Genomic DNA, 55,211 nt, shown 5'->3' with positions numbered 1-55,211 from the left:
GGTGAGCAGTACGCGCATGCTGCCCATCTCGCGGTCGTAGACCATCGACAGCGAGCCCTGCATGCCGTTGAACAGCAGGATCATGCAGGCCAGCCCCGGCACTATGTAGGTCTCGTAGGTGATGTAGGTGTCGTAGGGGGCGATGATGGCGATGCCCAAGGCGGCGCGAAAGCCGGCGGCGAACACCAGTAACCACAGCAGCGGGCGTACCAGGGCGCTGAAGAAACGGCTGCGTTGCAGGACGAAGCGCAGCCATTCGCGCTGCACGATGCCGGCGAGGCAATGCCAGTAAATGTTCATGGCCTTTGCTCCTGGCTTGCTGAGAGAAAGAGTTTCGCGGTCAAGACCGCTCCTACAGGTTTCGTGCGGCGGCGGGGGTTGCTGGCGTGAGCCGCGCTTGTGCTGTTCATGCCAGCTCCTCTGCACCGGTCAGGCGGGCGAAGGTGGCGGCCAGGCTGGCGTCGTCGGCACCGATGCGCTGGGCCGGGCCCTGGGCGACCAGGCGGCCACGGTTGAGGATCAGCAGCTCGTCACTGGCCTGCACTTCGTCGAGCAAATGCGTGGTCCACAGCACTGCCAAACCCTGGTCGCGACACAATTGGCGCACATGCCGATTCAGTGCCAGGCGGCTGGCCGGGTCGAGGCCGGCGCTGGCCTCATCAAGCAGCAGCAGGCGCGGACGATGCAGCAGGGCGCGGGCGATCTCCACCCGGCGGCGGTGGCCGCCATTGAGCGCGCGAACCTTCTCATGCCGGCGCTCGTCGAGCTGCTGGCGCGCCAGTTCCTCGTCGATGCGTACCTTGGCCTGCGCCTTGGCCAGGCCATGCAGGGCGGCGTGGTAACGCAGGTTCTGCTCGACGCTCAGATCCAGGTCCAGGGTGCTCTGCTGGAACACCACGCCGAGCTGGCGCAGCGCCTGGCGCGGCTGTTGACCCAGGCTGTTGCCCATCACCTGGATATCGCCCTGCTGCAGGTGGTAGAGGCGGGTGAGCAGGGCGATCAGGGTCGACTTGCCGGCGCCGTTGGGCCCCAGCAGCGCTGCGAAGCTGCCCGGCTCGACGCGGAAGCTCAGGTCCTGCAAGGCCTGGCGTGCGCCGTAGGCGAAGGCCAGGTTGCTGACCTCGAGGGCATTCATGGAGTCACCACCACGCCCCAGGGGTAGCGGCCGACCTTGATCGACTTGCTCACCTTGAGCGAGTCGACATCGATCACCGACACGTCGCCGCTGACCCCGTTGGTGGTCAGCAGGCGCTTCTGGTCCGGGGTGAATGCCATGTGCCAAACGCGTCGGCCGACCAGCAGATAGTCGAGAATCTCATAGGTCTTGGCATCGAGCACCGCCACGTGGTTGGCCGGGCCGAGGGCGACAAAGGCCAGCTTGCCGTCGGCACTGAGGCGCACGCCGACTGGCTGCACCTTGTCCGGGTGCACGCCCTTGATCTGGAAGCTGAGGGTCTTGAGCACCTGGCGGCTGGCGACGTCGATCACCGTGACTGTGCCGCCGATCTCCGCCGAGGCCCACAGGCGCGTGCCATCGGGGTCGAACTCGACGAAGCGCGGGCGCTGGTCGACCAGGGTGTTGTCCACCAGTTGCTGGGTGCTGGTATCGATCCAGTGCAGCATGTTGGTGGTTTCGCTGGTGTTGACCGCCCACTTGCCGTCCGGGCTGACAGCCATGCCTTCCGGTTCGACGCCGACGTCGATCTGCGCCAGCACCTCGTCGGTCTGGGTATCGACCACAGTGGCCAGGGCATCGTCCTCGTTGGAGATGTACAGCCAGCGGTCGTTGGGGTGCAGGGCGAACTGCTCGGGGTCGGCGCCGGAGGGCAGTTCCTTGACGATCTTGCGGCTGGCCAGGTCCATCACCTGCACCCGGTCCGAGTCGCTGGCGCAGATGTACAGCAGCTTGTGGTCACTCGACAGCAGCAGGCCGCGCGGACGCATGCCCACCGCCAGGGTGTCGGTGATCTCCAGGCTGTCCAGATTGATCACGCTGATGCTGTCGTCCTTCTCGTTGGACACATAGGCAGTGGCGGCCTTACTGGCGGTGCTGGCCAGGGTCAGGCCGATACCGAGGGCGAGCAGGGCGATGCGCATGGGGTCGATCCTCTTGTTATGGCTCATGGGGCGGCGGTCATCTGGCAGCTGACCTCGGGCGCGTCGTAACCGAGGCTGTCCAGTTCGCTGTTGGGGTGCAGGAAGCCTTCCTGCGGTGAGGTGCTGACCAGGGCGCGCGGCTGCACCAGGGGAATCGGCTGGCGCAACTGGCCGTTCCAGGGCCGGTAGCTCAGCTTGCGGCCCTTGAAGCCGTCCAACGGTAACTGGTCGCTGAGGGCCAGCTGGCGGATCGCCGCGGCGTCCGCTTGGCGTAGCCTGGTCACTGCGCTGGCGATGCTGCGTACGGCGATCCAGGCGGCGAAGTCGCGGTCGTTCATCCAGCGCTGGGCATGGGCCTCGAAGCGCTTCTGCAATTGTGCGGCGCCGAAGGTTTCCACGCTCTTGTGCCAGCCGGTCGGGGTCAGGCCCTGGGTGCCGGCCACCGGGCGCGGGTACCAGGTCTGGTAGGGCAGGTACTCGCCGAAGTCGCCGCGCTCGTCGGCCACCAGCACTACGTCGTATTCGGCGGTCTGGGTGAACAGTGGCATCTCCGCCTGGGCGCTGCGCCGTTGGTCGTTGTCGAAGCTCCAGGCCTTCTGCGCGACTATCTGCAGGCCGAAGCGCTTGGCCGCGCGGCGCAAGGCAGCGGCGTAGGCCTGGTCGTCTGCGGTGGCGCCGCTGATCAGCAGCCAGCGGGTCCATTTGCGCACGGCGAGGAACTGCGCCAGGGCGTCGGCGAGCATGGCCCGACTCGGCAGGCTGTGCAGCACGTTGCCCAGGCACTGGCTCTGGCGCAGGCTGTCGTCGGCGCTGCCGGCGTTGAACAGGAGGCTGTCGCCCAGGCGTGCGCTGAGCTGCTTGAGGGTCGCCGCCGGGGCGTTGACCACGAACAGGCGCACGCCCTGGGCATGCAGCGCCTCGGCGGCTGCGACCAGGCTGGCGCCGTCGTCACGCTCGACGACCTCAAGGCTGTAGGCGTGCTTGAGGAAGCGCCCGGTGCTGTTGCTGTCGACGATCGCCAGTTCGGCGCCACGGCGGCCGGCGTCCTCGGGTTCGGGGATGACGTTGGACAGCAGCGGTCCGCTGGGCGGGGTGTAGGCCAGGTAGCCGATGCGCACCTGCAACTCGGGCGCCGAGCTGTCGGCCAGGCTGGCCGAGGCCATGCCTAACAGGGCGAACAGGCAGGGCAGGAGGTAGACACTGAGCAGGCGCATGGGCAACTCCTGGGTAGGTGTTGCCAGCATAGGAACTGTGGCCGGGCGGTGAAATATGCAGAAAGTACCAGTCCGCTCGTCCCAAGGTAGTAAATCCGCGGAGACTTGGTCGCTCTAGCATGACGCGCTCAGACAACAACAAGAATCGGTGAACGCCATGCATATCCTCAAAGCGCTGTTGCTGCCCTTGATGCTGATCCTCAGCCTGATCGGCGTCGATAACCTACACGCCGAAGGCGACCTGACCCGCCGTACCACCGTCCTGCCCGACCTGCGCCTGGGTAACGACGACAGCGACTACGCCATGTCGCAGCACGAATATCAGCTGGAAACCGGCAAGGCCTATCAGCTCAAGATCATCGCCAGCGGACAGAAGGAGTACGCGGTGCAGGCGCCGGAATTCGCCACCGCCATCTACCTGCGCAAGGTCGAGGCCGGCGGCGTGGAGATCAAGGCGGTGACCCTCACCGAGCTGGAGTTCGAGGACGCCGGCGAAGCGGAGATCTTCTTCGTGCCGATCAAGCCCGGCACGTTCCGCTTCTACGCCAAGGGCCTGGAACACAAGGGCATGCTCGGCCATTTTGTGGTCAGGTGAGAGGCCTGAGTTGTGATGCGTGGCCTTGTCAGCCGGCCAGGTCAGACTTCGGGCTGACAACCACGTCCTGTGGGAGCGGTCTTGACCGCGAAATCTCTACAAGCAACCAAGCCTGATGGCCAACTCCGCCTCTACACCCAAACCGCATCCCAAAGCGGGTAGTCACCGATTCGCTCGACTAAACCCGCGCGCAACGGATTTGCCACTATGTAGCGTGCGGCTAGTAGCAGATTCTCATCCTTGCGCAGCGCTCGGTCATGATAACCAGTCTGCCAAACCTGACCTGCTCGCCCCAAGTGACGATTGATCAGCCGAGCACTGTTACTTTTGATGCGCCGCATCAATTCATCCAAAGAGCGCTCCTGCAATTCCACAAGCCAATGCAAATGGTCTGGCATCACCACCCAAGCCAGGGATATGGCCCAGCCCTGCTCATGGACGGCGCGCAACTCGGCAACCACCAGGCGTCCCAGGGTTAATTCGCTGAATAATGGTTGGCGCTGGTACAGGGTGCTGGTCAGCAGGTAGGTACGGCCAGTCTCGGAAATGCGTCCGGAACGCAGACGGTGCGAGTGGGACGGGGCTGACTTGGGCATTCCTTTGCCTCCAGATTATTTGGACTGCAGTGGGGTATAGCAGGTCAACAACTTCGCGGCCAAGGCCGCTCCCACAAGAGCGTGGGGTGTCGTCGCTGAGTGCTTTGCAGGGGTGAGCATGGCCCTGTGCAATCTCCGGTGCCAGACCTGCTATGCGGCGGGTTTGGGTGGGGGGCGGTCTTGACCGCGAAGGAGGCGAAGGGCGCAAGAGGGCTTCGCACCCACCACCACAAGCCCTACTACCAATGAACTAGTCGCGAGCCACCAAAGCAGCATTCGGTGCTTGCCGCAGGCTTCTTAAGATGACCGTAACCAAGCTCCCTATCAGCTTGTCTTGCGTGCTTTTGATGAGGTCTGGAACATGAAAACAACAAAGAAAACCGCTTTCGCCCTGTTACTGCTCGCCGCGTCCGGCACCCTCTGGGCTCACGGTGACGTGGTGCCGCAGGCGGTCAATACCCAGGGTCTGGAGCCCTTGGGCGAGGAGTGGCTGGAAGAGAACCCGTACCGTGATAACTCCAAGGCGATCGAGATCGGTTCTTCCGCCTATAACCAGAACTGCGCGGCGTGTCATGGTCTGGAAGCCAAGTCTGGCGGCATCGCCCCCGACCTGCGTTTGCTGGAAACCGGCGCCATGGGCGATGAGTGGTTCAAGGAGCGGGTAATCAATGGCGCGGTGCGTGATGGCCGGGTCTACATGCCGAAGATGGCCGACTACCTGAGCCAGGAAGCGCTCTGGGCCGTGCGCACTTATCTGGAAAGCGTGGCCATCGAGGAGTAACGGTCATGCGCCCGAGCGTCCTGCTGTTGCGCGCGTTGCTGGCGGTGCTGTGCCTGGCCACCCTGCAGGTCCAGGCCCAGGCGCCGGTGCGCGACTACGACACTATCGTCGAGTCCGGCGTACTGCGGGTGGCGGTGTACAAGGACTTCCCGCCCTACAGCTTTCAGCAGGGCGGCCAGGCGCGCGGTGTCGATGTCGAATTGGCCCAGGGGTTGGCCGCGGGCCTGGGACTCACACTCGAGCTGATCTGGGCGCCGCCTGGCGAAAAGCTCGACGACGACCTGCGCGACTACGTCTGGCGCGGGCACTACCTGCGTCCGCATGAATTGGCCGATGTCATGCTGCGGGTGCCCTACGACCGTGACTTCGCCTACATGAGCAACGAGTTCGGCGAGCTGGCCAACGATTTGGTGGTGATGTTCGGGCCTTACCAGCGCGAGCGTTGGCAGGTGGCCTACGACCGTCGACGACTGAAGACGGTGCCCAGCGTGGCGGTGTTCCAGCAGCATCCGATTGGCGTCGAGGTCGACAGTGTGCCGTCCTTCTATTTGTCCTCGGTGTTCGACGGCCTGCTCAGCCACCAGACGCATCATTTTCCAAATCCGCAGGCGGCCTTCGCCGGCATGCAGAGCGGTGAGGTGGACGCGGTGATGGCCCTGCGCGGTGAGGTCGACTGGCAGTTGCACGAGGCGGCCGACAGCCAGCTGGCCCTGGCGCAGAACGCCTACCCGAAGATGGGCAAGCAGGTGTGGGACATCGGCATGGCGGTGCATCAGAGCAACCGGCAACTGGCCTACGCCCTGGAGGAGAAGCTCGAAGAGCTGATCCTCGCGGGCAAGCTGAAGGCGCTCTACGGCCAGTACGGCCTGCAGTACGAGTTGCCGGGGCTGTACCAGGACGTCGAGTAGCGCCGGGCGCAGCAGTTTCGCTGTGCGGGCGGGGCATTACAGGAGGTGGGAGATGGAGCTGGATTGGCGCTCGATGCTGCTGTTGGCGATCTTCGCCCTGGCCTGGGAGGCCCGAGGCGCAGAGGGCGATCCCGTCACTTCGGTGATGTGGGACTACCACCACCAGCGCCTGCTGAACGGTGAGCCCTTCGTCTTCGACGAGCGGGTCAAGCTGCTCGCACCACCGTTCGCCGAAGACGCCCGGCAGGTGCCGATCCAGGTCGATGCCAGCGCCTTCGACGGCGAGGTGCTGCGGATTCTCGCCTGGGCCGAACTCAACCCTATTGCACGCATCTTCGACTTCCAGCCGGGGGAACAGGTGCTGCCGCGCCTGGCCATCCGCATTCGCATCGAACAGGCCACACCGATCCGTGCGGCGGTGCTGACCCGCGACGGCCTCTGGCATGTCGGTTCGACCCAGATCGAGGCCGCTGGTGGAGGCTGCACCGCACCCAGCGTGGTGCGCGCCCAGCCCGGTTGGGAGGAGCACCTGGGCGAGGTGCTGGGCCAGCGCTTCGAACTGGCCGACGCCAGCCGCCTGCGTCTGCAAATCGCCCACCCGATGGACAACGGCCTGGTCGGTGGCATTCCCGAATTCTTCCTCAATCAGGCCGAGCTGCGTGACGCCAGCGGCCAGGTGCTGGCGCGACTGGAGTTATTTCCCGCGGTCAGTGAAAACCCGACCCTGAGCCTGGAAGTGCAAGGCCAGGGCGAAACCGAACTGTGGCTGCGCGACAACAATGGCAACGAGTTCAAGGCCGCGTTGTAGGCGTGAGGGCTGCATGTGTGTGGGAGCGGCCTCGGCCGCGAATGTATAGGCAGTGCTAGCGAAACATCGCGGCCAAGGCCGCTCCTACACAGAGCAGGAATAGGCGTCATTTCGTAGCGGTGGAATTATCCACCCCTGGGTTTAACCAGCTGAATCACTTAAAGGACACATCCATGATCAAAGTCAGCGTGCTCTACCCCAACAATCCAGGCGTACGTTTCGACCTCGATTACTACTGCCAGCAGCACATGGCTATTGTTCGCCAATGCCTGGGGGCGGCCTGCAAGGGAATTGCCGTAGACAAGGGACTGGCCAGCGCCGAGCCGAATAGCCGGGCCCCCTTTTTCGCCATGGGCCATCTGTATTTCGACAGCCTGGAGAGCTTCCAGCAGAGCTTCGGTCCGCATGCCGAGCGGATCATGGGCGATCTGCCGAACTTCACCGACAGTCAGCCACTGGTGCAGATCAGCGAAGTCCTGCTGGCGCCCTGACCGAGGATGTTCGGGCGCTGCGCCACATTGCCTGATAGGGTCTGGGAGGTACCTATGCGCTGGATGTTGTTAGTGGTCGCGCTGCTCGGTTCGCTGGGCGCGCGTGCCGAGTTCGATTATGCCCTGCAGCCCCGGCAGATCGCCGATGGCGTGTGGTTGGTGGAGGGCAGTACCGACAATTTTGCCCAGGCAAACGGCGGCAATATCGTCAACACCGGGTTCATCGTCGGCGATGCGGGGGTGCTGGTGATCGACAGCGGCCCGTCGAAGCGCTACGGCGAAGCCTTGCGTCAAGCCATCGCCAGGGTCACCGACAAGCCGGTGAGCAAGCTGCTGCTGACCCACCATCATCCCGATCATGCCCTAGGCAACCAGGCCTTCGCCGATGTACCGATCGCCGCTCTGGCCGCTACCACTGAGTCGCTGCGCGAACAGGGCGATGCCATGGCGGAGAACATGTACCGACTGGTCGGCGACTGGATGCGCGGTACCGAGGTGGTCTTGCCGAGCGAAACCCTCGCCCCTGGTGTGCTGCAAGTGGGAGAGCGGCGCCTGCGTCTGCTGGCGTTGAGCGGTCATACCGGCGCCGACCTGGCGATTCTCGATGAGCGCAGCGGCGTGTTGTTCGCCGGCGACCTGGTGTTCTACCAGCGCGCCCTGACCACGCCCGGTACGCCCGGACTGCAGACCTGGCTGAGTGACCTCGAACAACTGCAGGCGTTACCCTGGAAGCAGATCGTCCCCGGTCACGGCCCGCTGGCGACCACCGATGTGCCCTTCACGCAGATGCGCGACTACCTCGGCTGGCTGGATCAGTTGCTGCGCGCTGGCGCCGAGCGCGGCGCGGAGATGAACGAGCTGATCCGTGCGCCGATCCCCGCGCGCTTCGCCGGCGTCAGCCTGTCGCGCTACGAGCTGATCCGCAGCGTCAGCCACCTCTATCCGCGTTACGAGCAGGCGCGCATGGTGCGCGTCGACAATTGACCGGCAGCGGACTGCTCCGGGCGGAGATCAAGCCTTGCCAGTCAGCACCCTCAAGCATTCGATGCCGAAGCCCGATTGGGTGACGGCGGGCTGTGCTCGCCGCTCCGTAGCTCGGCAAAGACCCACTTGTGCTTACCGCCATCGTCGATACTTATCAGGCCCAGGTACGCTTCTCTGATGACCGCGGCTATCAGCCACGAGCTGCAACTTCTTGCCGCTGTCTCAATAATTCCGGGAGCCGTCCTGGGCGCAGTATTGCTACCAAGGGAGTACTAAATTCGGCACTGCGGCCAATTGTTGTGCTGCACCATGCGGCGAAGAATCTGCGGTAGATCGGGAAAAGCTCCCGGCGATAACAATTAACCCGCAGAGGTAGCCGCAATGAAACACTCCGGTTTTCGTAAGCCCTTCGTTCTCAGTGCACTGTGTGCCGCGATGCTCTTGCCTGGAGTCTCGGCTTGGGCCGTGACCGACCAGGAGATCCTCGACGACGTGAAAACCACGGACCAGATCGTCACCAACGGTATGGGTCTGCAAGGGCAGCGTTACAGCCCGCTGAGTATCCTCAATACCGACAACGTCAAGGACCTGCGCCCGGTCTGGACCCTGTCCTTCGGTGGCGAGAAGCAGCGCGGCCAGCAGGCCCAGCCGCTGATCAAGGACGGCGTGATGTACGTCACCGCATCCTATTCGCGAGTGTTTGCGGTGGATGCGCGCACCGGCAAGGAGCTCTGGCAGTACGACGCACGCCTGCCCGACGACATCCGGCCGTGCTGTGACGTGATCAACCGTGGCGTGGCGCTGTACGGCGACCTGGTGATCTTCGGCACCCTGGACGCCAAGCTGGTCGCGCTGAACAAGGACACCGGCAAGGTGGTGTGGCGCAAGAACGTCGCCGACCACAAGGCGGGTTACTCGATCACCGCGGCGCCGCTGGTGGTCAACGGCAAGCTGATCACCGGTGTATCCGGTGGCGAGTTCGGCGTGGTCGGCAAGATCGAGGCCTACGACCCGAAGAACGGCGAGTTGCTGTGGACCCGCCCGACTGTCGAAGGTCACATGGGCTACGTCTACAAGGACGGCAAGAAGATCGAGAACGGCATCTCCGGCGGCGAAGCCGGCAAGACCTGGCCGGGCGACCTGTGGAAGACCGGCGGCGCGGCGCCTTGGCTGGGCGGTTACTACGACCCGGAAACCAACCAGTTGTTGTTCGGCACTGGCAACCCGGCGCCGTGGAACTCGCACCTGCGCCCCGGCGATAACCTCTATTCGTCCTCGCGCCTGGCACTCAATCCGGACGACGGCAGCATCAAGTGGCACTTCCAGACCACCCCGCACGACGGTTGGGACTTCGATGGGGTGAATGAGTTGGTCTCCTTCAACTACCAGGAAGGCGGCAAGACCATCAAGGCCGCAGCTACCGCCGACCGTAACGGCTTCTTCTACGTACTCGACCGTACCAACGGTAAGTTCATCCGCGGCTTCCCCTTCGTCGATAAGATCACCTGGGCCAAGGGCCTGGACAAGAACGGCCGGCCGATCTTCGATGACAGCAACCGCCCGGGCGCACCGGGTGGCGCCGACAAGGGCAAGAGTGTGTTCTCCGCCCCGGCCTTCCTCGGCGCGAAGAACTGGATGCCGATGGCTTATAGCCAGGACACCGGCTTGTTCTACGTGCCGTCCAACGAGTGGGGCATGGACATCTGGAACGAGGACATCGCCTACAAGAAGGGCGCGGCCTACCTGGGTTCCGGCTTCACCATCAAGCCGCTGAACGAGGACTACATCGGCGTGCTGCGCGCCATCGACCCGAAAACCGGCAAGGAAGTCTGGCGCCAGAAGAACTACGCGCCACTCTGGGGTGGGGTGATGACCACCAAGGGCAACCTGGTGTTCACCGGCAACCCGGAAGGTTTCCTGCAGGCCTTCAACGCCAAGACTGGCGACAAGGTCTGGGAATTCCAGACCGGTTCCGGGGTGCTGGGCTCTCCTGTGACCTGGGAAATGGATGGCGAGCAGTACGTCTCGGTGCTGTCCGGCTGGGGTGGCGCGGTGCCGCTGTGGGGGGGCGAAGTGGCCAAGCGAGTGAAGAACTTCAATCAGGGCGGCATGCTCTGGACCTTCAAGCTGCCGAAGGATCTGGTGGCCAAGCACTGATCCCCTTGTTCAATCCTGTGTGAAGCGATGGCCGGTCTTTGACCGGCCATCGTCGTTTCAGCCGGCCTCTGCCGATGCGGCGCGCCAGGTTGCCTGCCGATTCTGAGTGGCCACACAGATGGCCACCAGCAGCTAGGCTGAAGGGTCCATTGGCGGCCGCCGCTAGCCCGCACACGTCCCGCACAGCTCATGAAGGCCTCTACTACCAAATGACGAGGTGATTGCTGCCATGGATGCATACCGGCCGGCGCGGCGACTTCCTAATATCGAACCATGACCTGTTCCACGTCCACGGACAGGCTCCGACAAACAAGAGAGGGCACCACCATGATTTACGCTAAACCCGGAACTCCAGGCGCAGTTATCAACCTCAAGCCGCGCTACGGCAACTTCATCGGTGGCGAGTTTGTCGCGCCGGTCAATGGCGTGTACTTCAGCAACACCAGTCCGGTCGATGCCTCGGTTATCGGTGAGTTTCCCCGTTCCAGCGCCGAAGATATCGAACTGGCCCTGGATGCTGCGCATGCCGCCGCCGATGCCTGGNNGGGCGTGGTCGGGCAGATCATTCCGTGGAACTTCCCGCTGCTGATGGGCGCCTGGAAACTGGCTCCGGCCCTGGCCGCAGGCAACTGCGTGATCTTGAAGCCAGCCGAGCAGACGCCGCTGTCGATCACCGTGCTGATGGAGCTGATTGGTGATTTGCTGCCGCCGGGCGTACTCAACGTGGTCCAGGGTTTTGGTCGTGAAGCGGGTGAAGCCCTGGCCACCAGCAAGCGCATCGCCAAGATCGCCTTCACCGGCTCCACCCCGGTGGGTTCGCACATTCTCAAGTGCGCCGCCGAGAACNNTGCAGGAATCCATCTACCCGGCGTTCATGGCCGAGGTGATGAAGAAGATCAAGCTGATCAAGCGTGGCGACCCGCTGGACACCGACACCATGGTCGGTGCCCAGGCGTCCGAACAGCAGTACGACAAGATCCTGAGCTACCTGGAAATCGCCCAGCAGGAAGGCGCCGAGCTGCTCACCGGTGGTGCAGCGGAGCGTCTGGAGGGCGACCTGGCCGGTGGTTACTACATCCAGCCGACCCTGCTCAAGGGCAACAACAAGATGCGCGTGTTCCAGGAAGAGATCTTCGGCCCGGTGGTCGGCGTCACCACCTTCAAAGATGAAGCCGAAGCCCTGGCGNNACGGGTATGGACCAACTGCTACCACCTGTACCCGGCGCACGCCGCGTTCGGTGGCTACAAGAAGTCCGGGGTTGGTCGTGAGACCCACAAGATGATGCTCGACCACTATCAGCAGACCAAGAACCTGTTGATCAGCTACGACACCAACCCACTGGGCTTCTTCTGATTGCAGGCTATGCCCCCAACGCACGTGCTCCCGTGCGTTGGGCGTCTTTCTGCGATTCGCCTGTACGCGAGATTTACCCAAGGCTAGGCAGCTACGGTTGACGGTTGAATCCCTATCGCAACGCGACTTCGGTCGCGTTTTTTATGGCGTGTCCGCTGACCTGTCGCTTATCCAGAGCGCAGAGACCGGGGCTTGCTGGGTGAGCCTGCCGAGATTGTTCGAGCCAGCGTAGCCCGGATGCAATCCGCGAAGGCGGTGGGCGATTGTCCCGGATTACATCCGGGCTACGGACTAGCGGTTTACCGCTATTCGCGGCCAAGGCCGCTCCCACGAAGCGCGTGAGGTCGGCCTGTGGGAGCGGCCTTGGCCGCGAAGCTGTTGGCTCTTTCGGTGCTCCCCAGGCGTTCGTTAAAGCGGCGGATCAGGTCGAACCCACTGACGCCTGGCGCCGGTCGTAGAAAGGGCCAGTCCTACCAAAGCCAGCCCGACTTCCTCCCAAAGTACCATTCTGTTGAATCGCTTGCGGGTGCATAACTAGCAGGGCCGGAATCTCCCGGCTTGATAAGAAGAGGACCGCAGCATGTGGACTAAACCCGCCTTTACCGACCTGCGCATTGGTTTCGAAGTCACCCTGTACATCGCCAATCGCTGATCCGTCCTGCCCCGGTCATACCGGGGCATCTCACGGGGGACTCTCCATGTATATCCAGATTCTCGGTTCCGCTGCCGGCGGTGGCTTTCCCCAGTGGAACTGCAATTGCCGCAACTGCCGTGGCGTGCGCGATGGCAGCCTGCGCACACAAGCGCGCAGCCAGTCTTCGATTGCCCTGAGCGACAACGGCAAGGACTGGATCCTGTGCAACGCCTCGCCGGACATTCGCAGTCAGCTCGAGTCCTTTCCGGCCTTGCAGCCGGCACGCCAGCTGCGCGACACGGCCATCGGCGGGATCATCCTGCTCGACAGCCAGATCGATCACTGCACCGGCCTGCTGACTCTGCGCGAGGGCTGCCCACATCAAGTCTGGTGTACCGAGATGGTGCACCAGGACCTGAGCAGCGGCTTTCCGCTGTTCAACATGCTCGAACACTGGAATGGCGGCCTGCAGCACCAGCGCATCGAGCTGGACGGCGCGCCATTCAGCATTGCCGCCTGTCCAGACCTGGCGATCACCGCGATTGCCCTGCGCAGCAGCGCGCCGCCGTACTCGCCGCATCGCGGCAACCCGCACCCCGGCGACAACATCGGCCTGTTCGTCGAAGATCGCCGCACGGGCGGCAAGCTGTTCTACGCACCGGGCCTGGGCCAGGTGGACGACAGTCTGCTGAACTGGATGCGTCGTGCCGACTGCCTGTTGGTCGACGGCACCCTGTGGCGCGACGACGAGATGCGCGTCTGCGAGGTCGGCGACAAGCTCGGCAGCGAGATGGGCCATCTGTGTCAGAGCGGCCCCGGCGGCATGATTGAGGTGCTCGATGGCCTGCCGGCCGCGCAGAAGATCCTCATCCACATCAACAACACCAACCCGATCCTCGACCTCGATTCGCCGGAACACGCCGAGCTGCGTGCCCATGACATTGAGGTGGCGTGGGACGGCATGAGCATCCAGCTGTAAGGAGCCAGGCACATGAGCCAGATCGCCATGAGCCCTGCCGAATTCGAGCAGGCGCTGCGCGCCAAGGGCGCCTACTACCACATTCATCACCCGTTCCATCGGGCGATGTACGAGGGGCGTGCCAGCCGCGAGCAGATCCAGGGCTGGGTCGCCAACCGCTTCTACTACCAGTTGAACATTCCGCTGAAGGATGCGGCGATTATGGCCAACTGCCCGGATCGAGATACCCGCCGCGAGTGGGTGCAGCGCATCCTCGACCACGACGGCGCGCCTGGCGAGGAGGGCGGCATCGAGGCCTGGCTGCGCCTGGCCGAGGCCGTGGGCCTGCAGCGTGAGCGGGTGCTGTCGCAGGAGCTGGTGCTGCCGGGGGTGCGCTTCGCCGTCGACGCCTACGTCAACTTCGCCCGCCGCGCCAGCTGGCAGGAAGCCGCCAGCAGTTCGCTGACTGAGCTGTTCGCCCCGCAGATCCACCAGTCGCGCCTGGACGCCTGGCCGCAGCATTACCCCTGGATCGACGCCGGCGGCTACGACTACTTCCGTACCCGCCTGGGCCAGGCGCGCCGCGATGTCGAGCACGGTTTACGCATCACCCTGCAGCACTACTGCAGCCTGGAGGCCCAGCAGCGCATGCTGGAGATTTTGCAATTCAAGCTGGACGTGCTGTGGAGCATGCTCGACGCCATGAGCATGGCCTATGAACTACAGCGCCCGCCGTACCACACGGTGACGAGCGAGCGCGTCTGGCACCGAGGAATAGCGCTATGAGTCCACTGAGCACCAGCCAGGTCCCCAAGCTGCGCCGCGGCTTCCGTCTGCAGTGGGAACCGGCGCAGAGCTGCCATGTGCTGCTCTACCCAGAAGGCATGATCAAGCTCAACGACAGCGCCGGGGAGATCCTCAAACAGGTCAACGGCGCCCACAGCGTCGCCGAGATCATTGACACCCTCAGCTCGCGCTTCCCCGATGTACCGGGAATCGATGAAGACATTCTTGCCTTTATGGAGGTCGCCAATGCTCAGTTCTGGATCGAGCTGCACTGATGAAGGATCGCTGCAAGGCGTAGGCGAGGCCGCCGAGGCTAGGCAAAAACAGGCGAAGAAGCGCAGTGTACAAAGCGTACATGAGCATTCTGAGCCTGTTTTTAACGACGCATCGGCAACGCAGGTAGCCTTGCGGCGATCCGTTGAAGCCGGGCCGCCTTTGTGGCTGCTAGCCGAACTTACCTACCGCTGCCCGCTGCAGTGCCCGTACTGCTCCAATCCGCTGGATTTCAGCCAGCAGGGGCAGGAGCTGAGCACGGCCGAGTGGATCGAGGTGTTCCGCCAGGCCCGCGAACTGGGCGCGGCGCAGCTGGGATTCTCCGGTGGCGAACCCCTGGTGCGCCAGGACCTGGCCGAGCTGATCAAGGCGGCGCGGGACATGGGCTACTACACCAACCTGATCACCTCGGGCATCGGCCTGACCGAGGCGCGCATCGCCAGTTTCAGCGAGGCCGGGCTGGATCATATCCAGATCAGCTTCCAGGCCGCCGATGAGGAGGTCAACAACCTGCTGGCCGGCTCCAAGAAGGCCTTCGCCCACAAGCTGGCCATGGCGCGTGCGGTCAAGGCCCACGGCTATCCGATGGTGCTGAACTTCGTCACCCACCGGCATAACATCGACAACATCGAGCGGATCATTGATCTGTGCCTGGAGCTGGAGGCGGATTTCGTCGAGTTGGCCACCTGCCAGTTCTACGGCTGGGCCGAGCTCAATCGCGCCGGCCTGCTGCCGACCCGGGCACAACTGGAGCGGGCCGAGCGCATCACCAACCAGTACCGCGACCGGCTGGCCGCCGAGAACCATCCGTGCAAGCTGATCTTCGTCGTGCCGGACTATTACCAGGAACGGCCCAAGGCCTGCATGAACGGTTGGGGCAACCTGTTCCTCGACATCACCCCGGACGGCACCGCGCTACCGTGCCACAGCGCGCGCCAGTTGCCGGTGCAGTTCCCCAATGTGCGCGAGCACAGCATCGAGCACATCTGGCGCGACTCGTTCGGCTTCAACCGCTTTCGCGGCGACGACTGGATGCCCGAGCCGTGTCGCTCCTGCGACGAGAAGGACAAGGATTTTGGCGGCTGTCGCTGCCAGTCCTTCATGCTCACGGGAGACGCCAGCAATGCCGACCCGGTATGCAGCAAGTCGGCGCATCATGAGGTGATTGTGCAAGCCCGCCGCGAGGCCGAAGAGTCGCCGGGGGCACTGGATACTTTGCAGTTTCGCAACGAGCAAGCCTCTAAACTGATCTGCAAGGTCTGAAACTGGAGTAGCTATTGTCTTGAGCGGCATGATCGCAGCGTATGGGTTCTGGGACAGCTCCTGGTCGAGCGACCGGGCGGCTGCGGCCGGTCGCGATTTCGCCGAGCTGCGCGCCGGGCTGGGTGGAGTGGTATGGCTGCAATATGACCCGGCCGACGCCCGCTCGACACTCTGGCACTGCACACCGCAGCAGCGTGAGTGCCTGACGCCAGACAATATGTCGGTGCTCAGCCGCGTGTATGAGTACGGTGGCGGCGCGTTCTGTTTGACCGATGAGGGCCTGGCGTTCGTCAACGAGGCCGACCAGCAGATCTATTGGCAGCGCTTGGGGGCCGCCCCGGTGCTGCTGACCTGGCAAGACGATTGCCGCTTCGCTGATCTGCAATTCGATCCCGTGGCCCAGGCGATAATCGCCGTCGAGGAAGCCCACGGAGCGGGGCAGGTCAGCCATCGGCTGGTCTGCATCGCCCTGGCCGATGGCGCGCGGCGGGTGCTGGCCGAGGGCTGCGATTTCTATGCAGCGCCGGTACTCAGCGCCGATGGTCAGCGTCTGGCCTGGATCGAATGGGATCGGCCACACCAGCCCTGGCTGGCCACGCGCCTGTGCAGCGCCCAGCGCGATGCCAAAGGAGCTTGGCGCGATGTTCGGGTGGTCGCCGGGCAAACGGCCGAAGAATCGCTGCAACAACCCTGTTTCGATGCGCAAGGACGCCTGCTGGTGCTCAGTGATCGCCATGGCTACTGGCAACCCTGGCGTGAAGCGGTCGAGGGACAACTGACGCCGTTGCCCTGCGCGGTCGCCGACCACGCCAGTGCGCCCTGGCAACTGGGCAATCGCAATTACCTGGCGTTGGCGGACGATGGCTTGCTGCTGAGCTGGTTCGAGGAGGGTTTCGCGCGGCTGGCCGAGTGTGAGCCGGGTGGAGACAAGGGACAGCCCTTGGCTCAGGACTACAGCCGCTTTCGCCAACTGGCTGCCGATGCGACGAGCTTCTACCTGATCGCCGCCTCGCCAGAGCGTGGCGGTGAGGTGGTGGCGATAGACCGCGTCAGCCGCCAGTGCCGGGTGCTGGCCGGTGCCGAGGTCGCCTTGCCGGTGGCCGAGGTCTCACGCCCACAGCCGCTGTCGTTTACCAGTGGCAGTGAGGAGCGCTGCCATGGGTTCTTCTATCCGCCGCATAACGGCGGTTTTCGTGGGCCTGCAGGGGAAAAGCCGCCGCTACTAGTGTTTCTGCATGGCGGGCCGACTTCGGCCTGTTACCCGGTATTCGACCCACGCATCCAGTTCTGGACTCAGCGCGGCTTTGCCGTGGCCGACCTGAACTATCGCGGCAGCACCGGCTTTGGCCGTGCCTATCGGATGCGCCTGCATGAGCAATGGGGCGCGCTGGATGTCGAGGATGCCTGCGCGTTGGTCGAGCACCTGGCCGGCCTCGACCTGATCGACCCGACCAAGGCCTTTATTCGTGGCGCCAGCGCTGGCGGCTACACCGCCCTGTGCGCCCTGGCCTTCAGTCGGACATTCCGCGGTGGCGCCAGTCTCTACGGCGTCAGTGATCCCTTGGCCTTGCGCCAGGTGACGCACAAGTTCGAGGCCGATTACCTCGACTGGCTCATCGGCGACCCCGAACAGGATGCGCAGCGCTATGCCGCGCGCACGCCGTTGCTGCATGCGGAGCAGATCGAGGCGCCCGTGATCTTCTTCCAGGGCGGGTGGGATGTGGTGGTGCTGCCGGCGCAGACCGAATCCATGGTTGCCGCCCTGCGCGCGCGCGGTATGGCGGTGGACTACCACCTGTATCCGCAGGAAGCCCATGGTTTTCGTCAGGCAAAGAATCAGGCGCATGCCCTGGAGCAGGAGTGGCGCTTCTATCAGCGCCTGCTGACGACGCCCGCCTGAAGACCCGGGCGTCACTTGTGGCAGCGGCCTTGGCCGCGATGCTTTTGTAGTGGTTTGGAGACTTCGCGGTCAAGACCGCTCCCACAAAGAGCTCGACCGGCACCTCCCGTGCCACCCGACTCAGGTTGCATTGCATTGGCAAGCCAATGCAGTAGGCTGGGCGTTAGTCAAAACAACAAGAAGTAGGCCGTAGTGTGAGCCCCGATATCAGTCTTCACCGCAAGTTTGTTTCGCCGGAAATCATCTTCGGCGCCGGCTGCCGCCACAGCGTGGGCAACTACGCGAGTAACTACGGCGCGCGCAAGGTCTTGCTGGTGTCCGACCCAGGCGTAGTGGCCGTTGGCTGGGTCGCCGATGTGCAGGCCAGTCTGCAGCGCCAGGGCATCGAATATTGCCTGTTTACCCAGGTGTCACCCAATCCGCGCTCCGAGGAGGTGATGCTCGGCGCCGAGTTCTACCTCACTCAGGGTTGCAACGTAATAGTTGCAGTCGGCGGCGGCAGCCCGATGGATTGTGCCAAGGGCATTGGCATCGCCGTGGCCCATGGCCGTAACATCATCGAGTTCGAAGGCGTCGATACCCTGCGCGTGCCCAGTCCGCCGCTGATCCTGATTCCGACTACTGCCGGCACCTCTGCCGACGTGTCGCAGTTCGTGATCATTTCCAACCAGGACGAGCGAATGAAGTTTTCCATCGTCAGCAAGGGCGCGGTGCCCGACGTCTCGCTGATCGACCCGGAAACCACCCTGAGCATGGACCCGTTCCTCTCCGCCTGTACCGGCATCGATGCGCTGGTGCACGCGATTGAAGCATTCGTCTCCACCGGCTCCGGACCGCTGACCGACTCCCACGCGCTGGAAGCCATGCGCCTGATCAATGGAAACCTGGTGGCGATGATCGCCAACCCGAACGATATTGCCCTGCGCGAGAAGATCATGCTCGGCAGCATGCAGGCCGGCCTGGCGTTTTCCAATGCCATCCTGGGCGCGGTGCATGCCATGTCGCACAGTCTCGGTGGCTTCCTCGATCTGCCCCACGGCCTGTGCAACGCGGTGTTGGTCGAACACGTGGTGGGGTTCAACTACAACTCCGCCCCGGAGCGCTTCAGGATGGTCGCAGAAACCCTGGGCATCGATAGCCGCGGGCTGAATCACCAGCAGGTGCGCCTGCGCCTGATCGAGCACCTGATTCAGTTCAAGCATGCGGTCGGCTTCCGTGAAACCCTGGGCTTACATGGGGTCAGCGCGGCCGACATTCCCTTCCTGTCACAGCATGCGATGCAGGATCCGTGCATCCTCACCAATCCGCGCGAGTCGAGCCAGCGGGATGTCGAGGTTGTCTATGCCGAGGCCCTCTGACCAGCAGCGGCAGGCGCTCACCGAGTTGCTCGGACTGGGCAGCCACTCGGTACGCAAGAGTCACTACCCGGAGCTGCTGGCGCGTTTGGAAGAGCTGGAGACCGAGCGCAATCGCTACAAATGGCTGTTCGAACACGCGGTGCACGGCATCTTTCAGGCCAGCCTGCAGGAAGGTCTACGGGCCGCCAATCCTGCCTTGGCGCGGATGCTCGGTTACGATGATCCGCAGGATGTGCTCTGGTCACTGACCGACTTGGCCAGCTACATGTTCGTCGGTGGTGCGGAGGAAATGACCCGCATTCGTCAGCTGCTCAGCCAAGACGCCGGGCTGTTTGGCTATGAAACACAATTGCGGCGCAAGGACGGCAGCAGCATAGACGTGTTGATGAACCTGTTGCTGAAGCCGGATGAGGAGGGCCTGTTCGAGGGGTTCGTCGCCGATATCACCGAGCGCAAACAGGCACAAAAGCGCTTGCAACAGCTCAATGATGAGTTGGAGCAGCGGGTCAGTTCGCGCACTGCCGAGCTGCAGGAAGCCAACCGCAACCTGTTGCAGCAGATAGTCGAGCGCAAGCGTATCGAACAGGCCTTGCGTGAGGCGCGCGACGCCGCCGAAGCCGCCAACCACAGCAAGGACAAATACCTGGCTGCGGCCAGCCACGACTTGTTGCAACCGCTGAACGCTGCGCGCCTGTTGATCTCCACCCTGCGCGAGCGCAGTCTGCCGGAGGCCGAGCACACGCTGGTCGAACGCAGCCACCAGGCGTTGGAGGGGGCCGAGGACCTGCTCACCGACTTGCTGGATATCTCCAAACTGGATCAGGCGGCGATCCAGCCGGATATCGATGTGTACCGCCTGGAGGAATTGCTGGCGCCCCTGGCCTCGGAGTTCCAGTCGGTGGCTGCCGCCGAGGGGTTGCATCTGAGGGTGCGTACTCCTGGCTATGCCATCAGCACCGATTTCCGTTTGCTCACACGTATTCTGCGCAACTTTCTCAGCAATGCTTGTCGCTATACCGAACTGGGGGGCATTCTGCTCGGTGCGCGCAAGCGTGGTGAGTATCTCGAGCTGCAAGTCTGGGACAGTGGTCGCGGCATTCCCGCCGACCAGTTGGACAACATCTTTCTCGAGTTCAATCAGCTCAATGTCGGCCGAGCTGCCGAGCGCAAAGGCGTCGGACTCGGTTTGGCGATTGTCGATCGGATCGCGCGGATGCTCGGCTACCCGGTCACGGTGCGCTCGTATCCAAGCCGTGGCTCGGTATTTGCCATCCGTGTGCCCTTGGCGCAACAGTCTATCCAGACGCCCTCTGCTGCAATAGCCATGCGCCCGCAGGTTGGTGATCCGCTGCCAGGACGACGTGTGTTGGTGCTGGACAACGAACTGAGCATTCTGCACAGCATGTCCGCTTTGCTCGAACAGTGGGGCTGCGAGGTTGTCGTTGCAGTGGATCAGTCAGCCGCATTGCAGGCGCTCGGCGAACGGGCCCCCGATCTGATTCTGGCGGACTTTCACCTCGATCATGGGGTGATTGGCTGCGACGTGGTGGAGCACTTGCGCCGGCATTTCGCCTCGGCCATTCCCGCAGTGATGATCACCGCGGATCGCAGTGATCAGTGCCGACGCGATCTGCAGCGCATGGGCGTGCCGCTGTTGAACAAACCGCTCAAGCCGGGAAAGTTGCGCGCGGTGCTCAGCCAGCTGTTGCGCGACCCAGTGCCGTAATGACCGTCGTGAGAATGGCCGCAGTAGTGATCCTTGAGAGTCGACTCAATGATTGTGTGTAGTGAGCAATGAGCGGAAGGTTGCCAGCAAGTTTTTAGTTGCTAGTAGGTCTATTGACTATGCTGTTTTGGAACCCCCTGGAACCTCATGGGTCTAGGGTTATGGTCGATTAAGGAGATAATCACAATGTACAAGCATTCGATCTTTCGGCGGTTGGCTGTCGCTTTGGCAGCGTTTCACATCCTTATGGTTGTGCAGGTTCCGATGGCCAATGCCGCGATGATAGGCACGGCCGAAGTTTTGCAGCAGCAACAGCAGCAAGTGGATCGTCAACAGCTGATGAGTATGCTTGATGATCAAGGTGTGCAAGAGAAGCTGCAGAGCATGGGGGTCGAGCGTTCGCAGGTCGAACAGCGGATCAATAGTTTGACTGGTGCGGAACTGGCGCAATTCAATCAGCAGTTGCAGGATGCGCCAGCGGGCAGTGGTGTGGTCGGTATCATCGTGTTGTTTTTGGTGATTTTCATCATTACTGACCTGCTCTGCGCTACTAATATCTTCAGCTTCGTCAAATGTATAAATCGTTGAAAATTGAGCGGTTCCTGCTCTTAGCACTCGCTCTACTGTTAGGCGCGTGTGCGAGGTCTCCGGTGTTGCCGCCGGAGACCTCGCGGCTGCCCGAGCGTGTTGAGCTCACTAGCGTGCCGTTTTTTCCACAAACGGCTTATCAGTGTGGGCCGGCGGCGCTGGCGACCATGCTCAATCAACGTGGTGTAGTGACCAGTCCCGGTTTACTCAAGGATCGAGTATTCATTCCCGAGCGTGAAGGCAGTTTGCAGGTCGAGATGGTCGCCACTGCCCGTGCGCATGACATGCTGGTGTATCCGCTGCCGCCACGCTTGGAAGCCCTTTTGGCAGAGGTGGCGGCGGGTAACCCGGTACTGGTGTTGCAGAATCTTGCCTTCGATTGGTATCCCCGTTGGCATTTCGCAGTGGTGGTCGGTTATGACCAGCGCGAGCGCACGCTGATTCTGCGCTCGGGTACGACGCGGCGCTGGCAAAGCGACTTCACCAGCTTCGACAGCACGTGGGCCCGCGGTGGGCGCTGGGCGGTATTGACCTTGCCTGCGGACAAATTACCGGCCCAGCCTGAGTTGCGACCCTGGCTCAAGGCTGCCAGCGATCTTGAAGAAACAGGGCATATCGAAGCAGCGCAACGTGCCTACCGTACGGCTACCCTGCACTGGCCTGAGGAATCTCTTGGGTGGTTTGCTTTAGCCAATAGTCATTATGCCCGGGGCGATACGCGCGAGGCTGAGACCGCCCTGCGTAAGAGCCTGGCGCAGGAGCCTGACTTCGCTGTAGGTTGGTTCAATCTCTCGCAGGTATTGGGTGAACGCGGTTGCCAGCAGAGCGCCAAGCAAGCACTCGTTTGCGCTCAGCGCTTGGCCCCTGACGAGAAACGTTTCGCCGTGAGTGCAGGTCAAGCCCTGGTTGCTTCCGGGCAGTGCGCGCTACCTCCTGCGTGCCCCCTGGCTAACTGATAGAAGCTGCATAGCAAAACGGCGCCTGAAGAGGCGCCGTTTTGCTTTTGGTCAATGGTTAGAAGCCGAGCTTGTCACGCAAGCTGTAGTACCAGGCCCCCATCGCGGTGAAGGGCACTCGGAACAATTGACCGCCGGGGAAGGGGTAATGCGGTAGCCCGGCGAAAGCGTCAAAACGCTCGGCCTGACCGCGCAGCGCTTCGGCCAGTACCTTACCGGCCAGGTGGGTGTAGGTCACGCCGTGACCGCTGCAGCCTTGCGAGTAGTAGATATTGTCGCCGAGCCGGCCAACCTGAGGCAGGCGTGACAATGTCAGCAGGAAATTGCCGGTCCAGGCGTAGTCGATCTTTACATCCTTCAACTGGGGGAAGGTCTTGAGCAGGTTCGGGCGGATTATCGCCTCGATATCGGCCGGGTCGCGTGCGCCATAGACCACGCCGCCGCCGAAGATCAGGCGCTTGTCACCGCTGAGGCGGTAGTAGTCGAGCAGGTAGTTGCAGTCCTCGATGCAATAGTCCTGAGGCAGGAGGCTTTTCGCGAGTTCATCGGAGAGTGGCTCGGTGGTGATCACCTGAGTGCCGCATGGCATCGATTTAGCAGCGAGCTCGGGGATCAGGTTGCCCAGGTAAGCGTTGCCGGCGACCACCACGAACTTGGCTTTGATCCGGCCTTGCGGGGTATGCACCACGGGGTTGGCACCACGCTCAATGCGAATGGCCGGGGACTGTTCATAAATCACACCGCCGAGGGATTCAACTGCAGCCGCTTCACCCAGTGCCAGATTGAGTGGGTGAATATGGCCACCGCTCATGTCGAGCATGCCGCCTATATAGCTGTCGGTAGCCACCACTTCACGGATGCGCTTGGCGTCCATCAGTTCAAGTTGGGTATGGCCATAACGCTCCCAGAGCTTCTTCTGTGCCTCGAGGTGTCCCATCTGCTTATCGGTGACAGCTGCGAACACGCCGCCATCTTTCAGGTCGCACTGAATGTTGTACTTGGCGATGCGCTCACGAATGATTCGCCCGCCTTCGAATGCCATTTGTCCAAGCAGTTGGGCTTGCTTGGGCTCGACGGTGCGTTCGATGACATCGATGTCGCGGCTATAGCTGTTGACGATCTGTCCGCCGTTACGGCCTGAGGCGCCAAAGCCGACCTTCGCCGCTTCCAGCACGCTGACCTTGAAGCCGCTTTCGAGCAGAAATAGCGCAGTGGATAGGCCGGTGTAACCGGCGCCAATAATGCAGACGTCCGTTTCGACCTCGCCGTTGAGCTCTGGGCGGGGTGGAACCGGATTGGCCGAAGCGGCGTAATAGGATTGTGGATAGACCGTGTGCGCCATTTTTTAACACCTGTTCTTTATTTTTTACGAATGGCGCGATGCTACCTGAGTTGAAAATCTCCGGCTAGTGCTCTGTACAAAACCCTAAGCACTCTGGTGGCAGTAAAAAATACGCTTATTCAGTCAGTTAGCGAAAAAAGTGTTGACTCTTTTTAGCGCCTCCGTAGAATGCGCACCCATTGCAGGCACGTAGCTCAGTTGGTTAGAGCACCACCTTGACATGGTGGGGGTCGTTGGTTCGAATCCAATCGTGCCTACCAAATTTGGTAGAAAGGGTCGCTTAGGCGACCCTTTTTTATTGGGCGACTTGTCAGGGCTGCACCTTTCTGGAAGCATCCTGAAGTCGCTTTTCGTGTGATTAAACCTCCAGTGACTCTGGTTCGGTTCAGGTTGGCTCTTGGCCTCCTGCCACTGTAAGGCAGGTACACCGCCGAATCACTTACTGGCTCATCCCAACCCACGTGGCCTTTGGTAGAGGTCACCACTAGGAGAGGAGGCGCCATGCCCACTATCACTCTTCCCGACGGCAGTCAGCGTTCATTTGATCACCCGGTATCCGTTGCTGAGGTGGCGCAATCCATAGGTGCAGGCCTGGCCAAAGCCACGCTGGCTGGTAAGGTCAATGGCCGGTTGGTCGACGCCTGTGATCTGATCGACAGCGATGCGACCCTGCAAATCATTACGCCGAAAGATCAAGAGGGGCTGGAGATTATTCGCCACTCCTGTGCGCACCTGATCGGTCATGCGGTCAAGCAGCTGTTTCCGACCGCCAAGATGGTGATTGGGCCAGTGATTGAGGAAGGCTTTTATTACGACATAGCCTCCGAGCGTCCTTTCACTCTGGAGGATGTCGCAGCGATCGAGCAGCGCATGCAGCAGTTGATCGAGAAGGACTACGATGTCATCAAAAAGGTGACGCCGCGTGCCGAGGTCATCGATGTTTTCCAGTCTCGCGGCGAAGACTACAAGTTGCGTCTGGTTGAAGACATGCCGGACGAGCAGGCTATGGGGCTGTACTACCACGAAGAGTACGTGGATATGTGCCGCGGCCCGCACGTGCCGAATACCCGCTTCCTCAAGGCCTTCAAGCTGACCAAGCTATCCGGTGCTTACTGGCGTGGTGATGCCAAGAACGAACAGTTGCAGCGTGTCTATGGCACGGCCTGGGCCGATAAAAAGCAATTGGCGGCTTACATTCAGCGTATCGAAGAGGCCGAGAAGCGCGACCATCGCAAGATCGGCAAGCGCCTGGATCTGTTCCATACCCAGGAAGAGGCGCCGGGCATGGTGTTCTGGCATCCGAATGGCTGGACCCTGTACCAGGTGCTCGAGCAGTACATGCGTAAGGTGCAGCACGAGAACGGCTACCTGGAGATCAAGACGCCGCAGGTGGTCGATCGTTCGTTGTGGGAAAAGTCCGGGCACTGGGCCAACTACGCCGAAAACATGTTCACCACTGAATCGGAGAGTCGCGATTACGCGATCAAGCCGATGAACTGCCCTTGTCACGTGCAGGTGTTCAATCAAGGCCTGAAGAGCTATCGCGAACTGCCGATGCGTCTGGCCGAGTTCGGTGCCTGTCATCGCAATGAGCCGTCTGGTGCGTTGCACGGCATCATGCGCGTACGGGGCTTTACCCAGGATGATGCCCACATTTTCTGCACCGAAGAGCAGATGCAGGCTGAGTCGGCTGACTTCATCAAGCTGACCCTGGCGGTCTATGCCGACTTCGGCTTTACCGATATTCAGCTCAAGCTCTCGACTCGTCCGGAAAAGCGTGTGGGTTCCGATGAGCTTTGGGATCGCGCTGAGTCGGCGCTGGCTGATGCGCTGGAAAGCGCTGGCCTGTCCTATGATTTGCAGCCGGGCGAGGGCGCTTTCTACGGTCCGAAGATCGAATTCTCCTTGAAGGATTGCCTTGGCCGTGTGTGGCAGTGTGGTACCCTGCAGCTCGATTTCAATCTGCCGATCCGTTTGGGTGCAGAGTTTGTCAGCGAAGATAACAGTCGCAAGCATCCGGTGATGTTGCACCGTGCGATTCTCGGTTCCTTCGAGCGGTTTATTGGTATTTTGATCGAGCACTACGAGGGGGCATTCCCAGCTTGGCTGGCGCCTACTCAGGCTGTGGTGATGAACATCACCGATAAACAGGCCGAGTTTGCTCAAGAAGTCGAAAAAACCCTCAATCAAAGCGGGTTTCGTGCCAAGTCTGACTTGAGAAACGAAAAAATTGGCTTTAAAATCCGCGAGCATACTTTGCTCAAGGTTCCCTATCTCTTGGTTATCGGAGATCGGGAGGTTGAAATGCAAACTGTCGCCGTGCGTACCCGTGAAGGTGTTGATTTGGGCTCGATGCCCATCAGTCAGTTCACCGAGTTCCTCGCACAGGCGGTTTCCCGGCGTGGTCGCCAAGATTCGGAGTAATAATTATTAAGCGTGAAATGAGACAAGATAAACGAGCTGCACCTAAAGCGCCGATCAATGAGAATATCTCGGCACGCGAGGTTCGGTTAATTGGCGCTGAAGGCGAGCAAATTGGCATCGTCTCGATTGATGAAGCGCTTAGAATTGCTGAAGAATCCAAGCTGGATTTGGTGGAAATTTCCGCCGATGCGATTCCTCCGGTTTGCCGGGTCATGGATTACGGCAAGTCGATCTTCGAAAAGAAGAAGCAGATTGCTGCTGCAAAGAAAAACCAGAAGCAGATTCAGGTTAAAGAAATCAAGTTTCGTCCAGGGACGGAGGAAGGGGATTACCAGGTAAAACTACGCAACCTGGTACGTTTCCTTAGTGAGGGGGACAGGGCCAAGGTTTCATTGCGATTCCGCGGTCGTGAGATGGCACATCAGGAGCTGGGCATGGAGTTGTTGAAGCGGGTTGAAGCTGACCTGCTTGAATACGGCACCGTTGAACAGCATCCAAAGATGGAAGGACGCCAGCTGATCATGGTCATCGCCCCCAAAAAGAAGAAGTGACCACCAGGGCACGGCAGGCCTTGCGGTTATGTTTATCAACTGAATGCGGAGTATCCGAACATGCCAAAGATGAAAACCAAGAGTGGTGCAGCGAAGCGTTTTCTGAAGACTGCTTCAGGCTTCAAGCACAAGCACGCTTTCAAGAGCCACATCCTGACCAAAATGTCCACCAAGCGTAAGCGTCAACTGCGCGGTAGCACCATGGTGCATCCGTCTGACGTGGCAAAGGTGGCGCGCATGCTGCGCGTTCGTTAATTCGGTCAAGATAGAGGAAGTTACTCATGGCTCGTGTAAAGCGCGGCGTTATTGCTCGTAAGCGTCACAAAAAAATTCTGAAACTCGCTAAAGGCTACTATGGTGCGCGTTCGCGCGTATTCCGCGTTGCCAAGCAGGCAGTGATCAAGGCAGGCCAATACGCCTACCGTGACCGCCGCCAGAAGAAGCGTCAGTTCCGTGCACTGTGGATCGCCCGTATCAATGCTGGTGCTCGTGTAAATGGCTTGTCTTATAGCCGTTTCATTGCTGGCTTGAAAAAGGCAGCAATCGAGATCGACCGCAAGGTATTGGCTGATCTGGCAGTGAACGAAAAAGCGGCGTTTGCTGCGATTGTCGAGAAAGCGAAAGCCGTACTGGCTTAAGTCCCCGACAATCACCGGGCTCGCCCGGTGCTAAACGTCACCAATAGGGGAAGAGCCTTTAAGCTCTTCCCCTATTTCGTATCTGGAGTCTGTAAATGGAAAATCTGGATGTGCTGGTCTCGCAAGCGCTAGAGGCCGTGCGCCACACCGAAGATGTGAATGCCCTGGAGCAATTGCGGGTTCACTATCTGGGTAAGAAAGGCGAGTTGACCCAGGTGATGAAGACCCTGGGCAATCTGTCTGCTGAGGAGCGCCCGCAAGCCGGTGCTTTGATCAACGCCGCCAAAGAGCGTGTTCAGGGAGCCTTGAACACTCGTAAAGAAACGCTTGAGCAGGCTGCGTTGAGTGCCAAGTTGGCGGCAGAGCGCATCGATGTGACGCTGCCAGGTCGTGGTCAGACGTCAGGTGGACTACATCCAGTGACCCGCACGCTTGAGCGTGTAGAGCAGTTTTTCACCCGGATAGGCTACGGCATCGCCGAAGGCCCTGAAGTGGAAAACGATTACCACAACTTCGAAGCGCTCAATATTCCCGGCCACCACCCGGCGCGTGCGATGCACGATACCTTTTATTTCAACGCGAATATGTTGCTGCGCACCCACACCTCGCCGGTACAGGTTCGCACCATGGAGTCTCAACAGCCGCCAATCCGCATTGTCTGTCCGGGCCGTGTGTACCGTTGCGACTCCGATATCACCCACTCGCCGATGTTTCACCAGGTTGAAGGCTTGCTGGTTGATGAAGGGGTCAGCTTCGCGGATCTCAAGGGCACCATCGAAGAGTTCCTTCGGGTGTTCTTCGAGAAGCCGCTGGGTGTGCGTTTCCGTCCCTCCTTTTTCCCATTCACTGAACCTTCGGCCGAAGTCGACATGCAGTGCGTGATGTGTAGCGGTAAAGGTTGCCGGGTCTGTAAGCAGACTGGTTGGCTGGAGGTCATGGGCTGCGGCATGGTGCACCCTAATGTACTGCGCATGTCCGGTATCGACCCTGAAAAATATCAGGGTTTTGCTTTCGGCATGGGTGTGGAGCGTCTGGCCATGTTGCGGTATGGCGTCAACGATTTACGCCTGTTCTTCGATAACGACCTGCGATTCCTGGCGCAATTTCGCTAGAGCCGCACGACCGTAACCGAATTGTTTTAGGAGAGCAGGATGAAGTTCAGTGAACAGTGGCTGCGTAGCTGGGTAAGCCCGCAGGTATCCCGTGATGAGTTGGTAGCGCGCCTGTCGATGGCGGGTCTCGAGGTCGATAGCGTCACGCCGGCTGCCGGTATTTTCAGTGGCATAGTTGTGGGCGAAGTGCTGAGCACTGAGCAGCACCCTGATGCCGATAAGCTGCGTGTGTGCCAGGTCAGTAATGGCAGCGAAGCGTTTCAGGTCGTGTGCGGCGCGCCGAATGTGCGCCCTGGCCTGAAGATTCCGTTCGCGATGATCGGTGCCCAACTGCCGGGCGACTTCAACATCAAGAAAGCCAAGCTACGTGGCGTCGAGTCAAACGGTATGCTCTGCTCGGCGTCCGAGTTGCAGATCAGTGAAGATAACGATGGCCTGATGGAGCTGCCGGTTGATGCGCCTGTAGGGCAGGATATTCGCGCCTACCTCGATCTGGATGATGCCAGCATCGAGGTTGACCTGACCCCTAACCGTGGCGACTGCTTGTCCTTGGCTGGGCTCGCGCGCGAGGTTGGTGCCTTGTACGCCGCTCCAGTCACGCGCCCGATGGTTGCCACGGTCGTGGCTAGCCACGATGAGGTCCGCCCGGTAGAAGTGCTGGCCTCGCAAGCGTGTCCGCGCTACCTCGGTCGGGTGGTGCGCAACGTTGACCTGTCCAAGCCAACACCGTTGTGGATGGTTGAGCGTCTGCGCCGCGCCGATGTTCGTAGCATTGATGCGGCCGTCGATGTGACGAACTACGTCATGCTTGAGCTGGGTCAGCCGATGCATGCGTTTGATCTGGCCGAGATCAATGGCGGCATCCGTGTGCGCATGGCCGAGGAGGGCGAAAAGCTGGTTCTGCTTGACGGTCAGGAGGTCAGTCTGCGCGCTGATACCTTGGTGATTGCTGATCACCAGCGCGCCTTGGCGATTGCCGGTGTGATGGGCGGTGAGCGCAGCGGTGTGACTGGCAAGACGCGTGACTTGTTCCTGGAAAGCGCTTTTTTCGACACTATTGCGATTGCCGGTAAGGCGCGCTCCTATGGCTTGCACACTGACTCTTCGCACCGTTTCGAGCGTGGCGTCGATTGGCAGTTGGCTCGTGAGGCAATGGAGCGGGCGACTGGATTGTTGCTGGATATAGTGGGTGGTGAAGCTGGGCCGATCATTGAGGTGGTCAGCCAGGAGCAGCTGCCGAATGTGGCGCCGGTCACCTTGCGTGCAGATCGAATCGAACAAATGCTCGGCTTGAAAATAGGCGACGAAGAAATCGTGCGTTTACTGACCGCGCTGGGGTTGGGGGTTAGCTCTAGTGGGGAAGGGCAGTGGCAGGTCGAGGTACCGAGTCACCGTTTCGATATCAGCTTGGAAGTCGATCTGATCGAAGAGCTGGCACGTTTGTATGGTTATAACCGCTTGCCAGTACGCTATCCGCAAGCGCGTTTAGCGCCGCAACCGAAGGCTGAAGCCGCTGTTGAGCTGCCGGCACTGCGTCGACTGTTGGTCGCGCGGGGCTACCAGGAGGCGATTACCTACAGCTTCATCGATCCCAAACTGTTTGAATTGTTCAGCCCAGGTGTTGAACCGTTGCTGTTAGCCAACCCGATTTCTGCCGACATGGCGGCCATGCGTTCATCGCTATGGCCAGGTCTGATCAAGGCGCTTGAGCATAACCTCAATCGCCAGCAGTCGCGCGTGCGGTTATTCGAAAGCGGTTTGCGCTTTGTCGGTCAGTTGCAGGGGCTGCAGCAAGAGCCAATGCTGGCGGGGGTAATCTGCGGCAGTCGTTTGCCTGAGGGGTGGGCGCATGGTCGCGATAACGTCGATTTTTATGACGTAAAAGCCGATGTCGAGGCGTTGCTAGCCAGTGCTGGTGCTGCGGGTAGTTTCAGTTTTGTGCCGGGCGAGCATGCTGCTTTGCATCCGGGGCAAACGGCGCGTATTGAACGTGATGGTCGCTTGGTTGGTTTTCTGGGGGCTCTTCACCCTGAGCTGGCCAGCGTGCTGGGCCTCGATCAAACGGTGTATATGTTTGAGCTGGTCTTGAGTGAAATTGCCGCGGGGCGCATGCCGCAGTTCCATGAGTTGTCGCGCTTCCCGGAAGTGCGTCGCGACTTCGCTTTGTTGGTGGATCGCGAGGTGCCGGCCGCAGCGTTGCTGGCGGCTATCCGCGATGCAGCTGGTGAGTGGCTGACAGACCTCAGGCTATTTGACGTGTATCACGGTAAAGGTATTGATCCGCATAGAAAAAGCCTTGCAGTCGGCTTGACCTGGCAGCATCCATCGCGCACTCTTAATGACGATGAGGTGAGTACTACAACGCAGAATATTCTCGCCTCCCTGGAACAAAGGTACAACGCCACGTTAAGGAAGTAGCGTATGACGGCTCTGACGAAAGCTGAAATGGCGGAACGTCTGTATGAGGAGCTGGGCCTGAATAAACGGGAAGCCAAGGAATTGGTGGAACTGTTCTTCGAAGAGATCCGCCAAGCGCTGGAGCTCAACGAACAGGTCAAGCTCTCGGGGTTCGGCAACTTTGATCTGCGCGATAAGCGTCAGCGCCCCGGTCGTAACCCAAAAACAGGAGAGGAGATTCCAATCACGGCGCGCCGTGTGGTGACTTTCCGTCCAGGCCAGAAACTTAAAGCCAGGGTCGAGGCGTATGCTGGAACCAAGTCATAACGACGAATTACCTGTCATACCCGGAAAACGGTATTTCACGATCGGCGAGGTCAGTGAACTCTGTGCGGTCAAACCGCACGTCCTGCGTTATTGGGAGCAAGAGTTTCCTCAGCTCAATCCAGTCAAGCGCCGCGGTAACAGACGATATTACCAACGACAGGATGTGTTGATGATTCGTCAGATTCGCGCGCTGCTGTATGAACAAGGCTTCACCATAGGCGGGGCGCGTCAACGTCTTTCTGGTGATGAAGCAAGAGATGATACGACCCAGTACAAGCAACTCATTAGGCAAATGATCACTGAATTGGAGGATGTTCTGCTGGTGCTTCGTAAGTAACGAGCAGAGTCAAAAAGTTTCCATATTTCAGAAGCTTAATGTATAGTTCGATCCGTTTTCGGGTAACTGAAAACGGGTTAACGCCTAGTCGGGGCGTAGCGCAGTCCGGTAGCGCACTAGCATGGGGTGCTAGGGGTCGAGTGTTCGAATCACTCCGTCCCGACCATATAATTCAAGCATTAGAGCCTGGTCAGTGATGACCAGGCTTTTTTGTGTCAGGGACTTTTGCGGGACTTTTTTCATCCTGCCTTCCTCCTCAGTATCGTCAGCGCCGGCCCGCGTGAGTCGGTAGCCGAAATTTTGTTGGCTTCATCAATCAACTTGCCCAGTTCTGCGCCCGAGTAGTGGCTGGTGATGCTGCCGTTCTTGTGGCCTAACAGAGCCTTCCTATCTTCCTCAGTGACCCCAGCAGCCCTTAATCTGCGCCCGAAGGTGTGCTTCAGGTCGTGGACGCGTATCGAGGCAAAGCCTGCGGGAGCGGGGCGCAGGAACTGCTCCTGAAACCGCTTAGCCGCTCGAACTCGGGCTTTCTTCCATGCCGAGTCGTTCATCCGATGAACTGGATTCGCCGTGCCGTCGTCGTCGGGCTTTCCGTAAGGGAATACCCAGACAGGATCCAACCCTCGTTGCCCTTCGATAACAGATCTCGCCACGTTGTTGAGCACCACCAACCGTTCGTCACCATTTTTGACCCCAGAGTTTTCATGCCTTCCACCGAAGTCAGCAGGTATGAGAAACACACTGGTCTTGAGCTCTGGTACTGGTATTTCCCAGTCCCAACGAAGTTTTACGACTTCCTGCTCGCGAGAGCCGCTGTTGACCTTGTACAGGGCCATGCGACGCAAATGATCGGGTAGCTCGGCGAAAAGAATGGATTGTTCCTCCCAAGACATAGGGTAGGGGGAACGACTTGTTTTCTTCTCTTCCAGCTTGGTGATCATTGGCACTACGTCGAGCCAAGGACGTTTCTGCTCATCACGCCATTTCCTGGCGCAAAGATTCAGGATGCGTATGACCCGCTCCAGGGCGATATTCACCGTCCTGTAGGAAACACCAGGCTTCACCTTGCCACTGATGGTCTTGCTGGTTTTGAGGCGATCTTTGATGAACGGAGTCAGCGTCTCATCATCGATATGAGTCAGAGGGATATCCCCGATATATGGATCTAGCTGCTTCAAATGGATGGCAGTCAGACTTATCGAGGGCTGATCCTTGTACTCCACCAGATAACGAGTGGCTGCTTCCCGCCAGGTCCTAACCCTGCGTACGCCGTAGATCTTCTGCTCGCGCAGTTTCTCGAGCTTATGTATCAGGTACTGCTCTGCCTCCTTCCTATCGCTTGATCCAGTGCTTTCCTGAATTCGCTGACCTCTGAAGACCTTGTCGATGTGCCAGATCCCGTTCCTTTGGTAGAGGCCGCTAATGGTTTTTCGCGCCATGGTTTTTCTCCTTGGCGCTCGCTGCGGGAGTGATCATCGCCCTTGGCACCTTCCTTTTCAATGATGGCCCGGTCGATGTAGGCGTCGACCCAGGCGTCCAGTTCCTCTCGATCAAAGCCGATCCCCTGTATCCCAATCTGGAACTCCCGTACGTAGGGGCGAACGGTTTTGTTGAACTCGGTACGGCACATACCCAGGTAGGCGGGTGCCGCATTCGCTCTGAGGACTCGGGGTGCGCAAGGGCTCAAGCGGACAGGGCGTTGCTCGGCTGTTACAGGCATGGCGGGCTTCCTCCTTGTGGCTCTAAACCATGCTGCAGATGCTGACTGCTAGCTATTGGGCAAACAACGCAGTGGAGAGGGGCGTGGAGTGTCTGGTACAACAGGGGCCATTTTTGTATTTGGTAGCCTGTCATATGGGCCTGTTTTGCCACCTGTAGGCTTTGCGGATTTGGCCATGCGGGGCTTAAGGATCGATGTATGTCTTCTGTAGAGGTGTTCGAACAACCAGACTCAAGCCCAAGCGGGCCGATCACTCGTGAGGAGTTGTATGCGGAGGTTTGGCAGCGTCCGATGACCAAAATCGCCAAGCGTTATGGCGTCTCCTCTAGTTTTATGGCGCGTGTATGCACGCGAATGAATGTTCCACGCCCACCGCGAGGACACTGGGCGAAACTGGAGAGTGGGAAGTCGAGCCCGCAGCCCTCATTACCCGAGGCTTGCCCGGGTGATCTGCAGGTTTGGAGCCGGGGCGATGTTATGGGGCCTATCTCTCAACCACTTCCAAAGGCACCGAGCCCATGTGTAATTAATCCAGATCAACTGAGAGTGTCACGCTCCAAGCGCCATCCAGTTGTTGTGGGGGCATATGAAATTTTTGAACAGGGACGGGTGATCGATCAGGGATTCCTCAAGCCAGGAAAGCAGCGCCTAGTTGATATCGTGGTAACCAAGCAGCAACTCGAACCGGCCCTGAAATTTGCGAATCAGCTTTTCCTTAAGCTCGAAGCTGCCGGTCATCGCGTCATGTTTGCGCCAAGCGATCGAGTGTATTCCCGGACTCCGGTAGATGAGCATGAGCAGCCCCCTAAGAAGCCGCGCAATCGCTATCCTGCGCTGTGGTCACCCTCCAAGCCCACGGTGGTGTTCGTGGGAACGGTGGCCATTGGATTGACCCTGTACGAGATGACTGAGGAACTCGAGGCTCGTTACATAGACGGCACGTACATGCCGGTTTCCAAGATTCCAGCACAGCAACTGCGTCGTCTCCATCCGACTTTCAACTGGACCACTCGCATGGATTTCGCCACCGGGCACCTCTGCCTAAGGGCTTTTTGCCCCTATCCGAATGCCGATTGGACTAGCAGTTGGAAGGAGAGCAGGGGGATTCGGCTGCATAGCCAGTTGGATGAAATCGTTCAGAAAATTATAGGCGCGGCCCCTGTGATTGCTGGCTTGGTGGAGGAGGGTGAAGAGCGCGTACGAATCCAGCGCCAGGAATGGCAAGAGCAGATGCGCCGGCTTGAGGAGCGGGAAAAGCTCAGGCGACAGGCTGAGGCCAGGCAGCAGGCACGGGCGGATTTGCTGAATGTGATCCACCAGTGGGATGAAATCAGGCGAATCCAGGCTTTCTTTCGTGATGCGGAGGCATCCGTGCCGGGGCTAGTAGGTGAGGCTCAAAGCCTGGCAATGGATAAGCTCACGCAGGCGCGCGAGCTTATCGGGGAGATGGATGCAGTGAAGGCTCTGTTGGATTGGAAAGGGCCTCTAGAGCGTTAGGTAGTCCCAAGCGTCAGCGCCTGCGCCAATGAGGTTCTCGGTTCGGCTGAATTGCGGCCAGTCGGGCAGAAGCGGTCGTTCATTGCGTTTGGCTGTCTGTGAGCCGATTGGTGTCTTTATTCAGCTCAATATTTGAGGCGAATGTGTCGGCTATTCGACTCACTGTTTGATGGCGACCCAGATTGCTGGTGGTTAGCGGCAATGGCCGCCATGTCGATCGGCATTGCCGAGGGGGCGGCCGCCACTTGGTCAATCACCATCTGGAGCGTATTGATTCAACGGTTTATAAATTAGTGAAATTACTCACTAATAGTTTCTATTTTTTGATTTGTCTAAACCGTTTGCTTGTCAGTGGTTTATGTTATGTGTAATTTACTCACCATGAGTGAGCAAAAATCAGAGAAGTTAAACTCCTTGCTTGCAGGCCTAAGCGACAGAGGACTGGTATCCAGTGGCTGGCTGAAGGCTCATGGCTATAGCAGCAGCCTCGTGTCGCGATATATCGCCAGCGGTTGGCTGGATTCACCTGCGCGCGGTGTTTACCAACGACGAGGTGGACGCCTGACATGGGCTGGGGTTGTGCGGGCGCTGCAAGACGGCGACGGGCTTCAGCTGCATGTAGGTGGACGCTTTGCGTTGGCCTGGCACGGGCACGAGCATTATTTGCGCCTGGGGGAGTCCGAGACTGTCACGCTTTATGGTTCTGAGAACCTCCCTGGGTGGGTGGGCAAGCTTCCGCTTAAGGCCAAGGTGCTGCTCTGCGGAAAGAGTCCGTTCGATCTGGAAGCACCAACATTTAATGCAGAGACTACAGACGAGCTTCTACGAGCTATTGGGCTCGAGTGGGTCGATGCAGATGGCGACCTTGGCCGCGTAGTCTTCTCTACACCTGAGCGTGCGTTACTTGAGCTTTGCGATGGCGTATCCGATGCATCACTCGTCTATGAGGTCGATGCGCTGATGCAAGGTGCAGATACCTTGCGCCCACAGCTGGTCAGCATGCTGCTGCAGCATTGCACCAGCATAAAGGCCAAGCGGTTATTCCTGGCACTTGCCGAGCGTCATCAGCATGCCTGGCTGGCTCATGTCTCGCTGGATGGTGTGTATCTCGGCAAGGGAAAGCGCTGCTTGGTCCCTGGCGGACACTTGAACCCGACCTATCAAATAACCTTGCCGGCGGATCTGGATGAGCACCTGGGATAGACATATCCGACTAGGTGCATGTCAAAAATCCTTTAGGCCGACTCTGAGCCTCAGTTTTTCTTAACTGAGGCAAGAAAACCTTTATTTCAGGCGTTTGTATTGGTTTTTTCTTAATTTCATAGGTCGGCATCTTCCGAACGTCTGGTGTCGACCGCGGTAGGTCGGGCCGTGGGTGAGTCCGAGGGCGTTGGCAGCCCAGAGACCATGTGTTGCGCCAGCGTTTCACCGCCTTGCTCCGTATTTTGCCGGTTAGCCATTAAGCGATGGCGGCAAAGCGCTCGATATGGGGTTGCTCGCGATGCCTTGCTTGCCACAGGTCATAATCGGTTTGTACGTCCAGCCAGGTGCGTGCTCTGCCAACGCCGGCCCGTTCCAGGCGAACGGCCAGATCTGGGCTGATCGGTGCCTGGCCGTGCAGGACGAGGGACAAGGATTCACGTGCAAAACCAAGGCGACGGGCCAGTTCGGCAATGCTGATGCCCAGTTCGGGTATCACGTCTTCGAGCAGCGTTTCGCCGGGATGTGGCGGGTTGAATATGACCATTAATAATGGGGGATAGAAGTCAGAAAGACGCTGAGTTACTTGCTGGCAGCCTCTGCCAACACGCGATTTTGACGCTCGGTGGCTTTTTTCAGCACGCGCTCATACACACGCTTCTTCTCGCCAGAAGAGGCGTTACGAATGAAATCAGCAAAGGGGGTGGAGGGGACAGTCTTTGCTTTGGTGATACCGAACATTTTAGGCCTCGCTCAAGTTGAGCATCCGCTCTAGGGACGCACGATCATATTTTTCGGCCACATAGTTGTCAATTTGGTCGATGTTCGCATGGTATGAACGGTGTGATCCGTCATTGTCCTTCTGTAGCAGATCGACCCGGATAGCCTTGCCGAACTGCCGCTTCAAGCGGTTGACTACGTCACGGGCGGCAAAGTACTGCTGGATGAAATGCTCAGGCCGGATACGCCGCCCTTCAGCCGCCTCGCGAGCGCGGACGAAATCCCACGCGAACTGCGGCTCCTGATACACATACAGTATCTGTACAAAACGCAGTTTATCCAGGGAACGCTGCAGATTTTTTTCCGCCACCTCATAGTTCGACAAGGTGCCATCGAGCAAAAAGCTCTGCTTCTGTTTCAGCGCCAGGTCGTGAATCTTTTCCACGAGGATGGAAATCGCACGCTGGAACAGCCAGGAGTTGTCGCCGGTATAGCCAGGCAGCTCGTTGCGTAGTTCATCCGGGTCAATCCGCAGCACCCGGTTGCCATTCTGCTGGTACAGCTCTAGTAGCTCAATGGAGGTTTCTGTCTTGCCTGCGCCCGGCGAGCCGGCCATAAACACCGAAACCGGGTCATCTTCCGGCAGGAAAATGGTCGGATCGGTCAGGCGCTTGGCGATGGCTTTTTTGTTTGCCTTAGCAAACGCCAGGGCCTCGGCCTCCAGCTGCTTTTCCTGATCCGTCATGCTCATCCTGGTGTCAAACATGGGGTATGTCGATTCCTTTCCGGCGAGAAGGCAGAGTTTACATGGGCAGCATTATGCGGGGCGCGGGGGACGTTTTGCAGCAGATAAACCTGGCGCAACTCAGGCAATGGCGGCCCCTGGATGGCATCCAGGCAATCAGTGGCAAACCCCCAGGGCAGCCCGGCCCACTCTTACGGGTTCGTTAGTTGCAGATCCCAGATATTCCCGTGTGGCGGTGCATGCCGCCTCCTAATGGTTTTGACCAACTACTGGTGGTCGAGTGGCACTCCGTCTATATCCTCAGCCCGTGGTGGCTCTTCTGAATACCCGATCCCGCGCCATAAATGCTTCCAGCATATGGGGGATGAGCGTCAGGGCATCGACCTCTTCGCCATAGGCTTGCGCGTGCAACGCCGCATAGCGCTCAAGGTCAGCCTTCAGGCCGGCCGGACAGGTGAACGTCACTTTCAAGTTCTCGGTCTTGGGCAAGGGGCCGAGGCGTAACTTGTTCACGCTCATTAATGGTTTCTCCGTTGAATGGACAAGGGTTGGTAAGGGCGTAGTGCCAGGTCACGGTTGACGATCACCCGCAGGGGCAGGCCGGGGCGCTGGGTCAGCGTGGGCTGGATATCGAGATTGCGCCGGGTGACTTCCTGGCCGACCTGGTTGACCGTGTCCTGCAGGCGGTCGCGCCCGGCAATGATGACCCGGTCGCCGTCGGTGCGGTTGGCAGGAGCTGCCAGTTCGGCACCAATGCCCAGCAGGCTGGTCATGGCTGCGCCGGCGGCAATGCGGTCCCAGTGCCAGTCAACGCCATCCTCAAGGCCGGCATAGCCGGCGGTGTCGCTGCCAACCAGGTTGTCGAGTTGGAAGGATGAGGTGTCCGGCAGGATCACCCGCTGCCACACCACCTGCACGCGACTCTGGCCGTAGCTCACCTGGCTGTTATAGCGGCCCAGCAGGCGCGAACCCTGGGGGATCAAAACATGCTGACCGGTGGCGCTGTCGTAGACCGGTTCGGTCACCGTGGCGATTACATCTCCCGGTAGGTCTGACTTGATACCGGTGACCAGGGCGGCAGCGATCACTGTGCCGGCCATTACCTGGTACGGAGAATCGGGCATTTGCACAAATCCGGAATTACGGATTTGTGGGGATGCGGATTTACTGAGAAACGCCTCTTTCTGTTCCTGGCTGTTCTGCGTTGATCCGGCGCTTGCAGGTACTGCGGCAGTCGAGGCGGGCCCTGCCGCCATGGGATCGAATCCGGCCAGTTGCGAATGTACAGGCAGGCTTTCGGTCACGGTGCCCGCACTTGCCGACCGCCCGCCACCTGAGCGGAAAAACACGGAGGACAGAGCTGCTTCTTCGGCTTCCTTGAGCCTGGCCAGGCGCTCGGCCTCAGCCGGGTCAGGGCCAGTATGGCGGTAGTCATAACCCTGGGCCTGTTGCTCCGCCCTGAGGATGGAGCCACCCAGATCGCCGGGAAGGGGTGGACCCAGTTGCGGTACTTCGGGTGCCGAGGGTGGCGGCAACTGCGAGTAGTCGGCGGGTAACTGCTCCAGCCCCTCGGAGCGGGTCACACGGTCGACGTTGTACAACTCGGTTTGCTCTGCACTTTGCCGACGCTGTGGCGGCTGCAGTGACCAAAGCATGGCACCGAGCACTGCGGTGGCCAGTCCTCCCGCGAGGACGGCCAGCATCCGCGGATTGAGGCGTGTGACCGGACGCGGCTGGGCACGCAGTTCGAGACTTTCCGGGGCCACCTTGGGCGGTAGCTCTGCGGACTGGGTGTCCTGGACGTTATCGACGGCGCTCATGCTCAGGGCCTCCGCGCTACACCATCGGTGCGCTCGATCCGCACCACGTCGCCCTTGTCTGCACCGAGGCGCAACTCGGCCGCACCGAACAGCCGATCCACGATGTAGTAGGGCGAGCGGAAGCGGTAGTTGACTAACTGGCCGTCACCCTCCGGGCCGATGACGAACAATGGCGGCAGTTCACCCTGGGCAATGCCCGCAGGAAACTGGATATACACCTTCTGACCGTCATCGAATGCCCGCAGCGGCTTCCAGGGCGGATTGCTGCCGCTGATCGCATAGCGAAAACGCAACTGCTCCAGCGCCAGGCCGGCGTCGACCGCTGCTGCCGCCTGAGCAGCGTTGGCCCGACGCTGCAGCGCGAGCATGCGATCCTTGGGGTAATCCCAGGACACCGAGGCCATCCAGGCCTGCTCGGTGGACGTCAGTTCGATCAGGTAGGTGCGCCGCGTCGTGGTAATGACCAGATTGGTCTTGAGGTCGCTGCGCGTGGGTTTGACCAGCACGCTGATGCGAAGCTCCTCACCACTGCCGCTGGAAGTGTCGCCAACGATCCAGCGCACGGTGTCGCCCGCGGCCACGGTGACCAGATCCTCGCCGACCTGCAGGTTGATCACCGTCACGCGGCCTGGACTGGTGTACACCTGATACAGCGCGCCATCGGAAAATGGCCATACCTGAATGGCGTTGATATAGCCCTCCTGGGTTGGCGCAATGCGCGCGTCCCGGTTGGCACGTGAGACGCGTACCCGTTCATCGGCGGGTTCCTTGGCCCGGGTAGTCTTGGTATCTGGAAGCGGTTTCAGCTGTGCCGGCAAGGCCAGTGGCTGCGGCACTGCCACCACCTCGATGGGCTTGGGTGGTTCCGGCAGGCGCTGGGCTTCCACCGGCTCGTCGAGGGCAATGGTAGGCGGCGGGTTACCCTGGCTGGCGCAGCCGGCCAGCATGGCCAGCAGGAGAGGGCAGGCGTAAAGGTATGCGGAGGTCTTCATGGGGTCTTGGCTCCTTGCGTAGTGTCCAGTTCACGGCTCCACGACAGGCCGTTGACGTAGATGCCCAATGGGTTGCGGCGCAGTTTTTCCTCACTGCGCGGCGGCTGCAGCACGATCGATATCACCGCGGTCCAGCGCTCCAGGCCCGCAGCCGCGCCATTCACATAGCGGCGCTCGTTCCAGCGCACCTGGAACGAGTTGTCACTGGCGCGCACGACGCTGCTCAACTCGACGGTCACCGACTCCTTGCCGACCCGGGTGAAGGGGTCGTTGGCGCGGGCATAGTCGTTGAGCGTCGCCGCGCCCCGGTCGGTGGTGTAGTGGTAAGCCTCCAGCCAGTTCTGCCGCACCACCACCGGGTCGATGGATAGCGAGCGGACCAGACTGATAAAGCGCGCCAGGTGGTGAGCCATCTGTGCATCGTTGGGTTGGTAAGGGCTGGCCGCCTCGCCAACGGCCCGCACCTGGCCGGCACTGTCGACCTCCACCACATAGGGCGTGACCATCGACTGGGCCGAACGCCAGACCAGACCACCAGCCATCAGCAAAGCCAGGCTCAGGCAGCCGAAGGCCATCAAGCGCCAGTTCTTCGCTTGCGCCAGGCTTGCGCCCATACGCTGATCCCATACCTGCGCTGCTGCCTGGTAAGGCGTTGCAGGTGGCGGGGTGTCGCTATAACGCACCTGTGGGCGTTTGAATCGCATCTTCGTTCTCCTTCACGAATTCGACGGGTCGCGCGCTTGTGGCCCGGGAGATGAGCCGCCGCCATCACCACCCCTCAGGGTGTGGGCAACTGTGGTGGCGGCATGGGTGAGTTGTTGCTTGCGCTGCAGGCGTTTGGCCCAGTCGGGTTGCTTGGCGGGCGGGCCTGGCGTGGCACCCGCAGCGGAAGCGCTACCTACTGCTCCTGCAGGCTGGGTTGCCTGGGGCAAGGCGGTGTTCGCCGTTTGCGCGCCACCCATGGCCAGGCGCGCTGCGCCCGGAGCCATACGTGCACCGGCCATCAGGGCACCGCCGACACCTGTGGCAAGCGCCGCCGCTCCAGCCGCCATCCCTGCAGCGCCAAGGGCTGTGCCGGCGGCAGCGCCGGCCCCCAGTTGCGGCGCACCGGAGACCAGGCCGGTGGCGATGCCGGGGCCGAAAATGCCCAGGCCCAGCAGCGCCAGGGCGGCGAGCATGACCACCAGCGCGTGATCGATGGAGGGGGCATCCGGCAACGCCTGGAACTCGGCAAACAGACCGGTGCCGATGCCTACTATCACCGCCAGCACCAGTACCTTGATGCCAGAGGAAACCACGTTGCCCAGCACCTTCTCAGCGAGAAAGGCGGTCTTGTTCCACAGCGCGAAGGGCACCAGGACGAAGCCGGCGAGGGTGGTCAACTTGAACTCGATCAGGGTGACGAACAGCTGGATGGCCAGAATAAAGAAGCTGATCACCACCACAGTCCAGGCCAGGAGCAGGACAACGATGGTGTCAAGGTTGCCGAAGACTTTGGGGAAGTCGCTGAGGTTGCTGATTTGCTCCAGCATTGGTCGGCCAGCTTCGATGCCGATGGACGCCAACCGTCCGGGCTGCAGAAACTCGGCTTGAGTCAGCGCGGATCCTGAGGCAAGCAGGCCCAATCCGGCGAAGGAGCGGAAGATGATCTCGGCCAGGGTATTGAAGTTGCCGATGATGAAGGCGAAGGCTCCGACATAGAGGGTCTTCTTGATCAGCTTGCTGATAACGTCCTCGCCACCCATGGCCCAGAACAGGCCGGCCAGGGTCATGTCGATCATCACCAGAGTGAGGGTGAGAAAAGCCACCTCGCCGCCGAGCAGGCCGAAACCCGAGTCGATGTAGCGCGAGAACACATCGAGGAAATGATCGATCACGCTGACATCGTTCACTGCACGTCCTCCTCGAAACTTGCGGGGATGGCTGGCAGGCTTTCGGGTGTCTGGAACTCACCCGGCAGAGCGCAACCGGAGTAAAAGCGCTCATGCAGGGGCGCGGGCTGCCTGGCTTCATCGGGTGCGCCGTCACGTCCACAGGCAGACAATACGAGCAGAATCGGTATCAGCAATGGAGCTTTCATCGCACCTACCTCCGCTACCGATAGAACTGCACGGGATGAGGGGTGTAGGGCGTGCCGCTGCCCATAAAGCGCCGCCGCAGTTCGCGGGCTTCCTCTACCGCCGCGGCCTGGCGCGCCAGCTCCAGGGCGATGGCGCGGTTCTGGGTGATCTGCAACTGCTGCGCCTGGATCGACTGCTTGGCCTGCAGGGCCAGCAGTTGGTTGGTGGCTTGGCTGGCCTGCAGTGCGCCGCTGGCCGACTGACTTCGGTCGACCAGGTCGGCCAGCACGCTCTCGTCCTGGGTCAGGTTCTGCGCCACCTGGGCTTGCATGCGCATGGCGGTGTGCAGGCCATCGAGTCCCTGCTTCCAGCGTGCACGTGTGTCCTGGGCCATGCGCTCGCCACTGACGGAGTGCTTGTACTCGGCCGGATACAGGCGGGTAAATTCCTGATCCAGACGCTGTACGTCGAAAGCCAAACCTTGGGCCTCGGCCAGCAATCGTTCGGTGCTGGCCAGGGTCGTGCGCAACCGATTGAGCACGTTGATGTCCAGGGTTTCCAGGTTGCGGGCCTGGTTCAGCAACATCTGTGTTTCGTTCTGCAGTTGGCTGGCCTGGTTGTTGATCACCTCCAGGGTGCGCACCGCGGTCAGCATGTTTTGCACCAGGTTGGTCGGGTCGATGACGGTCATTGCGGTTGCCGGCTGGGTCCCCAGCAAACCTAGGCTTAATAAGACGGCGATGGGCATAAGGCGGGCGCGAGGCGTCATGGCAGTTGCTCCTTGCGTTGTGAGGTGTGGGCGGTAAGCAGGTCGGCGGCCCAGCCAAGCTGACGATGGTGTAGCCAGGCGGGGGCGAAGCCCGCGGCATCAGAGCCCTGCAGGATCTGGCTGATTTCACGCTGCTCGGCTGGGCTTGCAGCGGCAGTGAAGGCCAGTGCCACCGGGCCCAGGTCGAGGTCGAACAGCCGGTTGCCCAGGCGCGATTGGTAGTAGTAATCACGCTTGGGGGTGGCTTGGGCGATGATCTCGATCTGCCGGTGGTTGAGCCCGAAGCCCTGGTAGATGCCGCGTATCTGCGGCTCACTGGCCTGAGGGTTGGGCAGGAAGATGCGGCTCGCGCAGCTCTCGATGATCGCGGCGGCGATGCTGGAGTTCTGGATATCGGCGAGGGACTGGGTGGCGAAGATCACCGAGACATTCTTCTTGCGCAGGGTCTTGAGCCACTGGCGGATGCGCGCGGCAAAAAGTGGGTCGTCGAGAAACAACCAGGCTTCGTCGAGGATCAGCAGGGCAGGAGCCCCGTCGAAGCGCGCCTCGAAGCGGGCGAACAGGTAGCCGAGCACGGCCGCTACTGCCGCCTTGCTGTGCATCAGCTCTTCCATCTCGAAGCACTGCACGTCGGCTGTACCCAGGCGATCCGTGTCCGCGTCCAGCAGCCTGCCGTGAGCACCACCCAGCACATAGGGCTGCAGGGCCTGACGCAAGGCGTTGTCCTGCAGCAGCATGCACAGCCCTGTCAGGGTGCGCTGCGCCTCAGGCGCACCGGCCAGGCTAGTGAGGGCCGTCCAGAGGGCCGCTTTCTGGTCCGGGCCGACGGCAACGCCCTCATGCAGCACACGGCCTTCGAGCCACTCGGCGGCCCAGGTGCGATAGCTGTCCTGATCGATGCGCGCCAAGGGCTGGAAGGCCAGGTCGCCATCACCGTCCAGCTCGTAATGCTCACCCGCTAATCCTAGGACCGTCGCACGTAGCGAGCGGCCCATGTCGAAGATGAACAGGCGTGAGCCGGGGTAGCGGCGGAACTGCAGGGCCAGGGTCGCCAGCAATACCGACTTGCCCATGCCGGTTGGGCCCACCACCAGAGTGTGGCCGACGTCGCCGACGTGGGTGACCAGGCGGAAAGGCGTAGCCCCGTCGGTACGGGTCACCACCAGAGGCGGGCCGTCGAGGTGGGCGTTGCGCGCAGGGCCGGCCCACACCGCCGACAATGGCATCAGGTGCGCCAGGTTGAGTGAGGAAATGATCGGCTGGCGTACGTTGGCGTAGGCGTTGCCCGGAATGGACGACAGCCAGGCCTCTACCGCATTGAGGCTTTCAGCGATGGTGACGAAGCCTCGGCCCTGAATCACCCGCTCGATGAGACGCAGCTTCTCGTCGGCTACCCGCGCGTCGGCGTCGCTCACCGTAACGGTCACGGTCACGTAGCCGAAGGTGACCTGATCGGCTCCGAGTTCCTGCAGGGCCGCATCGGCGTCGCTGGCCTTGTTCGAGGCGTCGCTGTCGACCAGCGGGCTTTCCTGCTGAAAGAGGGTCTCGCGCAGCAGGGCCAGGACACCCTTGCGCTTGGCGAACCACTGCCGCCGTAGGCGCACCAGTTCCTTTTCCGCCTCGTCCTTGTCCATGCAGATGAAGCGGGTTGACCAGCGATAGGCGATACCCAGTCGGTTCAGGTCATCCAGCAGGCCGGGCCAGGTCGAGGTTGGGAAACCACGCACCGAGACCACGCGCAGGTGCTGCTCGCCCAGTCTGGGTGCCAGGCCTGTGCTCAGCGGGCAGTCGGCAAGTAGGGCGTCCAGGTGGAAGGGTACTTCAGGAACAGCAACGCGCTGCCTGTGAGTCGACACTGTGGCGTGCAGGTACGTCAGCGTCTGGCTGTCGTCGAGCCAAGTGACTTCTGGCATCACCCCCTCGAGCAGGTCGTGCAGGCGTGCCGTCTCTGCCATGAAGGCGGCCAGTCTCTCGCGCCAGTCGACGCCGCGCTGCGTCTTGTGCTCGTAAAGCAACCCAGCAGCACGCGAGCGTGATTCCTCGTGTGGCAAGTAGAGCAGCGTTAGGTGATAGGCGCTCTCGAAGTGGCTGCCTTGCGCTTCGAAGGTGGCGCGGCGCTCTTCGTCAACCAGCCAGGACAGCGGCTCGGGAAACGTGCTTGCCGGGTAACCGGCAGCGGTCAGGCGTTCAGCCTCGATGAACAGGGCCCAGCCCGAACCAAGGCGACGTAGGGCGTTATTCAAGCGCGCAGAGGTGGCTGCCAACTCGCCCGGAGTGGCGCTGTCCAGGTCTGGCCCGCGAAAGCGCAGGGTGCGCTGGAACGAGCCGTCTTTGTTGAGTACGACCCCAGGGGCGACCAGTCCGGCCCAGGGCAACCAGTCGGCGAGTTGCGCAGGGCGGTGGCGATATTCGGCTAGATTCAGCATGGCGTCCCCCTCATACGTCAAGCAAGGGGCGATGTTTGATGTGCCGAGCGAAGACCTGCAGGAACTGTGGATCCAGCCGGGCACCCCAGACTGCCAGCGAGTGGCCGACCAGCCAGAGCACCAAGCCCGGTATCCACAGTTGCAGACCCAGCCCGACTACGGCGGCCAAGGTGCCGTTGAGGATGGCCACGTTACGCGGCGCTCCGCCGAGCAGGATCGGCTCGGCCAGTGAGCGGTGCAGCGGCACCTCGAAGCCGGCGATGAAATCGCTATCGATAGTCATGCGATCATCGCTCCGCCGGCAAAGCTGAAGAAGCTCAGGAAAAATGAAGACGCGGCGAAGGCAATGGACAGCCCGAAGACGATCTGGATCAGCTTGCGAAAGCCGCCACTGGTGTCGCCGAAGGCCAGGGTCAGGCCGGTGACAATAATGATGATCACCGCCATGATCCGCGCCACCGGGCCTTGCACGGAGTCGAGAATCGACTGCAACGGTCCCTCCCAGGGCATCCCGGAGCCGGCCGCGAAAGCCGGCAAGGCAACGCCCAGCAAAAGCGCGCCCACTGCCAGCGTACGAGCAGTCAGGCGACGGTGGATGGGCAGGGCAAAGGCGGCGGTCATTGCTGTTCTCCAGAGGCGGTGGGCAGGGCTTGAGCGGGATCGGTGGGCTCGAGCCGGTAGCCGTGTTCGTCGTGTCCGACGACGCGAGCGATTTGCTGGACATGGCGGGCGCGGCCGCGCCCTGCGAGAAAAACCACCAGGTTGACCGCCTCGGCGATCAACGCCCGGGGGGCGGTCATGGCGACCTCGAGAATCAGTTGCTCCAGGCGCAACAGCGCGCCATGGGCGGAGCCGGCGTGGACGGTGGCAATACCGCCTGGGTGGCCGGTGCCCCAGACCTTGACCAGGTCCAGCGCTTCGCCGCCGCGCACCTCGCCGACGACCACACGGTCGGGGCGCAGGCGCAGGGTAGTGCGCACCAGATCGGCCATGGACACCACACCGCAATGGGTTCGCAAGGCAACATGGTCGTGTGCGCAGCACTGCAACTCGACCGTGTCCTCTAGCACCAGAACGCGGTCCCCCGTACTGGACACTTCAGCGAGCAGGGCATTGGCCAGGGTGGTCTTGCCGGTGCTGGTCCCGCCGGCCACGAGGATGTTCTGCCGACTGAGTACTGCTTCTCGCAGATAGTCGGCTTGTGCTGGCGTGAGAATTCCGTCTGCCACGTATTGGGTCAGCCGTATAACGCTCATGGCGCGTTTACGCAGTGCGAAGGTCGGTCCAGATACGATGGGTGGGAGTAATCCTTCGAAGCGCTCACCGGTTTCCGGCAGTTCGGCGCTTAGTAGCGGCTTGCCACGGTGCACCTCGGCACCAATATGCGCAGCGGCCAAGCGGATAATGCGCTCGCCGTCGTCGGCTGAAAGCGCGCCCAGCGAAGACCGGCCGCTGGAGAGGCGGTCGAGCCAGAGCTTTCCATCGGGGTTGAGCATGACCTCCACCACGTCGGGGTCTTCCAGCGCAGAGGCGATCAGCGGGCCCATTGCCGTGCGCAGCATGCGGGTGCGGCGATCCAGGGCGGTAGCGGTCGCCGCCAGGGTTGCGTGCGGGGCGCCGGTCATGGCTGCTCTCCCGAGGCTTCGGAGCTATCCAGCCACTGGGCGTCAGGCTGGATCTCCTCTTGTACGTCCCTTACCAGGCTGCGTCCGCGCTGCAGGTGGCGGCCCAGTTGCTCGATGAACTGGGCGAAGCGCAGCTTGCCTTGAGATCGTGCGGCGTCCTGGTGTGCCTCGGGCACCGGCGTGCTGACCGTAAGGTAGTAGCGCACATAGAGCGCCATGGTCTCGATCAGAATATTCTGATCGCGCTCCAGTCGTTCGAACTGGCGAGACAATCGATCCAGGCGCTTGGCAATGGCCGCCTCACGCTGGTCCCCGGAATCCGGCGATAGCCAGGAGGCGAGCGCTGCGGCAATGATCGAGGACTTCGACACACCTTTCTTGATCGCCAGTTCGTTCAGGCGTTTGGCGTGCTCCGGTTGGATGAACAGGTTCAGGCGGGCTCGGCTCATAGGGCAATTCCGTCGTCAGGGTCGAGGGCGGCCAGTCGGGCCGCGCGCTGCAGTCGCGGATCGAGCTGGGAGGGGAAGGGCGTAGGGGCGTCGTCCTCGTCGAGGAGAAACAGGTCGCTGGTCGGGTCATCGGGATCCGGCAGGTCAGCGATTTCCGTCAGTTCGGGCTGGCGACGTGGGCCGCCGTCGTCGAGGTCTTCGCCGTCCTGGGATTCTGCACGCGGAACGGAAACAGCTGTCGGCAGGGCCAGGGCACTCCAATCATCAGCCCGGGTCGCTGGCGCATCGGCGTACTCCCCAGGTAGCAGCTGCGGGGCCGGCAGCACACGACGCTGGAAATTGGTGTCGGTGAAGTAACGCAGCTTCTTCGCCCTGATCGGTGCATGGCCGGAGAGCATCACCACCGATTCGTCGGTGGGCAGTTGCATCACCTCGCCCGGCGTCAGCAGAGGGCGTGCGGTCTCCTGGCGCGACACCATCAGATGCCCCAGCCAGGGAGCCAGCCTGTGGCCGGCGTAGTTGCGTTGCGCGCGCAATTCGGTGGCGGTGCCAAGCGTCTCGGAGATGCGCTTGGCGGTGCGTTCATCGTTGGTGGCGAAGGTCACCCGCACGTGGCAGTTGTCGAGGATCGAGTGGTTCTGGCCATAGGCCTTGTCGATCTGGTTGAGCGACTGTGAGATCAGGAAGGCGCGTAGCCCGTAGCCGGCCATAAAGGCCAGGGCCGATTCGAAGAAATCCAGCCGACCCAGCGCGGGGAACTCGTCGAGCATCAGCAGCAACTTGTGCCTGCGTTCGATGCCGTCGGCACCGTCCAGGGATTCGGTCAGGCGACGCCCGACCTGATTGAGGATCAGGCGGATGAGTGGCTTGGTGCGGCTGATGTCGGAGGGCGGCACCACCAGGTACAGCGAGACAGGGTGTTTTGCCGAGATCAGGTCGGCGATCCGCCAGTCGCAGCGCTCGGTCACGCTGGCCACTGTGGGGTCGCGGTACAGGCCAAGGAAGGACATGGCCGTGGACAGCACACCCGAGCGCTCGTTCTCGCTCTTGTTGAGTACCTCGCGGGCAGCGGATGCCACAACCGGGTGAGGCGTTTCACCGAGATGAAGTGTGGCCATCATCCGGTGCAGGGTCAGCTCGAATGTGCAGGCCGGGTCTGAGAGGAAGTTGGCGACCCCGCGAAGGGTCTTGTCGTCGCTGGCGTAGAGCACGTGCAGAATGGCACCGACCAGCAGCGCATGGCTGGTCTTCTCCCAGTGGTTACGTTTTTCCAGGGCACCTTCCGGGTCGACCAGGATGTCGGCGATGTTCTGTACGTCGCGCACCTCATGGGTGCCGCGGCGTACTTCCAGCAATGGGTTGTAGGCTGCCGAAGCCGGGTCAGTGGGATTGAACAGAAGGCAGTGCGAGAAGCGCGAGCGCCAGCCAGCAGTCAGGCTCCAGTTCTCGCCCTTGATGTCGTGGATAACCGCAGAGGCCGGCCAGGAGAGCAGGGTGGGCACCACCAGACCAACGCCCTTGCCCGAGCGTGTTGGGGCAAATGCCAGAACATGTTCGGGGCCTTCATGGCGCAGGTACTGCTCATCCAAGAGACCGAGGAAAACGCCTGCCGCTCCAGTTAGCCCGGCCTTGCGCACCTCATTCGTATCGGCCCAGCGCGCCGAGCCGTAGGTGGTAACCCGTTGCGCCTGGCGGGCGCGCCAGATGGCCATGCTGATTGCCACCAGCACAGCCAGGAGGCTGCTGCCTGCAGCGATGGCTCCGCCGAAGTTGAAGATGTCAGGCGCATAGGCATCGAAGAAGAACCACCACTCAAACAGCCGCCAAGGGTGGTAGATGGGTGTGCCGAGCAATTCGAACCACGGGGCACCCAAGCGAACTTGGTAGTCAAGCGCCGCAGCCGTCCATTGGGTAGCGCTCCATACACCTGACAGGGTGACGGCCAAAACCGCCAGCACCTGACCGTACAGCACCGTTGTCGCTTGCATCCCTGAACCCAACCTCTCCGGCAAAATGCACGGCACGCAGATGTGCCGCGTGCAAGAGATTCGGCAAAGGTGGAGAAGGGGTCAAAGACCGTTTGGGTGGGTAATCTTGTGCGGGTTGGCAACAGTTCCGGCTATGGAATGGAGCAGAGGAGAACTGCAGGGCAGGGCGTAACGTGTATGGGGCCATCCTTGCAATTATTTAGAGGTGGGGCACTGCCGAAAATGCCCATCTGACCATAAGCTACCAGGTACGCACGGCAGAGATGGCCAGTTAGCGACCACTGCTCTGGCTAGCCATCCTTGTCCTCCCACACGTGGAGGACTTGCCATGAACATCATCGCTACCTGCAGTTGTCAGCCCTGGAACAAAGGAAAATTGGTCGGGCAGAAAACCCCGCTCCGGCTGAGAGATATCTGGGCCATCCGAGTAAGACTTCAAATTGCAGAAAGAACCCGGGATCTGGCTCTCTTCAATCTGGCCATCGACAGCAAGCTTAGAGCCTGCGACTTAACCAAGCTTCGTGTGCGCGACGTTGCTCATGGTGAGCACGTGTCATCGCGAGCCATGGTTATGCAGCAGAAAACGCAGCGGCCAGTGCAGTTCGAAATCACTGAGCAAACACGGTCTGCTCTCGCGACCTGGATACATCAAGCCCAGCTACGCAGCGAGGACTACCTTTTTCCGAGCCGGCTGCATACCTCAGACCATCTATCCACTCGTCAATACGCTCGTATCGTCAAAGACTGGGTGAAAGCCATTGGCCTTGATCCAGCCATGTATGGCACTCACACAATGAGACGAACGAAGGCATCACTGATTTATCGCAGGACGAAGAACCTGCGGGCGGTTCAACTGCTGCTCGGCCATACGAAGCTGGAGAGCACCGTTCGATATCTGGGGATTGAGGTCGATGATGCCCTGGCGATGGCGGAACAGACCGAGGTTTGACCATGCATAGCGACGGTCGAAGTCAAGCCGTCGCTAACGGCCAGAATCGGCCGGTCAATCTGATAATCCCTTGTGGTCTGTGGTCTGTGGTCTGTGGTCTGTGGTCTGTGCTTCGCTGCTTGATCCTGCCCAGCTCCCAAGAGTTTGCCTACATTTACCTGCGATCCAATCTATCGCAATGGTAGTGTACGTTTTGAGTATTAACTAACGGAGATGGCGTTATGGATGATGTGCTTGTAGTCGGGGTTGGCGGTGCTGGATGTGATATTGCTCGTCATGTTCATGCTCTAGTCAACGGACGTATCGTCGCTATCAATACTGACTGTAAAGGCCTTGAAAATTCCGGCATTACTGAACGACTGTTGCTCGGACCTCTGCTCTGTGGCGGAAACGGAGCATTTACGCCGAATCAAGGAATGCAGGCAGCCGAAGAGTCGCGAGAGGCGCTGTGTTCACTCATGCAAGGCTCACGGCAGTTGGTTCTTTTAGCAGGCTTCGGCGGAGCTACAGGAACTGGGGCAGTGCCAGTTATTGCGCAAATAGCGATATTTCTAGGACTTGAGGTGTGTGTAGCGATCACGTTGCCATTTGCCTTTGAGGCGGCCCGACGCGAGGCCGCTCTAAAAGGTCTTGAAGATTTAAGATCGTTAGGCCTTTCTGTGCTGGTGCACGATCATGCTGAAGCTATCGAGGTAGTTGATAGATCTGCTGATTTTGGATTGATAGAAATACTAGAAACAGCAGGCAAAGTCCTTGCACCTGCTGTTTCTCGCCAGATCAGTCACTGATAAGTATTGAAATTTGCAACGTAATTATGGCTCCAAAGTAACAGGCACCATAAAGCGAAGGTGACGGGGCGAAGTGGTTACTGCCTTCCCTCTGAATATACGTAATGGAGTCCTCGTGGATATTTTTACGAACCTGGTTGGCCATTATTAAATGGTTTACATATCTCGGAAAAATAATTTCATTGGCTTCAATCCAACGTAAGGACTTTAGAAAGTGAATACCTCGCAGTCAATGTTCCAAGCGCTAGCGTCCTCGTCGGAGTTGGCGGAACTCAGTGCCTACTCCAAAGAATTTGATCTTTTCAAGGTCATGGGTGTTCGAAGCAAGGAGCTCGTACACTCGAACATCTTGGCCAACCTTCTGAATAAGAATGAGCCACACGGCCTCCAAGATGCATTCATCAATGCGCTCCTGGGTTCTCTTACTGACCTCGAAGTATTTGGCCCTGCTCTTCTTCAAGAGAACCTTGCTGCGGCATTTGGTGCGGATTCGAGGATATCTAGGGAGCTGGAAAGCATCGATTTAGTTGTCGAGTTTCCAGCAGCGAGGTTAGTCATAGCGATTGAAAACAAAATCTGGGCAGGAGAGCAGCCCCAGCAGATCGAACGTTATCAAGAGACATTGCTTAATAGATATCCAAGTTATCACCACGGCCTAGTATTTTTGACACCGTCTGGGCGGCCGCCAGAAACAATCAATTTTGAGTCCCAAGTTCCGGTCTACTGTATGTCATACGGGCAGATATCGTCACTGCTACGGGGTAGTTCGGCTTCAGCCCGCCCTGCCGCAGCCATCTTCATTAATCAATTCATCGGTCATGTGGAAAGGTATATGTCAGGAAATAGCGAAATCAACGCACTTTGCTGGGAGCTATTTAGCAAACACGAAGAAGCATGCCGGCATATGGCTAAAGCCTATGAATACTGCGTAGACAGGAAAATACGGATGGCCTTCGCTACGATAGAAGAACGATTAAGAAATGACAGCATGTTCGTAGACTGGGCATCTGAAATAGAGGTTCGATCAAACTATCGTGAAGATCGCAAAGTGATAGTTAAGTGTGACCTGGATTTTCGCTTAAAGTCCTGGCCAGAACATCTTTGGGTCAAGGTTTACAAGCATACTTGGTTAGGGGTGTTCCCGTTCACAATTAAAGATCACCTCAAGACTATGGCAGACACTTTTCCGGCGGCATTCAATATAGCCCGGCCAGTCCGTTCATGGGATGGTCATTACTACATCTCGGCAAACCCTATCAATGACAATGAACGATGCATTCTGCAAGATGGTAACGATCTTGATGAGGTTGGCATTAATCTAACCCTTAACAGAGTAAGGGAGTATGTGAGTGGGATATGCCAGGCTCTCAACCAGCAGAGCTCAGCACCGATAGTGAGTGAGACCTTCTTGCATGTCGTAGACATTGTTGAGTGACCGCAACGGGTCGGAAGCTGCCGGTCTGCACTGTAAATAGATCCGTCCCATTTGCTGCTGCTGAACGGCAGATGGGCGAAGACTGCGAAAAAACAGAAGGAATGGCGCAATCGTAAACACCAACAACACCCATAGAAGGGGCGGCAATAGACATATTTTCAACCAGAGAAGCATTGCCGAACCAAACGCAGAAAAAACGGAAAAATCAATGAGTGGGATCAACGCCATCGGCAGGAAGCAAGCCGCGATGAGGCCAGCAGCCGGCGAGAACGTCATCTTTCTTTCGTACGCAGCCATTGCAGATACCTCAATTTCGGCAGCGATGCCAGAATCAAATTTTTCAGTAATAACCGCATTGCGCGGATATTTTATTGGGGTAAAGCCATTTTATTTGCTCATTATTTTCTTACGAGCTTCTTGAAACTCTTCTTCAGACACAATACCGGCCTCCTTCAATTGCATCCACTTGAGCAGTTCGTCAGCAACCGAATAAGACTTGAGGTTGTCTGTCTTTATAATCGTCGATCTCTTTGGCTTTATTATATTTAATAAGTCGATGGTAATTGACTTAATTCCTGCCTTGCAGGTGGATATTTTTCCGAAGGGGGTTTTTGAGCTGCGCAGAATCCAGCGCCGGATCAAAAAAAATCCAAATACCAAAAAAGACAATAATGCGGCGTCTAAAAATAGTACAACCAAATACCCATGATAGATTTTATCATTCCACTGTTTGGCTTCTATTGCCGCAAGATTAGCGCTGACTTCATCCGCCTCATCAAGGCTAGATGCATCGATTATGACTTCGACTTCTGGATTTTTCCGATTCCCAGTAATGGGGTCTATACCCTCGAAATACCTATCCCTATACACTGCGGCGATTATGAGCTTCTGATCTTGCAACGCAGCATAGATTTTTTGATAATTATCTGAGTTTGCATGGTGCTTAAGAATTGAGTTGTACTCAGAATAATATTCGAGGGTTTTGCCATTGATGGCTATTCCTTTGCTGTAGGCTCCGGGAAACAGTTCATCTTCACGCAACCTATAGGTGACTAGCAACCCTCTTTTCTCGCAACTTACTATGTAAGGTGTATCCCACTCATTCAGAATAGAGAATGGGTCTAGCTTAAGCATAAGTTCATGAACCGTGTCGGAGTCACTGCTGACCGCTCGACAATAAGGGATGTACTTAAGCCTTACTTCACCATCAAGATCCCAATAAAGCTCCCCTGTATTTCGATCAAAGCGCTCGATTGATTTCTTTGGAGTGTCGGCCATGGCTACAGAGCCCACAAGCAATACTATAAGCATGCAAACAACGCTGGCAGGTAAACTCTTCATGATGTTCCATTTTCCACAGATCTACTAAACCCAAAGGTATCAAATCACCATTAGAGAGGTCGAGCCACTCCTGGCTGCGTCGACGTGAATCGAGATGATGTCTGCCGGTAGTTGCATGTTGGCCGTCCACTTTTGGCCGATCTTTGCCGGTTGTGATCGTGATCGGCAGTTCGTGACGGGAGGCTGCCTCCTACCTAATAGTCGAGTTCATCCTCAGAACTGGGAATTATTCGGCTATCAGCGTTGTAATCCGGTTGACGCTGATGATTTGTCCGCTCCAAATCATCTCGAAATGAGCAGCTTGGATGATTGACGCAACAGTCCTTGGTGTCATCAGCGCCCAACAGATGTTGCCTGGGGAGCGGACCGAGTTGTAGCGTAAGCCCGGGCAAGCCGCGCGCTTCGTATCGCCTCCCAATTGATGAGAAAGGGTGTAGTCGTCAGGTGCATATATGGGGGCCGACAGCGGCACTACTGTAGCGTCCCTCATCCCGGCATCAGTGAAGCTGCAGGCCAGCCCTCTGAAGACAAAGCGCTCGTAATTGAGGTCTGGCACGTTCGACCAGTAGCGCTCCTGGTGATGGCGCACCTCTGCAATCGCGGTGTCCATCTTGTCGGCCAGGTAGAGCACGCCAAAGCTGCCATTGCTGAAGCGTGAGCCGGCCGGGTTCACATGGGTAAAGGGCGCTGTGGCGTAGGAACATCCAGAAATACCGAACGGGATCTGGTCGCGAGGAATCAACTCCAGCCGGCCAAGCTCGTTCTGCAATCTTGGGTTCGTCATTGCCTGAAGCTGATAAATGGCTTCGAAGTCTGCTGCGTCAGCGACGTCATCGAACAAGGCAATGGGCGGAAACTTGGAGTTGACCAGGCGGTAGGCCTGTAGGCGTTCACCTTCCAAGAGGGGAAGGTCGCCCAGCATTACCACTGAGCACCCCGCAGTGCATCAATTCGTCGAAATGTCTCGTACAGCGAGATCATGTCGCCCTGCGCCATGATGTCTAGCGGCGCGCGTCCGTTGAAGAATTCGTTGCGGTTCTCCATCGAGGGGAAGCCATAAACGTTTTCGGGGTTGTCGAACACCAGGCGCAGTGCCGCGTGGATATTCAGTACGAGGCTGATGCGCTGCATC

At 59.9% G+C, this 55,211-nt stretch carries 56 protein-coding genes, 2 tRNA genes and 2 pseudogenes (1 of these 60 running past the window's edge); 34 read left to right on the top strand and 26 right to left on the bottom strand.

From position 1 onward, the window contains the following. The 4 genes from TMS3_RS23765 to TMS3_RS23750 form a co-directional block, all read right to left on the bottom strand. A protein-coding gene (locus TMS3_RS23765; RefSeq protein ID WP_025167794.1) for an ABC transporter permease crosses the window boundary here: on the bottom strand, positions 1 to 300 show its start. 492 nt of this gene lie to the left of the window's left edge; only the first 300 of its 792 coding nucleotides appear in the window; the start codon lies at positions 298 to 300; the stop codon falls past the left edge of the window. A gap of 106 nt (positions 301 to 406) precedes the next feature. Beyond that, the gene (locus TMS3_RS23760; protein WP_025167793.1) at positions 407 to 1,135 is read right to left on the bottom strand and encodes an ABC transporter ATP-binding protein; all 729 of its coding nucleotides are present in this window, start codon (positions 1,133 to 1,135) and stop codon (positions 407 to 409) included. Beyond that, complete coding sequence (locus tag TMS3_RS23755; protein ID WP_025167792.1) at positions 1,132 to 2,097, bottom strand: YVTN family beta-propeller repeat protein; 966 nt, start codon at positions 2,095 to 2,097, stop codon at positions 1,132 to 1,134. The genes TMS3_RS23760 and TMS3_RS23755 overlap by 4 nt, the downstream gene beginning before the upstream one ends. A gap of 23 nt (positions 2,098 to 2,120) precedes the next feature. Further along, complete coding sequence (locus TMS3_RS23750) at positions 2,121 to 3,311, bottom strand: ABC transporter substrate-binding protein (protein WP_025167791.1); 1,191 nt, start codon at positions 3,309 to 3,311, stop codon at positions 2,121 to 2,123. A 157-nt stretch (positions 3,312 to 3,468) separates the two neighbouring features. On the opposite strand from TMS3_RS23750, the gene TMS3_RS23745 reads away from it, so the two are divergent. Beyond that, positions 3,469 to 3,906 carry a cupredoxin domain-containing protein gene (locus tag TMS3_RS23745; RefSeq protein ID WP_025167790.1) on the top strand — a complete coding sequence of 146 codons (438 nt, stop codon included), beginning with the start codon at positions 3,469 to 3,471 and terminating at the stop codon, positions 3,904 to 3,906. A 131-nt stretch (positions 3,907 to 4,037) separates the two neighbouring features. Here TMS3_RS23745 and TMS3_RS23740 read toward each other — a convergent pair whose 3' ends face one another. Then, entirely contained in the window at positions 4,038 to 4,502 is a 465-nt protein-coding gene (locus TMS3_RS23740) for an REP-associated tyrosine transposase (protein ID WP_025167789.1), read from the bottom strand. A gap of 361 nt (positions 4,503 to 4,863) precedes the next feature. On the opposite strand from TMS3_RS23740, the gene pedF reads away from it, so the two are divergent. The 17 genes and pseudogenes from pedF to TMS3_RS23660 all read left to right on the top strand — a co-directional run bounded on the left by pedF (position 4,864) and on the right by TMS3_RS23660 (position 22,427). Beyond that, positions 4,864 to 5,283, top strand: a complete 420-nt coding sequence (pedF, locus tag TMS3_RS23735; protein WP_025167788.1) for a cytochrome c-550 PedF — start codon at positions 4,864 to 4,866, stop codon at positions 5,281 to 5,283. A gap of 5 nt (positions 5,284 to 5,288) precedes the next feature. Next, positions 5,289 to 6,191, top strand: coding sequence for a substrate-binding periplasmic protein (locus tag TMS3_RS23730; protein WP_025167787.1), 903 nt, complete (start codon positions 5,289 to 5,291; stop codon positions 6,189 to 6,191). A 52-nt stretch (positions 6,192 to 6,243) separates the two neighbouring features. Then, entirely contained in the window at positions 6,244 to 6,999 is a 756-nt protein-coding gene (locus tag TMS3_RS23725; protein ID WP_407691638.1) for a quinoprotein dehydrogenase-associated SoxYZ-like carrier, read from the top strand. Positions 7,000 to 7,172: 173 nt separating this feature from the next. Beyond that, positions 7,173 to 7,490 carry an EthD family reductase gene (locus TMS3_RS23720; protein WP_025167785.1) on the top strand — a complete coding sequence of 106 codons (318 nt, stop codon included), beginning with the start codon at positions 7,173 to 7,175 and terminating at the stop codon, positions 7,488 to 7,490. A gap of 54 nt (positions 7,491 to 7,544) precedes the next feature. Beyond that, positions 7,545 to 8,474: a quinoprotein relay system zinc metallohydrolase 1 gene (locus TMS3_RS23715; RefSeq protein ID WP_025167784.1), complete on the top strand. Its 930-nt coding sequence runs from the start codon at positions 7,545 to 7,547 to the stop codon at positions 8,472 to 8,474. A 381-nt stretch (positions 8,475 to 8,855) separates the two neighbouring features. After that, a complete protein-coding gene (locus TMS3_RS23710; protein ID WP_025167783.1) occupies positions 8,856 to 10,631 on the top strand; it encodes a methanol/ethanol family PQQ-dependent dehydrogenase in 1,776 nt (591 codons plus the stop codon). A gap of 327 nt (positions 10,632 to 10,958) precedes the next feature. Beyond that, positions 10,959 to 11,985, top strand: a pseudogene (locus tag TMS3_RS23705) (aldehyde dehydrogenase family protein). Positions 11,986 to 12,565: 580 nt separating this feature from the next. Continuing rightward, positions 12,566 to 12,637, top strand: coding sequence for a pyrroloquinoline quinone precursor peptide PqqA (pqqA, locus tag TMS3_RS24850; protein ID WP_083491836.1), 72 nt, complete (start codon positions 12,566 to 12,568; stop codon positions 12,635 to 12,637). Positions 12,638 to 12,683: 46 nt separating this feature from the next. After that, a complete protein-coding gene (pqqB, locus tag TMS3_RS23700; RefSeq protein WP_025167780.1) occupies positions 12,684 to 13,598 on the top strand; it encodes a pyrroloquinoline quinone biosynthesis protein PqqB in 915 nt (304 codons plus the stop codon). Between the two features lie 12 nt (positions 13,599 to 13,610). After that, entirely contained in the window at positions 13,611 to 14,363 is a 753-nt protein-coding gene (gene pqqC, locus TMS3_RS23695) for a pyrroloquinoline-quinone synthase PqqC (RefSeq protein ID WP_025167779.1), read from the top strand. Continuing rightward, positions 14,360 to 14,638, top strand: coding sequence for a pyrroloquinoline quinone biosynthesis peptide chaperone PqqD (gene pqqD / locus TMS3_RS23690; RefSeq protein WP_025167778.1), 279 nt, complete (start codon positions 14,360 to 14,362; stop codon positions 14,636 to 14,638). The genes pqqC and pqqD overlap by 4 nt, the downstream gene beginning before the upstream one ends. A gap of 130 nt (positions 14,639 to 14,768) precedes the next feature. After that, positions 14,769 to 15,899, top strand: a complete 1,131-nt coding sequence (gene pqqE, locus TMS3_RS23685; protein ID WP_029866593.1) for a pyrroloquinoline quinone biosynthesis protein PqqE — start codon at positions 14,769 to 14,771, stop codon at positions 15,897 to 15,899. A 28-nt stretch (positions 15,900 to 15,927) separates the two neighbouring features. Beyond that, complete coding sequence (locus tag TMS3_RS23680) at positions 15,928 to 17,799, top strand: alpha/beta hydrolase family protein (protein WP_025167776.1); 1,872 nt, start codon at positions 15,928 to 15,930, stop codon at positions 17,797 to 17,799. 194 nt (positions 17,800 to 17,993) lie between these two features. Beyond that, positions 17,994 to 19,157 carry an alcohol dehydrogenase-like regulatory protein ErcA gene (gene ercA / locus TMS3_RS23675; protein WP_025167775.1) on the top strand — a complete coding sequence of 388 codons (1,164 nt, stop codon included), beginning with the start codon at positions 17,994 to 17,996 and terminating at the stop codon, positions 19,155 to 19,157. Further along, the gene (locus tag TMS3_RS23670) at positions 19,141 to 20,883 is read left to right on the top strand and encodes a hybrid sensor histidine kinase/response regulator (RefSeq protein ID WP_025167774.1); all 1,743 of its coding nucleotides are present in this window, start codon (positions 19,141 to 19,143) and stop codon (positions 20,881 to 20,883) included. Before ercA ends, TMS3_RS23670 begins: the two co-directional genes overlap by 17 nt. Before the next feature lie 186 nt (positions 20,884 to 21,069). After that, positions 21,070 to 21,471 (top strand): PA2779 family protein, encoded by a 402-nt coding sequence (locus TMS3_RS23665; protein ID WP_025167773.1) that lies wholly within the window; start codon positions 21,070 to 21,072, stop codon positions 21,469 to 21,471. After that, positions 21,456 to 22,427 (top strand): PA2778 family cysteine peptidase, encoded by a 972-nt coding sequence (locus TMS3_RS23660; RefSeq protein ID WP_083491833.1) that lies wholly within the window; start codon positions 21,456 to 21,458, stop codon positions 22,425 to 22,427. Before TMS3_RS23665 ends, TMS3_RS23660 begins: the two co-directional genes overlap by 16 nt. Before the next feature lie 58 nt (positions 22,428 to 22,485). On the opposite strand, the gene TMS3_RS23655 is transcribed toward TMS3_RS23660, so the two are convergent. Then, complete coding sequence (locus tag TMS3_RS23655; RefSeq protein ID WP_025167771.1) at positions 22,486 to 23,769, bottom strand: NAD(P)/FAD-dependent oxidoreductase; 1,284 nt, start codon at positions 23,767 to 23,769, stop codon at positions 22,486 to 22,488. A 183-nt stretch (positions 23,770 to 23,952) separates the two neighbouring features. Between TMS3_RS23655 and TMS3_RS23650 the strand changes: the two genes are divergently transcribed. From TMS3_RS23650 to TMS3_RS23605, 10 genes are all read left to right on the top strand, one after another. Further along, positions 23,953 to 24,029: transfer RNA gene (locus TMS3_RS23650), tRNA-Val, on the top strand. A 241-nt stretch (positions 24,030 to 24,270) separates the two neighbouring features. Beyond that, positions 24,271 to 26,193 carry a threonine--tRNA ligase gene (gene thrS, locus TMS3_RS23645; RefSeq protein ID WP_025167770.1) on the top strand — a complete coding sequence of 641 codons (1,923 nt, stop codon included), beginning with the start codon at positions 24,271 to 24,273 and terminating at the stop codon, positions 26,191 to 26,193. Continuing rightward, entirely contained in the window at positions 26,193 to 26,744 is a 552-nt protein-coding gene (gene infC, locus TMS3_RS23640; RefSeq protein WP_200929755.1) for a translation initiation factor IF-3, read from the top strand. Before thrS ends, infC begins: the two co-directional genes overlap by 1 nt. A gap of 60 nt (positions 26,745 to 26,804) precedes the next feature. Beyond that, entirely contained in the window at positions 26,805 to 26,999 is a 195-nt protein-coding gene (rpmI, locus tag TMS3_RS23635; RefSeq protein ID WP_010489097.1) for a 50S ribosomal protein L35, read from the top strand. Between the two features lie 26 nt (positions 27,000 to 27,025). Then, positions 27,026 to 27,382 (top strand): 50S ribosomal protein L20, encoded by a 357-nt coding sequence (rplT, locus tag TMS3_RS23630; RefSeq protein WP_025167768.1) that lies wholly within the window; start codon positions 27,026 to 27,028, stop codon positions 27,380 to 27,382. Positions 27,383 to 27,477: 95 nt separating this feature from the next. After that, the gene (pheS, locus tag TMS3_RS23625) at positions 27,478 to 28,494 is read left to right on the top strand and encodes a phenylalanine--tRNA ligase subunit alpha (protein WP_025167767.1); all 1,017 of its coding nucleotides are present in this window, start codon (positions 27,478 to 27,480) and stop codon (positions 28,492 to 28,494) included. Between the two features lie 39 nt (positions 28,495 to 28,533). Continuing rightward, entirely contained in the window at positions 28,534 to 30,912 is a 2,379-nt protein-coding gene (pheT, locus tag TMS3_RS23620; protein WP_025167766.1) for a phenylalanine--tRNA ligase subunit beta, read from the top strand. A gap of 3 nt (positions 30,913 to 30,915) precedes the next feature. After that, complete coding sequence (gene ihfA, locus TMS3_RS23615; protein WP_025167765.1) at positions 30,916 to 31,218, top strand: integration host factor subunit alpha; 303 nt, start codon at positions 30,916 to 30,918, stop codon at positions 31,216 to 31,218. After that, positions 31,199 to 31,555: a MerR family transcriptional regulator gene (locus TMS3_RS24845; RefSeq protein ID WP_025167764.1), complete on the top strand. Its 357-nt coding sequence runs from the start codon at positions 31,199 to 31,201 to the stop codon at positions 31,553 to 31,555. Before ihfA ends, TMS3_RS24845 begins: the two co-directional genes overlap by 20 nt. 89 nt (positions 31,556 to 31,644) lie before the next feature. Continuing rightward, positions 31,645 to 31,721 (top strand) — tRNA-Pro (locus tag TMS3_RS23605). Between the two features lie 73 nt (positions 31,722 to 31,794). On the opposite strand, the gene TMS3_RS23600 is transcribed toward TMS3_RS23605, so the two are convergent. Further along, complete coding sequence (locus TMS3_RS23600) at positions 31,795 to 32,994, bottom strand: tyrosine-type recombinase/integrase (RefSeq protein WP_025167763.1); 1,200 nt, start codon at positions 32,992 to 32,994, stop codon at positions 31,795 to 31,797. 479 nt (positions 32,995 to 33,473) lie between these two features. On the opposite strand from TMS3_RS23600, the gene TMS3_RS23595 reads away from it, so the two are divergent. Both TMS3_RS23595 and TMS3_RS23590 read left to right on the top strand, forming a co-directional pair. Then, the gene (locus TMS3_RS23595) at positions 33,474 to 34,772 is read left to right on the top strand and encodes an RWP-RK domain-containing protein (RefSeq protein ID WP_235576676.1); all 1,299 of its coding nucleotides are present in this window, start codon (positions 33,474 to 33,476) and stop codon (positions 34,770 to 34,772) included. Between the two features lie 381 nt (positions 34,773 to 35,153). Further along, complete coding sequence (locus TMS3_RS23590) at positions 35,154 to 35,975, top strand: type IV toxin-antitoxin system AbiEi family antitoxin domain-containing protein (RefSeq protein WP_025167761.1); 822 nt, start codon at positions 35,154 to 35,156, stop codon at positions 35,973 to 35,975. A gap of 256 nt (positions 35,976 to 36,231) precedes the next feature. On the opposite strand, the gene TMS3_RS23585 is transcribed toward TMS3_RS23590, so the two are convergent. The 16 genes from TMS3_RS23585 to TMS3_RS23515 form a co-directional block, all read right to left on the bottom strand. After that, a complete protein-coding gene (locus TMS3_RS23585) occupies positions 36,232 to 36,519 on the bottom strand; it encodes a HigA family addiction module antitoxin (protein WP_025167760.1) in 288 nt (95 codons plus the stop codon). A 35-nt stretch (positions 36,520 to 36,554) separates the two neighbouring features. Beyond that, positions 36,555 to 36,713 (bottom strand): hypothetical protein, encoded by a 159-nt coding sequence (locus TMS3_RS25505; protein WP_170862291.1) that lies wholly within the window; start codon positions 36,711 to 36,713, stop codon positions 36,555 to 36,557. A gap of 1 nt (position 36,714) precedes the next feature. Next, on the bottom strand, positions 36,715 to 37,437 hold the full coding sequence (locus TMS3_RS23580; protein ID WP_407691637.1) for a zeta toxin family protein: 723 nt from the start codon (positions 37,435 to 37,437) through the stop codon (positions 36,715 to 36,717). Between the two features lie 300 nt (positions 37,438 to 37,737). After that, entirely contained in the window at positions 37,738 to 37,956 is a 219-nt protein-coding gene (locus TMS3_RS23575) for a DUF2274 domain-containing protein (RefSeq protein ID WP_025167758.1), read from the bottom strand. Further along, positions 37,956 to 39,257 carry a TrbI/VirB10 family protein gene (locus TMS3_RS23570; RefSeq protein WP_025167757.1) on the bottom strand — a complete coding sequence of 434 codons (1,302 nt, stop codon included), beginning with the start codon at positions 39,255 to 39,257 and terminating at the stop codon, positions 37,956 to 37,958. Before TMS3_RS23570 ends, TMS3_RS23575 begins: the two co-directional genes overlap by 1 nt. A 2-nt stretch (positions 39,258 to 39,259) precedes the next feature. After that, a complete protein-coding gene (trbG, locus tag TMS3_RS23565; protein WP_025167756.1) occupies positions 39,260 to 40,249 on the bottom strand; it encodes a P-type conjugative transfer protein TrbG in 990 nt (329 codons plus the stop codon). Then, on the bottom strand, positions 40,246 to 40,953 hold the full coding sequence (gene trbF, locus TMS3_RS23560) for a conjugal transfer protein TrbF (RefSeq protein WP_025167755.1): 708 nt from the start codon (positions 40,951 to 40,953) through the stop codon (positions 40,246 to 40,248). Before trbF ends, trbG begins: the two co-directional genes overlap by 4 nt. A 12-nt stretch (positions 40,954 to 40,965) precedes the next feature. Next, on the bottom strand, positions 40,966 to 42,141 hold the full coding sequence (gene trbL / locus TMS3_RS23555; RefSeq protein ID WP_025167754.1) for a P-type conjugative transfer protein TrbL: 1,176 nt from the start codon (positions 42,139 to 42,141) through the stop codon (positions 40,966 to 40,968). Beyond that, on the bottom strand, positions 42,138 to 42,329 hold the full coding sequence (locus TMS3_RS23550) for a hypothetical protein (protein WP_025167753.1): 192 nt from the start codon (positions 42,327 to 42,329) through the stop codon (positions 42,138 to 42,140). The genes trbL and TMS3_RS23550 overlap by 4 nt, the downstream gene beginning before the upstream one ends. Positions 42,330 to 42,343: 14 nt before the next feature. Next, positions 42,344 to 43,078 (bottom strand): P-type conjugative transfer protein TrbJ, encoded by a 735-nt coding sequence (trbJ, locus tag TMS3_RS23545; RefSeq protein WP_025167752.1) that lies wholly within the window; start codon positions 43,076 to 43,078, stop codon positions 42,344 to 42,346. Continuing rightward, complete coding sequence (trbE, locus tag TMS3_RS23540; RefSeq protein WP_025167751.1) at positions 43,075 to 45,504, bottom strand: conjugal transfer protein TrbE; 2,430 nt, start codon at positions 45,502 to 45,504, stop codon at positions 43,075 to 43,077. The genes trbJ and trbE overlap by 4 nt, the downstream gene beginning before the upstream one ends. Positions 45,505 to 45,514: 10 nt before the next feature. Beyond that, the gene (locus TMS3_RS23535; RefSeq protein WP_025167750.1) at positions 45,515 to 45,787 is read right to left on the bottom strand and encodes a VirB3 family type IV secretion system protein; all 273 of its coding nucleotides are present in this window, start codon (positions 45,785 to 45,787) and stop codon (positions 45,515 to 45,517) included. Beyond that, positions 45,784 to 46,125, bottom strand: a complete 342-nt coding sequence (locus TMS3_RS23530; protein WP_025167749.1) for a TrbC/VirB2 family protein — start codon at positions 46,123 to 46,125, stop codon at positions 45,784 to 45,786. Before TMS3_RS23530 ends, TMS3_RS23535 begins: the two co-directional genes overlap by 4 nt. Then, entirely contained in the window at positions 46,122 to 47,129 is a 1,008-nt protein-coding gene (gene trbB / locus TMS3_RS23525) for a P-type conjugative transfer ATPase TrbB (RefSeq protein ID WP_025167748.1), read from the bottom strand. Before trbB ends, TMS3_RS23530 begins: the two co-directional genes overlap by 4 nt. Next, positions 47,126 to 47,578 (bottom strand): ribbon-helix-helix domain-containing protein, encoded by a 453-nt coding sequence (locus tag TMS3_RS23520; protein WP_025167747.1) that lies wholly within the window; start codon positions 47,576 to 47,578, stop codon positions 47,126 to 47,128. The genes trbB and TMS3_RS23520 overlap by 4 nt, the downstream gene beginning before the upstream one ends. Next, positions 47,575 to 49,566, bottom strand: a complete 1,992-nt coding sequence (locus TMS3_RS23515; protein ID WP_025167746.1) for a conjugal transfer protein TraG — start codon at positions 49,564 to 49,566, stop codon at positions 47,575 to 47,577. The genes TMS3_RS23520 and TMS3_RS23515 overlap by 4 nt, the downstream gene beginning before the upstream one ends. Before the next feature lie 328 nt (positions 49,567 to 49,894). On the opposite strand from TMS3_RS23515, the gene TMS3_RS23510 reads away from it, so the two are divergent. From TMS3_RS23510 to TMS3_RS25230, 4 genes are all read left to right on the top strand, one after another. Next, a complete protein-coding gene (locus TMS3_RS23510) occupies positions 49,895 to 50,515 on the top strand; it encodes a tyrosine-type recombinase/integrase (RefSeq protein ID WP_025167745.1) in 621 nt (206 codons plus the stop codon). Positions 50,516 to 50,736: 221 nt separating this feature from the next. Continuing rightward, complete coding sequence (locus tag TMS3_RS24840; RefSeq protein WP_083491832.1) at positions 50,737 to 51,303, top strand: hypothetical protein; 567 nt, start codon at positions 50,737 to 50,739, stop codon at positions 51,301 to 51,303. A gap of 214 nt (positions 51,304 to 51,517) precedes the next feature. Next, the gene (locus TMS3_RS23505; RefSeq protein ID WP_025167744.1) at positions 51,518 to 52,738 is read left to right on the top strand and encodes a PDDEXK-like family protein; all 1,221 of its coding nucleotides are present in this window, start codon (positions 51,518 to 51,520) and stop codon (positions 52,736 to 52,738) included. Between the two features lie 208 nt (positions 52,739 to 52,946). Beyond that, positions 52,947 to 53,159, top strand: coding sequence for a hypothetical protein (locus TMS3_RS25230; protein ID WP_152985564.1), 213 nt, complete (start codon positions 52,947 to 52,949; stop codon positions 53,157 to 53,159). Here the strand turns inward: TMS3_RS25230 and TMS3_RS23500 are convergent. From TMS3_RS23500 to TMS3_RS23490, 3 genes and pseudogenes are all read right to left on the bottom strand, one after another. After that, on the bottom strand, positions 53,126 to 54,079 hold the full coding sequence (locus TMS3_RS23500; protein ID WP_025167743.1) for a hypothetical protein: 954 nt from the start codon (positions 54,077 to 54,079) through the stop codon (positions 53,126 to 53,128). The genes TMS3_RS25230 and TMS3_RS23500 overlap by 34 nt on opposite strands. A 226-nt stretch (positions 54,080 to 54,305) precedes the next feature. After that, positions 54,306 to 55,001: an RES family NAD+ phosphorylase gene (locus tag TMS3_RS23495; RefSeq protein ID WP_029866589.1), complete on the bottom strand. Its 696-nt coding sequence runs from the start codon at positions 54,999 to 55,001 to the stop codon at positions 54,306 to 54,308. After that, positions 55,001 to 55,211, bottom strand: a pseudogene (locus tag TMS3_RS23490) (hypothetical protein); the annotation flags it as partial. The pseudogene TMS3_RS23490 and the gene TMS3_RS23495, both read right to left, overlap by 1 nt.

This window comes from Pseudomonas taeanensis MS-3 (genome assembly GCF_000498575.2).
GTDB classification, from domain to species: Bacteria; Pseudomonadota; Gammaproteobacteria; order Pseudomonadales; family Pseudomonadaceae; genus Aquipseudomonas; species Aquipseudomonas taeanensis.
The sequence above is the reverse complement of the archived record's forward strand: the minus strand, read 5'-3'. Positions and strand labels throughout refer to the sequence as shown.

Bases quoted from the DNA above. Each gene is read 5' to 3' on its own strand.
- TMS3_RS23745 (WP_025167790.1), top strand. From the start codon at position 3,469: ATGCATATCCTCAAAGCGCTGTTGCTGCCCTTGATGCTGATCCTCAGC.
- ihfA (WP_025167765.1), top strand. From the start codon at position 30,916: ATGACGGCTCTGACGAAAGCTGAAATGGCGGAACGTCTGTATGAGGAG.
- TMS3_RS23575 (WP_025167758.1), bottom strand. From the start codon at position 37,956: ATGAGCGTGAACAAGTTACGCCTCGGCCCCTTGCCCAAGACCGAGAAC.
- TMS3_RS23725 (WP_407691638.1), top strand. From the start codon at position 6,244: ATGGAGCTGGATTGGCGCTCGATGCTGCTGTTGGCGATCTTCGCCCTG.
- pheS (WP_025167767.1), top strand. From the start codon at position 27,478: ATGGAAAATCTGGATGTGCTGGTCTCGCAAGCGCTAGAGGCCGTGCGC.
- thrS (WP_025167770.1), top strand. From the start codon at position 24,271: ATGCCCACTATCACTCTTCCCGACGGCAGTCAGCGTTCATTTGATCAC.
- TMS3_RS24840 (WP_083491832.1), top strand. From the start codon at position 50,737: ATGGATGATGTGCTTGTAGTCGGGGTTGGCGGTGCTGGATGTGATATT.
- trbE (WP_025167751.1), bottom strand. From the start codon at position 45,504: ATGCTGAATCTAGCCGAATATCGCCACCGCCCTGCGCAACTCGCCGAC.
- pheT (WP_025167766.1), top strand. From the start codon at position 28,534: ATGAAGTTCAGTGAACAGTGGCTGCGTAGCTGGGTAAGCCCGCAGGTA.
- TMS3_RS23670 (WP_025167774.1), top strand. From the start codon at position 19,141: ATGCCGAGGCCCTCTGACCAGCAGCGGCAGGCGCTCACCGAGTTGCTC.
- TMS3_RS23550 (WP_025167753.1), bottom strand. From the start codon at position 42,329: ATGAAAGCTCCATTGCTGATACCGATTCTGCTCGTATTGTCTGCCTGT.
- TMS3_RS23710 (WP_025167783.1), top strand. From the start codon at position 8,856: ATGAAACACTCCGGTTTTCGTAAGCCCTTCGTTCTCAGTGCACTGTGT.
- trbB (WP_025167748.1), bottom strand. From the start codon at position 47,129: ATGACCGGCGCCCCGCACGCAACCCTGGCGGCGACCGCTACCGCCCTG.
- TMS3_RS24845 (WP_025167764.1), top strand. From the start codon at position 31,199: ATGCTGGAACCAAGTCATAACGACGAATTACCTGTCATACCCGGAAAA.
- pqqC (WP_025167779.1), top strand. From the start codon at position 13,611: ATGAGCCAGATCGCCATGAGCCCTGCCGAATTCGAGCAGGCGCTGCGC.
- TMS3_RS23535 (WP_025167750.1), bottom strand. From the start codon at position 45,787: ATGACTATCGATAGCGATTTCATCGCCGGCTTCGAGGTGCCGCTGCAC.
- TMS3_RS23760 (WP_025167793.1), bottom strand. From the start codon at position 1,135: ATGAATGCCCTCGAGGTCAGCAACCTGGCCTTCGCCTACGGCGCACGC.
- trbJ (WP_025167752.1), bottom strand. From the start codon at position 43,078: ATGACGCCTCGCGCCCGCCTTATGCCCATCGCCGTCTTATTAAGCCTA.
- TMS3_RS23740 (WP_025167789.1), bottom strand. From the start codon at position 4,502: ATGCCCAAGTCAGCCCCGTCCCACTCGCACCGTCTGCGTTCCGGACGC.
- TMS3_RS25505 (WP_170862291.1), bottom strand. From the start codon at position 36,713: ATGTTCGGTATCACCAAAGCAAAGACTGTCCCCTCCACCCCCTTTGCT.
- pedF (WP_025167788.1), top strand. From the start codon at position 4,864: ATGAAAACAACAAAGAAAACCGCTTTCGCCCTGTTACTGCTCGCCGCG.
- pqqB (WP_025167780.1), top strand. From the start codon at position 12,684: ATGTATATCCAGATTCTCGGTTCCGCTGCCGGCGGTGGCTTTCCCCAG.
- TMS3_RS23755 (WP_025167792.1), bottom strand. From the start codon at position 2,097: ATGCGCATCGCCCTGCTCGCCCTCGGTATCGGCCTGACCCTGGCCAGC.
- TMS3_RS23595 (WP_235576676.1), top strand. From the start codon at position 33,474: ATGTCTTCTGTAGAGGTGTTCGAACAACCAGACTCAAGCCCAAGCGGG.
- TMS3_RS25230 (WP_152985564.1), top strand. From the start codon at position 52,947: ATGAGTGGGATCAACGCCATCGGCAGGAAGCAAGCCGCGATGAGGCCA.
- TMS3_RS23570 (WP_025167757.1), bottom strand. From the start codon at position 39,257: ATGAGCGCCGTCGATAACGTCCAGGACACCCAGTCCGCAGAGCTACCG.
- TMS3_RS23720 (WP_025167785.1), top strand. From the start codon at position 7,173: ATGATCAAAGTCAGCGTGCTCTACCCCAACAATCCAGGCGTACGTTTC.
- trbG (WP_025167756.1), bottom strand. From the start codon at position 40,249: ATGAAGACCTCCGCATACCTTTACGCCTGCCCTCTCCTGCTGGCCATG.
- TMS3_RS23530 (WP_025167749.1), bottom strand. From the start codon at position 46,125: ATGACCGCCGCCTTTGCCCTGCCCATCCACCGTCGCCTGACTGCTCGT.
- TMS3_RS23580 (WP_407691637.1), bottom strand. From the start codon at position 37,437: ATGACGGATCAGGAAAAGCAGCTGGAGGCCGAGGCCCTGGCGTTTGCT.
- rpmI (WP_010489097.1), top strand. From the start codon at position 26,805: ATGCCAAAGATGAAAACCAAGAGTGGTGCAGCGAAGCGTTTTCTGAAG.
- TMS3_RS23715 (WP_025167784.1), top strand. From the start codon at position 7,545: ATGCGCTGGATGTTGTTAGTGGTCGCGCTGCTCGGTTCGCTGGGCGCG.
- TMS3_RS23590 (WP_025167761.1), top strand. From the start codon at position 35,154: ATGAGTGAGCAAAAATCAGAGAAGTTAAACTCCTTGCTTGCAGGCCTA.
- TMS3_RS23510 (WP_025167745.1), top strand. From the start codon at position 49,895: ATGAACATCATCGCTACCTGCAGTTGTCAGCCCTGGAACAAAGGAAAA.
- TMS3_RS23680 (WP_025167776.1), top strand. From the start codon at position 15,928: ATGATCGCAGCGTATGGGTTCTGGGACAGCTCCTGGTCGAGCGACCGG.
- TMS3_RS23520 (WP_025167747.1), bottom strand. From the start codon at position 47,578: ATGAGCCGAGCCCGCCTGAACCTGTTCATCCAACCGGAGCACGCCAAA.
- TMS3_RS23750 (WP_025167791.1), bottom strand. From the start codon at position 3,311: ATGCGCCTGCTCAGTGTCTACCTCCTGCCCTGCCTGTTCGCCCTGTTA.
- TMS3_RS23660 (WP_083491833.1), top strand. From the start codon at position 21,456: ATGTATAAATCGTTGAAAATTGAGCGGTTCCTGCTCTTAGCACTCGCT.
- TMS3_RS23665 (WP_025167773.1), top strand. From the start codon at position 21,070: ATGTACAAGCATTCGATCTTTCGGCGGTTGGCTGTCGCTTTGGCAGCG.
- trbF (WP_025167755.1), bottom strand. From the start codon at position 40,953: ATGCGATTCAAACGCCCACAGGTGCGTTATAGCGACACCCCGCCACCT.
- TMS3_RS23600 (WP_025167763.1), bottom strand. From the start codon at position 32,994: ATGGCGCGAAAAACCATTAGCGGCCTCTACCAAAGGAACGGGATCTGG.
- TMS3_RS23515 (WP_025167746.1), bottom strand. From the start codon at position 49,566: ATGCAAGCGACAACGGTGCTGTACGGTCAGGTGCTGGCGGTTTTGGCC.
- TMS3_RS23730 (WP_025167787.1), top strand. From the start codon at position 5,289: ATGCGCCCGAGCGTCCTGCTGTTGCGCGCGTTGCTGGCGGTGCTGTGC.
- TMS3_RS23495 (WP_029866589.1), bottom strand. From the start codon at position 55,001: ATGCTGGGCGACCTTCCCCTCTTGGAAGGTGAACGCCTACAGGCCTAC.
- pqqD (WP_025167778.1), top strand. From the start codon at position 14,360: ATGAGTCCACTGAGCACCAGCCAGGTCCCCAAGCTGCGCCGCGGCTTC.
- rplT (WP_025167768.1), top strand. From the start codon at position 27,026: ATGGCTCGTGTAAAGCGCGGCGTTATTGCTCGTAAGCGTCACAAAAAA.
- TMS3_RS23655 (WP_025167771.1), bottom strand. From the start codon at position 23,769: ATGGCGCACACGGTCTATCCACAATCCTATTACGCCGCTTCGGCCAAT.
- TMS3_RS23585 (WP_025167760.1), bottom strand. From the start codon at position 36,519: ATGGTCATATTCAACCCGCCACATCCCGGCGAAACGCTGCTCGAAGAC.
- TMS3_RS23500 (WP_025167743.1), bottom strand. From the start codon at position 54,079: ATGAAGAGTTTACCTGCCAGCGTTGTTTGCATGCTTATAGTATTGCTT.